Consider the following 57,154-nt stretch of genomic DNA (forward strand, 5'->3'; position numbering starts at 1 on the left):
GCCGGGCGCGGTCAAGTCCATTGCGCCATTTGAACCTTAGGAGAACGTCAAACATGTGGCTGCTTTTCGCCTTTATCGGTGTCCCGCTAATCGAAATCGCCCTGTTCATTCAGGTCGGCGGTGCCATCGGACTGGGATACACCCTGCTCATCGTGGTGCTGACCGCAATTCTTGGCACCTATCTGGTGCGCACGCAGGGACTCGCCGCCCTAGCCGATCTACAGGGTTCGTTTTCCGAATTGCGCGATCCTACCGAACCATTGGCCCACGGGGCCATGATCCTGTTTTCCGGGGCGCTCCTGCTGACGCCCGGCTTCTTTACGGATGCCCTTGGCTTTGCCCTTCTGGTGCCGGGTATTCGCAGCGCCGTGTTCAAATGGGCGCGAAGCCGGGTCAAAGTCACGACGTTCTCGATGGGCGCACAAGCCCGGCAACATCATCCACACGACCCACGAACGGCTCCCGGCGATGTGATTGATGGCGAGTTTAGCGAGGTCGATCCGTCAAAACGCCCCACTCACCCGCCTTCGGGCTGGACAAAGCACTAAGTTTGGCTCAGTCAGGGGCAAATTTACTCATCTTCGGGAGTTTACCATGGCCGAAACCGGCAATGGGGCAGATCAGGCCCCGCAAATCCAACTGAACGTTGTCAACCAATACGTTCGCGACCTGTCGTTTGAAAACATCCTTGCTCAAAAAGGTGGTCAGGGCGAAGTGCAGCCCGACATCCAGGTTCAAGTCAACCTCGATGCAAAGGAGCGCGAAGGCGACAACCAGTACGAAGTCTCGATCAAGCTCAACATCGAGAACCGCGACAAGGAAAACGCCGAAAACAAGATCTTCCTTATGGAAATCGACTATGCCGGCCTGTTTTTTATCGCCGGTGTTCCGGACGATCAGATGCACCCGTTCCTTCTGATTGAATGCCCGCGTCTTCTGTTCCCGTTCCTGCGCCGGATCGTGTCGGACATCTCGCGTGACGGTGGCTTCCCACCGCTGAACCTCGACAATATCGATTTCATGGGCCTTTATCGTCAGGAAATCGCCCGCCGTCAGGCCGAAGCTGGTCAGGCACCCGTCTCCTAAAATCCGGTCACAGCTTTTTCCAAAGCGCGCCGTCGCCCATCTTGTCGACAAACTCGGCATGGGCGGCGGCTTCTTTTTCGCTGATCCGTGACGGCAGCGGCGTCGGCCGTGGCGTCGGCCGCCAATCGGCACCACTTGCGCCAACCATCATCTGGGTTGACGCATGGGCCAGCCCGAAATCAGGTTGCCGCCCACCGATCAGCTCCAGGTAAACCTCGGCCAGAATCTCACTATCAAGCAAAGCCCCGTGCAGCGTCCGCGCCGAGTTGTCGATATTGAATCGACGGCACAGCGCATCCAGTGACGCGGGTGAACCGGGAAACTTCTTGCGCGCGATCATCAGCGTATCAATCGCCTGATCCATCGGCATTTTGGGCATGTTCAACCAACCCAGTTCGGCATTGATGAACTTCATGTCAAAGCTGGCATTGTGGATCACCATTTTGGCGTCACCAACAAAGTCAACGAAAGCCTGGGCAATCTGCGAAAAAACCGGCTTGTCACGCAGGAAGTCATCGCCCAATCCGTGCACCTCAAACGCCTCTTGGGGCATCGACCGCTCGGGATTGATGTACTGGTGATAAGTGTTGCCCGTGGGCACGTGGTTGAACAGCTCGACCGCGCCGATCTCGACAATCCGGTCGCCGCTTTCTGGATCAAACCCCGTGGTCTCGGTATCAAGAACGATCTCACGCATTCCTCTTCCCCCGAATGTCGGCAACCACCGCCTCAACCTGTTCTTTTGCATGGTCCGGCGTGTCTGTGACAATCACGTAATCCGCCATGGCCCGTTTCTCGGCGTCAGGCACCTGTTTGGCAAGAATAGTCTCGAGCTGGGCCTCTGTCATGGTGCCGCGCTCCAGCACCCGGCGGCGCTGCACCTCTGCATCAACAGACACGACCACCACGGCATCCATGCGTTCATTCCCACCCGTCTCGAACAACAGAGGAATGTCGAAGACGAGAATGTCCGTGCTGGCCTTCTCGGCAAATTCGGCCCGGTCCTCGGCCACCAGTGGATGCACAATCGCTTCGATCCGATTCAACGCACCCGAGTCTTCGCCGATGATCGTTTTCAATGCCGCACGCGACACTTCGCCATCCACGATGGCGCCCGGAAACGCAGCCTGCATCGGCGCGACGGCCGCACCGCCCCTGGCATACAGCCGATGCACCGCCGCATCCGCATCCCAGACATCACACCCCGCCTCGGCAAACAGCTTTGCTGTCGTCGACTTCCCCATCCCGATCGAGCCGGTCAGGCCAAGACGAAAGCTCATCTCAAAGCCGCCGCGCGGGTCGCGGCATCCACTTCGGGACGCTTCCCGAACCAGCGCTCGAAGGCTGGCACCGCCTGGTGCAACAGCATGCCCAGCCCGTCAACGGTGACACAACCGATCTCGCTTGCCACGCGCAGCAGCCGGGTTTGCAGCGGATTGTAAACCAGATCCGTCACCACCGCCTCGCGCCGAATCCCATCGAGCGGCACCCGCAACTCGGGTTTGCCCAACATGCCAAGCGACGTCGTGTTCACCACCAACGCCGCATCTTCCAGCATATTGCCCGCTTTGACCCATTCCACCACGCGCAGCCGCTTTCCGAAATCATCGGCCAGTTTATCTGCCCGCACCCGTGTTCGATTGGAAATCAAGATCTCCGGCACGCCTGCATCCAAGAGCGACGCCACCACCGCCCGCGCAGCACCACCAGCGCCCAGGACGGCCGCCGGTCCGGTCTTGGCATCCCAGCCCTCGGCCCCTTGACGCAGGTTCTCGATAAACCCGTACCCATCGGTGTTGTCCGCATGGATTTTACCGTCCTTGCGAAAGATCAGCGTATTCGCCGCTCCGATTAACGTCGCCCGATCAGTGATCAGATCGGCCATCTCTAGCACGCGTTCCTTGTGCGGCACGGTGATGTTGACCCCGACAAATCCCATCTTCGGCAGGGTCTGAAGAACCTCTTTCAGGTTTTCACTGCTCACGTCCATCGGAATGTAGTGCCCCTGCAACCCATAGGTCCGTAGCCAGTGATGATGCAGCTGGGGTGATTTCGAATGGGCAATCGGTGAACCGATCACGCCTGCCAGGGGAATGCGTTCCAAACTCATGTGTCCAAATCTCCGCTTGCGCCGAGATAAGCGAGAATTTCCAGCAAGGGCAATCCAAGGACGTTGAAATAGTCCCCGTCGATGCGCGAAAACAACCGAACCCCCTCTTCTTCCAACTTGTATCCCCCGACACTGTATCGAATGCTGTTCCAATTTCGCTCAAGATAGGCCTCGAGATAAGCATCGGAAAAGTCGTTCATGGTCAGCCGAACCTGACCGACATGGCGCCAAACCGGTCGTCCCTGATGACACAGCACGGCCGCAGACAACAAGCTGTGCCGTCGACCCCGTAACGCCTGTAACTGATCCCGCGATTCATCGACATCGCGCGGCTTTGACAAAAGCTCACCGCCGAAATCCAGCACTTGGTCACAGCCGATCACCAGCGCATCGGGCTGTTTGCGACTGACCTTCATTGCCTTGCCCTCGGCCAGCGTATCGGCAATGTCACGCGGCGGCGCACCATCCTCCAACATCGCCCGCTTGATTGCATCTTCGTCCAGCCGTGCAACGGAAACTCCAAATGGCACGGCGGCATTGTGCAAAAGCGTCTGTCTGATCTCGGACCCTGAGGCAAGGATGATCGGTCGGGCCATGGGCAAACCTCATTGTTGACCCGTGACTTCTATCCGGACCTGCGCGATTTCTCCACGGCCGATTTTTTCGAAGGATCATGCCCCTCCACACCTGATACAGGCTCTAACCCTGCCGGATCACTGCTGTTGCCTCGATCTCGACCAACGCTTCATCCTCGATCAGCGCCCTCACTACCACCATTGCCATTGCCGGAAAGTGCCGCCCCAGAACCTTGCGGTAAACCGCGCCAATCTCGGCCTGCCGGGCCAGGTACTCTTTCTTGTCGGTCACGTACCAGGTCAGCCGCACGATATCCTCGGCCTGACCTCCAGCCTTTTCCACAATGGCAAGGATGTTGATCAGTGTCTGCTCCATCTGGCCAATAAAGTCATGGGTCTGGAACACCTGGTTCTCATCCCAACCGATCTGACCCCCGACATAGAGCGTCCCGTCCCGCGCCAACACGCCGTTTGCATATCCCTTGGCCGGAGCCCAACCTTCCGGCTGAATCGTGTCATGTGTCATTGGTTCGGTTCCTTCATTCAATCGGGCCTGTTCAGACGCCCAGATATTGATCGGTGATGTCCGGGGTCAGCGCATCGAATCCCCCGGTCCAGACCGACACGCCCTTTTCCAGGATCACGGCATGGTCGGCGACGCTTGCCAATTCGCGGATCGATTTGTCGATCACAAGGATCGCCATTCCGGTTTCCTGTTTCAGCCGCCGGATCGCGGCCCAGATTTCCTGTCGTACCACCGGGGCCAGCCCCTCGGTCGCCTCGTCCAGAATGAGCAACCTCGGGTTGGTCATCAGAGCCCGGCCAATCGCCAGCATCTGCTGTTCGCCGCCAGACAAAGAGGCCGCCGATTGATCCCGACGCTCTTTCAACCGCGGAAACAGCTTTGCCACCGCGTTAAAATCCCACTCGCCAGGTCGTGCCGCAGCAACGAGGTTCTCCCAAACGGTCAGGTTGGAAAAGCACCGCCGCCCCTCGGGTACCAACCCGATCCCGGCCTTGGCTGCCTTGAAGGACGGCACCCGCGCCATGTCGTGCCCGTCGAACAAGACCTGCCCGCCGCGGTGTTTCAGCATCCGGCAGATCACCTTGACCGTGGTCGATTTGCCCATCCCGTTGCGCCCCATCAAGGCAATCACCTGGCCTTCGTCGATCGACAGGTGCACATCAAACAACGCTTGGCTTGGTCCATAAAACGCCGAGACATGGGACAGCTTCAAAAGGCTCATGCCTCTTCCTCCTCTCCCAGATAGGCGACCCGCACGTCCGGATTGGCTCTGATCTCGTCCACCGAACCGGTCGCAATGATCTCACCATAAACCAGCACGCTGATCCGATCGGCCAAGGCGAAAACCGCATCCATGTCATGTTCCACCAACAGGATCGGCGCCTGTTCCTTCAACCCGCCAAGGAACCCCATTAGCCGATGCGTGCCCTCGGCCCCCAGGCCCGCCATCGGCTCATCCATCAGGAATGCCTTGGGTTCGAGCGTCAATGCAACCGCCACTTCCAACTGCCGTCTTTGTCCATGGGAAAGCTCAGATGTTCGGAACCCACGAAATTCTTCCAGCCCGACCTGTTCCAAAGCATGATCGGCCCTCGCCAACAGGTCCTTGTCTTTCATTACGGGCCTGAAAAACCGGAACACATCCCCGCGATGGCCCAGCGCGCCCAGCACCACGTTCTGCAACACGGTGTATTCCATCGCCAGTGACGAAATCTGAAACGTTCGTCCCATCCCGGCCCGCGCCCGCGCGGCGGTGCTCAGACTGGTCACATCTTTACCATCGAAATGAACACTCCCGGCGTCGGGCGGCAATCCCCCGGCGATCTGCCCGATCAGGGTCGACTTGCCGGCCCCGTTCGGCCCGATCAGAGCGTGAATTTCCCCAGGCTTGAGATCAATGTTGATATCGTTGCTCGCCACCAGTGCACCAAAACTCTTGGTCACGCCGCGCACGTCGAGGATCGGCTCAGTCATGGGCCACCTCCCGTCCGGCGATCAACCCGTAAAGCCCGCCGCGCGCAAACAGCACCACGCCCAGCAGGATCGCGCCCAAATAGATGTGCCAATAGTCACTAACACCGCCCAAAACATGTTCCAGCAGAATGAAAAGCATCGCCCCGGCGACCGGCCCGAACACCCGACCAACCCCACCAAGGATCACGAAGACCATGATCTCGCCCGAGGTTTGCCAGGAAAACATCGTCGGACTGACGAACCGGTTCAGATCGGCAAACAGCGCCCCGGCCAACCCGGTGATGGCTCCGGAAACCGTGAAGGCCACGAGGTAAAGCCGATAAGGCCCCTGCCCAACCGCCTGTACCCTGTCCTCATTCTGACGCGCGGCGTTCAGCATCAATCCGAACCGCGACCGCGCCGCCGCCCACACGAACAGCAAAACCAACAGCAGGATCACATAACAAATCGCGAAGAACTGGATCGGGTCCATCGTATTGAGTCCCGGAAACGAATTGCGCACATAGATCGACAGCCCATCCTCACCGCCATAGGCAGGCCAGCTGATGGCGAAAAAGTAAAACATCTGGGCAAAAGCCAGAGTGATCATGATGAAATAGACCCCGGTCGTGCGCAGGCTCAGCGCCCCAAGGCCCAAAGCGACGATCCCGGACACCACGATCGCCACCAGCCAGATCACCGGCATCGACTTAGTCCCCTCGATCAGGAACGGCCACTCCATCATCGGACTGTAGCTTTGCGCATGAAAGGCCAGCACGCCCATCGCGTAGCCACCGATCCCGAAAAACGCCGCGTGGCCAAAACTGACCAGCCCGCCAAAGCCCAGCGCAAAGTTCAGCCCCACCCCGGCAATGGCAAAAATCACCGCCCGGGTGGTCAGAGTAATCAGAAACGGCTCATCCACGCTCCACGCCCAAAGCGGGTATCCAAGAAGCAGCGCCAGAAGGGCCAGGTTCAGCACGGTCTCTCGTTTCATGCGCCTGCCCCCCCGAACAATCCGCGCGGTCGGAACAAAAGAACTCCCGCCATCAGGATATAAATCGACATCGACGCCAGCGCCGATCCGACCGAGGTTGCCGCCGCGGGCTCCATGATCAGCCCGAACATCTTGGGCAGCAGGAACCCACCCAGCTTATCAGTCATTCCCACCAGAATCGCACCAACAAACGCTCCCTTGATCGACCCGATCCCGCCAATCACGATCACCACGAAGGCCAGAATCAAAACCGGCTCACCCATGCCAACCTGCACCGATTGCAATGCGCCGATTAGCGCGCCGGAAAACCCGGCGAGGGCTGCCCCCAGAGCAAAGACCAGCGTATAAAGCCGCGAGATATTCACTCCCAATGCGCCAATCATCTCGCGGTCATTTTCGCCTGCCCGGATCTGAATCCCGATCCGGGTTTTCGAGATCATCAGGAACAGCCCCGCTGCAACTGCCAGCCCGACAATGATAATCGCCAACCGATATAGTGGGTATTCGATCCCGAACGGCAGCGCCACAGTCCCTGCCAGCCACGCCGGCCGATCCAGGAACAGAGGAAACGACCCGAATACCCAGCGCGTTCCTTCCGAGAAAATCAGGATCAGCGCAAAGGTCGCGAGCACCTGGTCCAGATGGTCGCGATCATAAAGCCGCCGGATGATCAGGACCTCGACGATCACCCCGGCAAGGGCCGCCGCCGCCAGGCTAGCTGCCAAGGCCAGCATGAATGATCCCGTCGCCGCCGCCGTCCCCGCTGCAGCAAAGGCGCCAATCATGTAAAGCGACCCATGCGCGAGGTTGATCAGCCCCATCACCCCAAAGATCAGGGTCAGACCTGCCGCCATCAGAAACAGCATGACCCCGAATTGCAGCCCGTTCAGCGTCTGTTCAAGTAACAGAACTATTGACATGTTTCCCCTTCGCGCATGTGTTCCGCCCAGTTCGCCTTATTGTGTGCCTTCACGCAAGACAAAGCGTTGTACTTTCCCCGTTGCAGTCTTGGGCAACGCATCGATGAATTTGACAGAGCGCGGGTATTTGTAAGGCGCGATGGTCGCTTTCACATGGTCCTGCAACAGCTTTTTCATTGCCTGCGTTTTCTCGTGTCCTTTGTTGAGAACCACGTGCGCCTCGACAATATTCCCCCGCTCCGGATCAGGCGCCGCTGTAACTGCACATTCCGCCACCGCGTCATGGGACAACAACGCCGCTTCCACCTCTGGCCCGGCAATGTTGTAGCCCGCCGAAATGATCATGTCGTCACTGCGCGCGGCAAAATGGAAGAATCCGTCCTCATCCCGCCAAAACGTGTCACCAGTGATGTTCCAACCGCCTCGAACATAGCCCAGCTGCCGCTCATCATTCAGATACCGGCACCCCGTCGGCCCGCGCACCGCCAGCCATCCTGGCTCGCCATCCGGCAGCGCGTTCATGTCCTCGTCCACGATCTTGGCCTCATATCCCGACACCTCGCGGCCGGTGCATCCCGGCTTGTGATCGTCAAACCGGTTCGAGATGAAGATGTGCAACAGCTCCGTCGCTCCAATCCCGTCCAACAGCGGCTTGCCGGTCTGTTGCTGCCATTCCTGGTAAATCGGCGCAGGCAAGGTTTCCCCCGCCGACACTGCTGCCCTGAGCGAACTCAGGTCCGCGCCTTCTTCCATCGCGCGCAACATCACGCGATACGCGGTCGGCGCGGTGAAACAGACCGTCGCCCGGTATTTTTCGATCATCTCGACCATGTTGAGCGGCGAGGCGTTTTCCAGCAACGTCGCCGCCGCCCCGAAGCGCAGCGGAAAAATCGCCAACCCGCCCAGACCGAAGGTAAACGCCAGCGGCGGTGAGCCGATAAACACGTCCTTCGGCGTCACCTGCAAAACATCACGGGCATAGCCATCCGCCACGATCAGCAAATCGCGATGAAAATGCATCGTCGCCTTCGGTTCCCCTGTGGTGCCCGATGTGAACCCGAGCAGCGCCACATCATCGCGCCCCGTTTTCACCGCGTCAAATAACACCGGTTTTTCCAACGCCAGCCGATCCAGCTCAGCATCGTGGTTCTGGGTTCCATCAAACCCGACCACGGTCTTCAGAAATCCGCTGGTCTTGGCGCACCTCGTGATCTCGTCCATTAGCCGGGTGTCGCAAAGCGCATGGGTAATCTCGGCCTTGTCGATGATCTTTGCCAACTCGCCGGCGCGCAGCATCGGCATGGTATTCACAACCACCGCCCCCACCTTGGTCGCCGCCAGCCAGCACGCCACCATCGCCGGATTGTTGGCGCTACGGATCAGGACCCGATTACCGGGCTTCACCCCAAGATCATCGACCAACGCATGCGCCAGCCGGTTCGTCCAATCCGACAACTCTTTGTAAGTCCGCCGCCGCCCATTCCCGATCAACGCCGTATGATCGCCTAATCCTTTACCGACCATCGCGTCGGTCATCTCAACCCCGGCATTCAGGTAATCAGGATAATCAAACCCCTCCAGCCGGAACTCCGGCCACTGTGCCGGATCGGGCAGCCCATCCCGCGAAAACGTATCCACATGTCCGGTCGGTCCCAGCATGGATTACCCTCCCATATGCTCCGCCATCGTTGTCCGCGCGATCACCACGCGCTGAACGTCCGAGGCACCTTCGTAGATCCGCAAGGCACGGATTTCGCGATAAAGCTTTTCGACCGTCTCACCGGATTTCACACCGTCACCGCCATGCAGCTGGACCGCCCGGTCAATGACCTTCTGTGCCTGCTCGGTCGAGAAAAGCTTGGCCATCGCTGCCTCACGTGTCACCCGTGGCGCGCCCATGTCCTTGGCCCAGGCCGCGCGATAGACCAGCAAGGCACTTGCATCGACATCCAGCGCTGAATCCGCGACCTGTCCCTGCACCATCTGCAGATCGAAAAGCGGCGCACCCTGAACTTCTCGTGTTCGGGTCCGCTCCAACGCCTCGTCCAACGCGCGGCGCGCAAATCCCAGCGCGGCCGCAGCCACCGTCGAGCGGAACACATCTAGCACCGACATGGCGATCCGGAACCCTTGTCCCGGCTCACCCAACATCGCGCTTGCGGGAATACGACAATCAGTAAACCGCAAAGTCGCCAAGGGATGCGGCGCAATCGTCTCCAACCTCTCTGCAACCTCGAACCCCGGCAACCCTGCCGGCAGAATAAAGGCTGACAACCCTTTCGCCCCTGGTGCCTCTCCGGTGCGTGCAAACAGCGTATAAACATCCGCAATCCCGCCATTGGAAATCCAGGTCTTTTCACCATTCAAGACAAAGTCGTCTCCGTCCCGCACTGCTGTCATGGTCGAGTTCGCCACATCCGATCCCGACTGCGGTTCGGTCAGAGCAAAGGCTGAAATCGCCTGCCCATTGCGGGTCAATGGCAACCAGTCCGCCTTCTGCTCGGGTGTTCCAAACAGCGAAATAGCCCCTGTCCCCAGCCCCTGCATGGCAAAGGCAAAATCCGCCAGCCCATCATTGCGCGCCAGCGTTTCTCTCGCCAGGCATAATGTACGCACATCCAGCGTCTCGCCATCCTCTGCGGCTGTCGTCTTCAACCACCCCGCGGCACCCAGATCCGCCACCAGCTTGCGACAGGCATTATCGGTGTCGTGGTGGTCGATTCCGGCCAACGCACCTGCCGCCCAAGCATCCAATTCACCTGCGAATCCACGATGGCTATCGTCAAAAAAAGGCCAGTCCAGAAAACTACGATCTGCCATGATACCCATCCCCGTTCTTCATTTTGCCAAAAATACTCCCGCCGGAGGCTCCGACAGCGCCCCATTCAATCGCCCTCGAAAATGGGACGCTCCTTGGCAACAAAGGCGTGATAGGCCCGTTCGAAATCCTGGGTCTGCATACAGATCGCCTGCGCCTGCGCTTCAGCTTCGATCGCCTGATCCAAGCCCATGTTCCATTCCTGGTTCAACTGCGTCTTGGTGATCCCGTGGGCAAATGTCGGCCCCGCCGCCAATTTGCCAGCCAGCTTCATCGCCTCACCCTCAAGGTCTTCAGATGAATGCAACGCGTTCCAATAACCCCAGCGCTCCCCTTCAACGGCATTCATCGCCCGTCCGGTGTACAAGAGTTCCGCCGCGCGCCCTTGCCCGATGATCCGGGGCAGCATCGCGCAGGCCCCCATGTCACAACCGGCCAATCCAACCCGTGTGAATAGGAACGCACACTTCGCCTCGGGTGTCGCCAACCGTAGGTCCGACGCCATGGTAATGATCGCGCCCGCCCCAACGGCCACACCATCCACAGCGGAAATGATCGGTTTGCCACAGCCTAGCATCGCCTTGACCAGATCACCGGTCATACGGGTGAAGTTCAGCAATTCTTTCATGTCCATGCCGACAAGCGGCCCGATGATGTCATGCACATCCCCGCCCGAACAGAAATTGCCGCCATTCGATGCAAAGACTACCACGTCCACGTCTTCGGCATAGACCAGCGCCCGGAACGTATCGCGCAGCTCGGCATAGCTCTCGAATGTCAGGGGGTTTTTCCGCTCTGGCCGGTTCAGCCGTACGGTGGTGATGCGACCTTCGCAACTCCACTCGAAATGTTCGGGTTTCAGATCAGCCATCTTGGTCATTTGCGGTTCCTTCAATGCGTTTCAGCAAGTCGCGTATCGTGTTCAACTCATCCGGCCCCAGCGCTTCGAAATAGGCATTCACCTCTGCCTCGTGCCCCTTGGCCTGGGCCTCGAAAACTTCACGCCCTTTGTCGGTCATCCTCACCATGACCACGCGGCGGTCCTCGTCTCCCGGTGCGCGGTCGGCCAACCCGTCCTTTTCCAGACGTTCGACCACCGCCGTGGCATTGCCATTCGACACCAACAATTCCCGGCTCAAGGCGCTCATTTTCATGGGATCTCTATGACGATGCAACGCCGCCATCACATCGAACCGCGGGAGGGTCGAGCCATGGATGACCCGCAGGTATTCCCGTAAGTGGTTCTCGGCCCCCTTGGTCAGACGCAACAGCCTGATCCATGTACGCAAGCGTCGGCGCGACAGGGCGTCACTCTCACTCATACCCGGATGGTCTCCTGTTGTTTTTCCCGCAACCGATAGGCCTGATCCCGCCCTGTGAGATAGGGCGCGGGCCAGTCCACGTGCGGGTCGTTCAATTCGACACCAGCATGCAATGTCCAATAGGGGTCGGCCAGATGCGGCCGCGCCAGGCAGACCAAGTCGGCCCGACCTGCCAAAAGGATCGAATTGGCATGGTCCGTCTCATAGATGTTACCCACCGCCATGGTCGGCATGTTCAATTCGTTGCGGATCCGGTTTGAAAACGGTGTTTGAAACATCCGACCATAAAGCGGTTCAGCGTCGGTACTGGTCTGTCCGGCGCTGACGTCGATAATGTCGGCACCTGCGTCACGAAACATTCGCGCGATCTCGACTGCTTCCTGCGGTGTGACGCCAGTGTCGCCAACCCAATCATTTGCACTAATCCGCACCGACATCGGCTTGTCCTTGGGCCAGGCCGCGCGCATCGCAGTGAACACTTCCAACGGATAACGCATTCGGTTTTCCAGCGATCCGCCATACGCGTCGTTGCGAACATTCGACATCGGGGAAATGAACGACGATACCAAATACCCATGCGCCGCGTGCAATTCGATCATGTCAAACCCGGCGCGGCTGGCCATTTCCGCGGAAGCCACGAACTGGGCGGTCACGTCGTCCATCTCCGCACGTGTCATTTCTAGGGGGGTCTTGTTGTTTTTCGACCATGGAATCGCAGTTGCCGAGATCAGCTCCCAGTTGCCACCCTTAAGCGGCGCATCCATCTCTTCCCAGCCAAGCTGGGTCGATCCTTTCCGCCCCGAATGGCCGATCTGGCAGCAAATTTTAGCATCGGTCTCCCGATGGACAAAATCAGTTAGCCGTTTCCAGGCCATCTGATGCTCGGGCCTATATAGTCCCGGGCATCCCGGTGTAATCCGCCCGGTTTCGGATACACATGTCATTTCGGTATAGACCAATCCGGCGCCGCCCTTCGCCCGCTCGGCGTAGTGCACGAAGTGCCAATCGGTCGGGCACCCGTCCACGGCCTTGTATTGTGCCATCGGCGACACGACGATTCGGTTTTTCAATGTCATCTGCCCCAACCGAAAAGGCGCAAACATCGGCGCCCGCACCGGTGCATCTTCAGATATCCCGGCCTGGGTCTGAAACCAACGCTCTGCCTTTTCAACCCAATCGGGGTCGCGCAAACGAAGGTTCTCGTGACTGATCCGTTGAGACCGCGTCAACAGGTTGTAATTGAACTGCACCGGGTCTTGATCGAGGTACCGCTCCACCTCTTCAAACCATTCCAGTGAATTGCGCGCGGCCGATTGCAGCCTCAGAACTTCCAACCGACGCTCGTCCTGATAGCGTTCAAACGCCTGTTCCATGCTTGGTTCACTATGCAGGAACTCTGCCAAGGCAATTGCACTGTCAAAAGCCAAACGCGAGCCCGACCCGATCGAGAAATGCCCAGTCGCTGCGGCATCCCCCATCAACACGACATTTTCGTGATACCAAGTCTCGCAAATCACCCGGGGGAAGTTCATCCACACCGCCGAGCCACGCAAATGTGCGGCGTTGGACATCAAATCGTGACCATCAAGGTATTTGGCGAATACCCTGCGACAGGTTTCAACCGTTTCCTCCTTGGTCATGTCCTCGAAGCCCCAGGCATCCCAGGTCGGCTGCAGGCATTCGACAATGAATGTCGCGGTATTGTCGTCAAACTGATAGATATGCGCCCACATCCAACCGTGTTCGGTTTTTTCGAAGATGAAGGTGAAGGCGTCGTCGAACTTCTGATGCGTGCCCAGCCAGATGAACTTGCATTTGCGGGTATCAATATCCGGTTTGAAAATGTCTTCGTATTCTGCGCGAATGCCCGAGTTGATCCCGTCCGTTGCAACAACAAGGTCGTAGTCTTTGCGGTAGTCCTCGGCGCTTTTGAATTCGGTTTCGAACCGCAAATCGACCCCCAATTCCCGCGCCCGGTCCTGTAACAACAACAGCATCTGCATCCGCCCGATCCCGGCAAACCCATGCCCGCCTGACACGGTGCGCACCCCGTCATGTTCGACGGCAATGTCATCCCAATAGGCGAAGTGGTCGCGGATCGCCTGCGTGCTTTTCGGATCGTTGCCTTCCATCCGCTCCAGCGCATCGTCCGAAAGCACCACACCCCAACCGAAAGTATCGTTGCTCTTGTTGCGTTCGATCACCGTTACCTGGTGATTGGGATCACGCAATTTCATGCTGATCGCGAAATAGAGCCCCGCCGGCCCTCCACCCAGGCAAACGATCTTCATGACAACATCCTCCCTTGCCGGATTTCACGCTCCGGATTTTGCAGAAGGCTAGCGGGGCTCAAATTTTATTTCAAGCTTGAAGTTTTAAACTTGAACTAACCCGTCTGTGGAAAACTTCGGGGGTTAGTCGTTGGATGGCGGCGGGCACGACTCGGTGGCATGTTCCTGCCGGGGCTTGCCATGGGGGCAACTCACGGGTTTCGCCCGATCTATTCCCGCTTACTCCAAGGTGGACATGTATAACTCGGCTACCGGGACGATTACAGAGAACCACCATCTTATCCGGTATTTCATCCACATGCTTCACTCAAATATGCAGACACTCAAACCCTTGAAAATATAACATTTATTTTACCTCCAAAGTTTTCGCGCCGATTCCTCCCGTTGATTATCCCTAGCCCGCACGGTCCTGTGGGCAACTTGCGGACATCTCGATAATCCACAGAATCCGGGTTCCCTACAAAATCATCATCCTTTTTCTTTTTCTTTTATTATTTATTGAGACCTTCAAAGGTCCCGCCCATGGGAACGCTATCAATATGCAATGAGTTGACTCGAACGCCCTTCCAACCTATTTAGCCTCTCAACCTTGCCCGTCCGGGCATCCCAGGTTCTCCACCTTCAAAACAGATCGCGTGCCGCCCCTGCGGCCGATCAAGGATATATCCATGACCATCGAACGTATTACTCTTGCCGAGCTCAAGGCCACGAGCCCCAAGGATCTTGTCACTCTTGCCGAAGAACTCGAGATCGAAAACGCCTCGACCATGCGTAAGGGCGAGATCATGTTCTCGATCCTCAAGGAGCGCGCCGAGGAAGGTTGGGAAATCTATGGTGACGGGGTTCTTGAAGTTCTGCAAGACGGGTTCGGTTTTCTGCGTTCGCCCGAAGCCAACTATCTGCCGGGCCCCGATGACATCTACGTCTCACCTGAGATGATCCGCAAATTCTCGCTTCGGACCGGTGACACGATTGATGGCAAGTTGGTGCAGCCTCTTGAAAACGAGCGGTACTTTGCTCTGACCGATGTCAGCCAGATCAATTTTGAAGAGCCCGAAAAGGCCCGTCACAAGATTGCCTTCGACAACCTCACGCCGCTTTATCCCGACGAGCGTCTGCAGATGGAGATCGAAGATCCGACCATCAAGGATAAATCCGCCCGTGTTATCGACCTGGTGGCGCCCATCGGTAAGGGCCAGCGTTCGCTGATCGTCGCCCCGCCGCGGACCGGTAAAACCGTGATCCTGCAAAACATCGCCCACAGCATCGAGGCCAACCACCCCGAATGCTATCTGATCGTGCTGCTGATTGACGAGCGCCCGGAAGAAGTGACGGACATGCAGCGGTCTGTGAAGGGCGAGGTCATTTCCTCGACCTTTGACGAACCCGCGTCGCGCCACGTTGCCGTATCGGAAATGGTCATTGAAAAGGCCAAGCGTCTTGTCGAACATAAGCGCGATGTTGTGATCCTCTTGGATTCGATCACCCGTCTTGGTCGTGCCTTCAACACCACCGTGCCCAGCTCGGGCAAGGTTCTGACCGGTGGTGTGGATGCCAACGCCCTGCAACGCCCCAAGCGTTTCTTTGGTGCCGCGCGGAACATCGAGGAAGGCGGCTCGCTCACCATCATCGCCACCGCGCTGATCGACACCGGTAGCCGAATGGACGAGGTCATCTTTGAAGAATTCAAGGGTACCGGTAACAGCGAGATCGTGCTCGATCGCAAGGTTGCCGACAAACGCGTCTTCCCGGCGATGGACATCCTCAAATCCGGTACCCGGAAAGAGGACTTGTTGGTCGACCCGAAAGATTTGCCGAAAACCTTTATCCTGCGTCGGATTCTCAACCCGATGGGCACCACCGATGCAATCGAGTTCCTGCTCGGCAAGCTGAAGGCGACCAAAACAAATTCCGAGTTCTTCGATTCGATGAACAGGTAACGCCTGTTCCTAAATCGATGGGGTCTACAGATGGATACGATTTTTGCTCTGGCCAGCGCGCAGGGAAAGGCTGGCGTGGCGGTTGTCCGTGTTTCCGGTCCAGGGGCGTGGGACGCAGCCGAGTCGCTCTGTGGCGCGCTGCCAGCGCCTCGGCAGGCCGGTTTACGTCTGCTCAAGGACCCATCCGGCACGCGTCTTGATGAAGCTCTGGTTCTGGCTTTCGAGGATAAGGCAAGCTTCACGGGCGAAAGAGTGGTCGAGCTGCAACTCCATGGCTCGACGGCTGTGGCGGCTGCTGTCCTTGATGTGCTTGGTCACATTGACGGTCTGCGCCATGCCGAACCCGGTGAATTCACTCGCCGGGCTCTCGAAAACGGACGTTTGGATCTGGCTCAGGTCGAAGGTCTTGCTGATCTGATCGATGCCGAGACCGAGGCGCAGCGCCGTCAGGCCCTGCGCGTCCTCTCCGGCGATCTGGGCAACCGGGCCGAGCTCTGGCGTGGTGATCTTATCCGTGCCGCGGCCCTGATCGAAGCCACCATTGATTTCGCCGACGAAGAAGTTCCTGTCGACGTTTCGCCCGAGGTCCGTGACCTTCTGTCCCGCACCCGCGATAGCCTGAACAGTGAAATCGCCGGCGTTTCAGTCGCAGAACGTGTTCGCACCGGCTTCGAGGTCGCGATCATCGGGGCTCCCAATGTTGGCAAGTCCACCCTGTTGAATGCGCTTGCCGGGCGCGAGGCCGCCATCACCTCTGAATACGCTGGGACCACCCGGGACGTGATTGAAGTCCGCATGGACCTTGCAGGCGTCCCGGTCACCCTTCTTGATACCGCTGGTTTGCGTGAAACTCAGGACCACGTCGAACAGATTGGCATCGCACGTGCCCGGGAACGCGCCCTGGCGGCTGACCTGCGCGTTTTCCTTGTCGAGGACGGCCAGGCGCCTGATATAGAACCCCATGACGGCGATATTGTTTTGCGGGCCAAGGGTGATCTTCTATCGGACAAGACTGGTGCCATCTCTGGCGCAACCGGTCTGGGCGTATCGGACCTGATTGAACAGGTTTCGAGTGTTTTGTGCCATAAAGTGGCAGATATTGGGGTTGCCACCCGATTGAGACACAAGATGTCGATGGAACGCGCCGTTGAAAGTCTGCAACAGGCGGATCAGCTACTAACCCTCGGCCACGATCACAGTGACCTAGCAGCCGAAGAACTCCGCAGTGCCGTGCGCGCACTTGACGCGCTCGTTGGCCGTGTGGATGTTGAAAGCATTCTGGATGAAATCTTCTCCAGCTTCTGCATCGGCAAGTGAGGTCTTACAATGAGGAATGTTTCACGTGAAACATGATTTCGATGTCATCGTTGTCGGCGGCGGTCACGCCGGAACCGAGGCTGCTCATGCCAGTGCCCGCATGGGCGTGCGCACCGCCCTGGTCACTTTGCGGCGCGATGATATTGGTGTCATGTCCTGCAATCCGGCCATTGGAGGCCTTGGAAAAGGCCACCTCGTCCGCGAAATCGACGCCATGGACGGTGTTATGGGCCGTGTCGCGGATCTCGCCGGGATCCAGTTCCGGCTTCTCAATCGTCGCAAGGGCCCCGCTGTTCAAGGCCCCCGCGCCCAGGCTGACCGCGCCATTTATCGCCGCGAGATGCTGCGTGAGACCGTGGCGCAGCCGAACCTCTCAATCATCGAAGGCGAAACGATCGATTTTTTGATGACCGGTGACCGCGTGTCCGGTGTTCTCCTCGCCGACGGCACCGACCTGCGAGCCCAATCTGTCATCCTGACCACTGGTACTTTTCTGAGGGGTGTCATCCATATCGGTGACAAATCTCACGCTGGCGGGCGCATGGGCGATAAGCCGTCAATCAAACTGGCCGAACGGATGGACGGCTTCGGCTTGCCCCTTGGCCGACTGAAAACCGGCACCCCGCCCCGGTTGGATGGGCGCACGATCAACTGGGATATCCTTGAAAAACAACCCGGCGATGACGTACCGACGATGTTTTCCTTCCTGAACAACAGGCCCACAGCGCCCCAGGTGGTTTGTGGTATTACCCATACCAACGAAAAAACCCACGAGATCATTCAAAACAACCTGTCCCGCTCGGCCATGTATGGCGGTCATATCGACGGAATTGGCCCTCGCTACTGCCCGTCGATCGAGGACAAGATAGTCAGGTTTGCCGACAAGACTTCCCACCAAGTCTTTCTCGAGCCGGAGGGCGCCGACGATCACACGGTTTATCCTAACGGAATTTCAACGTCTCTGCCCGAGGACGTACAGCACGACTACGTTCATTCCATCCGTGGTTTGGAGGAAGCGGTCATCCTGCAGCCGGGATACGCCATCGAATATGACTACATCGATCCGCGTTCTTTAACCGCCACTCTTGCGCTCAAAGAAGTCCCGGGCCTCTACCTCGCGGGGCAAATCAACGGCACCACCGGCTACGAAGAAGCCGCAGCCCAAGGGATGGTTGCTGGTCTGAATGCCGCTCTGAAAGTTCTGAACCGCGATCCTGTACTGTTTTCCCGTGCAGAAAGCTATATCGGAGTAATGGTTGACGACCTGATCACCCGCGGCGTTTCCGAACCCTATCGCATGTTCACCTCCCGCGCTGAGTTCCGCCTGTCCCTACGCGCGGACAACGCTGATCAGCGACTTACGCCTCTGGCAATTGACCTTGGCTGCGCATCCAAAGCGCGCAAAACCGCGTTTCAGGCCAAGCATGAAGCCTTGGAGTTTGGCCGTACACTTTTGAAATCCCAAAGCTGGACCCCGACACAGCTTAATGTGCGGGGGTTCAAGATGAACCAGGATGGCTCTCGCCGCGATGGGTTACAGCTTTTGGCCTTTCCGGACATTGGTTTCGAAGACCTGCTGCCTTTGGATGAAAATCTCAAAGAGGTCGCGCCAGAGATCCGCACCCAGCTGGAAACTGATGCGCTTTATGCCAACTACATCGAACGGCAAAAACGCGACGTTGAAGCGCTAAAACGCGACGAAGGACATCTGATCCCGTTGGATTTTGACTATTCTGCAATCGAAAGCCTTTCCAACGAGTTGAAAACGAAGCTGACACAAGCGCGGCCCGCCAATTTGGCCCAGGCCGGACGGATCGACGGTATGACACCTGCCGCTCTTGCTTTGTTGCTCGCTGTGTTGCGCCGTGGAAAAAAGGTTGGCGCTGCATGATCCCGACGCCGGACTCTCTGGATGTTTCACGTGAAACATTCGACCGATTGCGAATTTACGCGGACCTTCTGGAAAAGTGGAATCCGCGCATCAATCTTGTGGCAAAGTCCACGCTGTTAGATCTTTGGCAGCGACATTTTCTTGATTCCCTGCAGGTATTTCGCCTTTTGGACGCCGCCGTGCCACATTGGGCGGATTTGGGCAGCGGTGGCGGGTTCCCCGGACTGATTGTCGCAATCGCAGCGGCCGAGGCAGGAAACCCGGCAAAAACCACGCTTGTCGAAAGCGATCAGCGCAAAGCAGCCTTCCTGCGCACCGTGTTGCGCGAAACCTCTGTTTCAGCCCAAGTCATTGCCCAACGGATAAAAAAAGTACCGCCCTTGAGGGCAGATGTTCTGTCCGCAAGGGCTTTGGCGGAACTCTCAACGCTGTTGGAATTTGCCCACCTACACCTTGCCGATGGTGGCACCTGCCTATTCCCAAAAGGTCGAAATTGGAAATCCGAGCTTCAAACCGCGCAAAAAGCATGGCATTTCTCTTTCGAAGCGATCCCAAGCCAAACCGATTCCGAAGCCGTTATCCTGAAAATCAAAGGAATTGCCCGTGTCTGACCCCACCCGGCCCCCCGGCCCCAAAATAATCGCCGTGGCCAACCAGAAGGGCGGCGTTGGCAAGACCACAACCACGATCAACCTTGGTGCTGCCCTCGCCGAGCAGGGCGCGCGAGTTCTGGTGATTGATCTTGATCCTCAAGGCAACGCGTCGACCGGCCTTGGGATCGAGGCGTCAGATCGAGAATACACCACCTATGATCTCATCGTGGGCGAAGCCGAGTTGAGCCAGGTCATCCACAAGACCGACAATGAAAACCTGCTGATCGTGCCCGCCACTGTTGACCTGAGCTCTGCCGATATCGAGCTGATTTCAAACGAAAAAAGAAGCTTTCTGTTGCATGATGCCCTACGCCAGCATGCCATGGACGAGTTCGACCTGGACTACATCCTGATCGACTGCCCGCCGTCGCTGAATCTGTTGACTGTCAACGCCATGGTTGCATCGCATTCCGTCCTGGTCCCGCTGCAAAGCGAGTTTTTTGCGCTCGAAGGCCTGTCGCAACTCATGCTAACGGTGCGCGAGGTTCGCCAGACCGCCAATCAAGACCTACGGATCGAAGGCATCGTCCTGACCATGTATGACGGTCGCAACCGCCTGTCCCAACAAGTCGAGGCCGATGCGCGTGACAATCTTGGCGATCTGGTATTCAAGACGATCATCCCGCGCAATGTTCGAGTCAGCGAGGCCCCATCTTTCGCCATGCCCGTCCTGACCTACGAGCCCGAATCCAAAGGCGCACGGGCCTATCGTGATCTGGCGTCAGAAATCCTTGGCAACCACGCACGCGCGGCCGCATAACCTCGAAAGGAAACCAACATGGCAGACAGGAAACGAGGTTTGGGTCGCGGTCTGTCCGCGCTTATGGCCGACGTCAACACCGAACAACCCGCAGTCCCTGAGGCCCCGCGCCGTGCGGAACATGTCCTGCCGATCGAACGGGTACAGCCCAACCCCGATCAGCCACGCCGCCGTTTCAATGATGACAAGTTGGAAGAGCTGTCTGCCTCGATCCGCGAAAAGGGTATCATCCAACCCCTTATTGTGCGCCCTGATCCGACAAAAGATGGGTATTATCAAATCGTTGCCGGTGAACGACGCTGGCGCGCCGCACAGTTGGCTCAGCTGCACGAAGTCCCGGTTTTGATCCGTGAGTTTGATGATACCGAGGTCCTCGAAGTTGCGATCATCGAGAACATCCAACGCGCCGACCTGAACGCAGTGGAGGAAGCCGCCGGATACCGCCAGTTGATCGACAAGTTCGGTCACACCCAGGAACAATTGGCCAAGGCCCTCGGCAAAAGCCGCTCACATATCGCCAATCAAATGCGCCTACTGACCCTTCCGCAGGATGTGCTGGACCTACTCGAGGCTGATAAGCTTTCAGCTGGTCACGCCCGCGCCCTGATCACCTCGGATGATCCGTCTGCATTGGCCCGCATGGTCGTTCAAAAGGGCCTGTCCGTGCGTGAGGCTGAACGGTTGGCCAAACAAGGCGCCAAAACGAAGGTCAAAGCGAAAGCCAGTGTTCCAACCGAGAAAGATGCCGATACCGTTGCGCTTGAAGGAGACCTGTCCGCCAATCTGGGGATGAAGGTGTCGATCAACCATGGGTCTGGCGGCGAATCCGGCCAAGTGACGATCAGCTACAAGTCATTGGACCAACTGGATGATCTTTGCCGCCTGCTGACTAATAGTTAGGTCGCGACCAGATAAAGATCAGCACCAGCGACAGGATTCCAGCCTGAAGTGCCAGAAGCCAAGGCTTCAGGCCCAGCGCCAGTGATATCCCAAAGACCACCGCAATCGAGATGGTCGAAATGCGTTTAACTCTTGGATTGATCGCTCCGCGTGTCTGCCAATCAACAATGGGCGGACCAAAGGTTGGGTGAGTGATCAGCCAATTGTGCAGCCGCTCGGACGATCGCGCAAAAAAGAACGCGGCCAACAGCATGAAGGGCACGGTCGGCAAAATCGGCAAAATGATCCCGACCAGGCCAAGGCCCACACAGATCAATCCCAACAAGGCCCAGACATATCGCATGGTCAATCCGCGAACAGCTCTTTGATCACCGCATTCAATACCATCCGTCCCGAGGGTGTCACGCGCAGATTGTTTGGCGTGATGTCTACCATCCCAATCTCGGCCAGATGCGATAGTTTTTCAGCATCCAGAACACGCCCCGACGAGATGGAAAATCGTTTTAAATCAATACCTTGAGTTATTCTCAGGCCCATCATCAAGTATTCTTCCGCCTGCTCCGCCCCGGACAGTGCGCGCCGCAAAGCCTCGCCATTTCCGGCGTCTGCCGCGTTCAACCACTCATTCGGGGACAATGCGGTTTCGGTGGCAAACTTCTGTCCGCCTACAGTCAGCCGCCCATGTGCCCCCGGCCCGATCCCGATATAATCGCCATAACGCCAATAAATCAGGTTGTGACGCGATTCCGAGCCGGTTTTGGCATGATTAGAGACTTCATAGGCCTCCAAGCCGGCCGTGTCACAGATCTCCTGCGTGGCCTCGTACATGTCACCGGCCAGGTCGTCTTCCGGCAATCCGCGCAGCTTGCCCGCATCATACCGATCACCAAAGGCCGTGCCCGGTTCAATGGTCAGCTGGTACAGTGAAAGGTGATCCACGGCCAAATCCAACGCGCGTCGCAGTTCTGCCTGCCATTCCTTTAAAGATTGATCCTGGCGGGCGTAGATCAGATCAAAACTTACCCGATCAAAGAACTGCCGCGCTGTTTCAAACGCCGCCAACCCTTCCTCGACCGTATGTAATCGTCCCAAAGCCCGCAAATCATGGTTGTTCAGAGCCTGAATCCCCATAGACAGCCGATTGACCCCGGCCTGTCCATATCCACGGAACCGCCCTGCCTCGACCGAAGTCGGATTGGCCTCAAGCGTCACTTCAACATTATTTGCCTGCGGCCAGCGTTCGTGTATCCGCTCCAGGATGGCACTCACCGTTTCAGGCGCCATCAAACTTGGTGTGCCGCCGCCGAAAAATACCGAGTTCACAACACGGCCGGACACCTCGTCCGCATAGCGGTCAATTTCGGACAAATAGGCTCTAACCCACCGGGATTCGTCAATTTCGGCTGCTACATGGCTGTTGAAATCGCAATAGGGGCATTTCGAGGCACAAAACGGCCAATGCACGTAAATGCCGAAGCCACCCTGTTCCCAATCTTCAGCCAAAACAACCCTTTACGAATTTCTCGAACGCGGCCGAACGATGGCTCATTGCCGCCTTCCGCTCGGGGTCCATTTCGCCAAACGTTTCCATCTCGCCGTTGGGAAGGAAGACCGGATCAAACCCGAACCCCTGGTCGCCACGCATCGGCCAGACAACCTCGCCGTCGACACGGCCCTCGAACACCTCGTCATGCCCATCCGGCCAAGCCAGGCAAAGCGTACAGTTGAACGCAGCATGGCGCGGGGATGGGGCGTTCTTTTCTTCCAACAGATTCCAGACCTTTTCCATTGCCATCGGAAAATCACGGCCATTTGGTGTTTCCGCCCAGTCGGCGGTGTACACTCCCGGCGCTCCGTCAAGCGCCTCGACCGTGATCCCGCTGTCATCCGACAACGCCGGCAACCCCGTGGCCTTGGCCGCGAAATGCGCCTTGATCCGGGCATTTCCGGCAAAGGTATCCTCGGTCTCTTCGGGTTCTTCCAACCCGTGATCCCCGGCCGAACTGACCTTTACGCCAAAAGGCGCCAACAGTTCGGCGATTTCGCGCAGCTTGCCTTTGTTGTGGCTGGCGATCACCAGCTCAGCGCCGTCGAACTTACGCACTGCTTGCCGCTTTCTGCATCTCGGCCAGTTCACCGACCCCCTTGGCCGCAAGCTCCATCAGCTCGTCCATCTGCTGGCGCGAGAATGTCGAGCCTTCGGCGCTCATTTGCACTTCAATCAGACGACCGGATCCCAGCATGACGAAATTCCCGTCAACACCGGCTTCGCTATCTTCGGGGTAATCCAGGTCCAGGACCGGCTGCCCAGCATAGATACCACAAGAGACCGCCCCAACCGGATCAAGCAGCGGGTCGGAAATCACATCGCCAACTTTCATCAGTTTGTTTACCGCCAGGCGCAGCGCAACCCAACCTCCGGTTATCGAGGCGCAACGTGTCCCGCCATCGGCCTGGATCACGTCGCAATCCACGGTTATCTGCCGCTCGCCCAGCGCCACGCGATCCACACCTGCGCGCAACGAACGCCCGATCAGCCGTTGAATTTCCACGGTGCGCCCACCCTGTTTACCGGCAGCCGCCTCGCGCCGCATCCGTGAGGTCGTCGACCGCGGCAGCATACCGTATTCGGCGGTGACCCAACCCAGACCCGAGCCCTTGATAAACGGCGGCACGCGATCTTCGATCGTTGCCGTGCACAGCACATGGGTATCGCCCATCTTGATCATGCAACTGCCTTCGGCATGTTTCGTCACGCCCGTTTCAATCGAAACCGGCCGCATTTGGTTCAGCTCTCTGCCTGAAGGACGCATCGAATTCTCCTTTACCGCGCGTTTGAACCGGGCATACAGGGGCCGCGCAGGGCCATGCAACCCCGATTGACCTTTCCGCTTGGTGCTTCTTTAATGTCCGGCGCGCAGAACAGGCAGCCCATGACAGATACCGGCAAAATTCTCGAAGACCTCAATGATCGCTCGCGCGAGGTTTTCCGCCGCGTGGTCGAGTCATATCTGGACACCGGCGATCCGGTCGGCTCGCGCACCCTGACCCGTACTTTAAGTGAAAAAGTCTCTGCTGCCACGATCCGTAATGTGATGCAGGATCTGGAATTTCTTGGGCTTCTTGACAGCCCACACGTCTCGGCTGGTCGCGTGCCAACACAGGCTGGCCTGCGCATGTTTGTTGACGGATTGCTTGAGGTCGGCGATCTACAAAAGGACGACCAGCAAAAGATCGAAGAGACACTTGGTTCAAACACTGGCGATGTCGGCACCATGCTGGACCGGATCGGCTCGGCCCTGTCCGGTGTGACCCACGGCGCCTCTTTGGTCCTGACCCCGAAACATGAAGCCCCGATCAAACATATCGAGTTTGTTTCATTGGCCCAGGACCGCGCCCTTGTGGTGCTGGTCTTTGCCGATGGCCATGTCGAAAACCGCATTTTCACCCCGCCCCCCGGTCAAACCCCCAGCTCGATGCGCGAAGCGGCGAATTTCCTCAACGCCCTGATCGAGGGCCGCACCCTTTCCGAATTCAACACCGTCATCCGCCAGCAGATCGAGGCGCGCCGTCAGGAAATCGACACCCTCGCCCATCAGCTTGTCGAAAGCGGTCTTGCCCTTTGGGAGGGACAGGGCGAACCGCATGAACGACTGATCGTCCGTGGTCGGGCGAATCTTCTTTCCGATAGCGAGGAAGAAGAGGGTTTGGAACGCATTCGCACCCTCTTTGAGGACCTCGAACGCAAGCGTGACATCGCCGAATTTCTCGAACTGGCCGAGGATGGCGAAGGTGTGCGCATTTTTATCGGCTCCGAGAACAAACTTTTCTCACTTTCGGGTTCCTCTTTGGTGGTTTCCCCTTATATGAACGCTGATCGAAAGATCATCGGTGCGGTCGGGGTTATCGGACCCACGCGTCTGAACTATGGGCGCATCGTTCCGATTGTGGACTACACGGCACAGCTTGTCGGTCGGATGATCTCCGACCGCAGTTAGAGGTTAAGAAATGGCAGAGCGCAAAGAAGACGAATTCCTGGACGACATCGCCGCGGCAGAGGCAGAAGAACTCGCCGAAGAAATGGCCGAGATCGATTTCGAAGAGGCCGAGCTGGATGCTTTGCGCGCCGAACGGGACGAGCTGAAAGACAAGTTCATGCGCGCTCTGGCCGACGCCGAAAATGCACGCAAGCGTGGCGACAAGGCGCGCCGCGATGCCGAGCAATATGGTGGTTCGCGCCTCGCCCGCGACATGCTGCCGGTTCACGACAACATGAAACGCGCCTTGGAAGCCGCCACCGAGGAACAACGTGAAGTTGCCGCTGGCCTGATCGAAGGCGTGGAACTCACCATGCGCGAACTTCTGAACGTCTTTTCCAAGCACGGGATCCAGATCGTCTCGCCCCAGGTTGGCGACCGGTTCGACCCGCAAATGCACGAAGCCATGTTCGAGGCCCCGGTCCCGGGCACTCAGGCTGGCGATATCATTCAGGTTTCCGCCGAAGGCTTCATGTTGCACGACCGCCTGTTGCGCCCGGCGCAGGTTGGCGTGTCTTCAACGCCCAAGTCGTAATTCAAACCGGGTCGGTGGCAATCCGTGGCCGGCCCGACGCCTCGGCGGTGATCGTGGCCTCGATGAAAACATCGCGCCCTTCAACCTGGCTGTGGCGAATATCCCGCCAACACTGAATCCGCAGGTCACCGGCCCCCGAGGCCCGGGCCGCCTCTTCTGCCTCGGACGTCAAAACTCTTTCCAGTGACAGCATTGCAGCTTCCGCTTCGGGAAAATCCTCGGGGCCGGTTTCCAAATGCACCCGGTATCGCCCTTCCGCCGGGCTGGTCACCGTCCCGCTGCGCCGCATTGACACCCGACCAACCACGGCACCGATGGCATTGGCAACGCCCGCGTGCGTCGGCAAAACCATCTCGCAATGCAGGCTCTCACCGACCGCCGGATAGTAAACCGGAGCTGACGCCCCCAATCCTACAACAGGGATGTTTATCGCCGCATCCAGACGCAGCAACCCCTTGTGACCCAACAGCGCCCGTTGCAGCAATTCATGCCGCGCAAGATCCGCCGCTGCGCCATCAAACCCGTCATCCTCTTCCGCGAAAGCAGACTCTAACAAAGCCAAACTTGTCTGTTTTGTCAGCTGCTCCACGATCATTCGTGCCAGCGATTCGGGCCCATCTGCAAGCATCTGCCCAGACCCGATCCGCCGGCGAGCCATCAGCCCCAGTGCCAATTCGGCCCCTTTCGCGTCCCACGCATCCGCCAGCCCAAGAACATGCGCAGCATCGGACGGAGTCACCCCGCCAATCTGAACCAGTCCGCGTTCTTGCAACCGTTTTAACGAACCAACCTCGATCCGGGTCCGCAAAACCTCGGAAACCGGTTTCACTCCATCAACCCGGTCGAACACGGCCTTGTCGCGGGCACTCAACCCACCGGCATCCACCCCAAACACAGGCCGAACAAACCGCGCATCCAACTCACTGGGCGTGGTCCGTCGCGATTGCTCGTCCAGTGTTGCCATCACCACATCTGGCGCCTCTTCCGCCAACAGACTCACCGGCACCAGTCGTTTCGGCCCCAGGAAAACGCCACCATCAAGCCCCTCGGACACAACATGCACCTCGCTGTCCCCGCCCAAGCCCGTGGTGCGCATTGCTACCGCTTCGACCATTGTGCGATAAGGCCCAACCCGTGCCCCATCCGGGTCTATCGCCGGTTTACCCCCACGCAACAACGCCACATCAGTGGTCGTCCCGCCAATGTCGGACACCAAGGCATCCTGAACCCCGGTCAGCCATCCGGCTCCGACAATCGACGCTGCCGGTCCGCTCAGAATGGTTTCGATGGGCCGTTCCCGGGCAAAATCCGCCCCGATCAGCGCGCCGTCGCCGCGAACCACCATCAGCGGTGCCGGAATCCCCAGATCATGCAGCTTGTCCCCGGCCCTCCGGATCAACCCGTCGATCATCCCGATCAAACGCGCATTAAGCAGAGCTGTCAGGGCACGTTTTGGTCCGTTCAGCTTGGCCGACAAGTGATGTGAACAGGAAACAGGCCGCCCGGTCTTATCCCGGATCATCTCCGCCACGGTGTTTTCATGCGCTGGATTGCGGGTCGCGAATTGTGCCGCCACCGCAAAGCCGGAAACATCTAAAACAGTCTCTAACCAGGCTGAAAGCGCATCAATATCCAGCGGTTTCGCCTCCTGCCCCGCATGATCATGCCCGCCCTGTAAATGCAGAACCGGATCGCCCTGAAGCGCATTCGCCAACCCGTGTTTGTCGAAATCCCGCTCACCAAACCCGATATAGACCAGCGCCACGCGGCCGCCTTGTCCCTCAACCAAAGCATTGGTTGCCAGCGTCGTCGATAACGCCGCCATGCCCACATCTTTCGGGGCGACTCCCGACGCTTGGATAACCTCGGCCACAGCATTGCCGATCCCTTCGGCCAGGTCATACCGGGTGGTTAGTGCCTTGGCGCTTGCGATCACTTCCTCCTGATCCCGGATCAGCACCGCATCCGTATAGGTGCCGCCGGTATCCACCCCCAAAGCAAGGTTCATGCGCGTAGCCTTTCCACCGCCCAGCGCGCAGCGTCGGCGACAACCTCCTCGTCATCGCCGCACAGTTCGCGCGCTACTTCCAAAAGCGATTGATCCCCGGAATTGCCGATTGCGTAAAGTACATTTCTAACAAATCTTCCCCGCCCGATCCGTTTTATCGGCGAGCCGCTGAATTTTGTCCGGAACGCGGCATCATCAAGCGCTGCCAGCTCGGCCAAGGGTGGCGCAACCAGGTCGTCGCGGGCATGATAGCGGATTTCCTTGGCTTCACGCGCAAACTTGTTCCAAGGGCAGACCTCCAAACAGGCATCACAGCCATAAATCCGGTTGCCCAGCTTTGCGCGAAGTTCTTCGTCAATTGGCCCTTTGTGTTCGATCGTCAGATAGGAAATGCACCGCCGTGCATCGATTTGGTGCGGCGCGGGAAACGCGTCGGTCGGACAGGCATCCAGACAGGCCCGGCATGATCCGCAATGATCCACTTCGGCCTCGTCCACTGGCAAATCCAATGTGGTAAAGATCGAGCCCAGAAAGAACCAGCTTCCCAACTCCCGACTCACCAGGTTGGTGTGCTTGCCCTGCCAGCCCAGACCGGACGCCTGACCCAGCGGCTTTTCCGGCACCGGCGCGGTATCGACAAACACCTTAACTTCGCCCCCGGCTTCGGCAATCAACCACCGCGCCAATCGTTTCAGCCGTTTCTTGACGATGTCATGGTAATCCTTGTTTCGGGCATAAACAGAGACTAAACCAGCGGAACTTGGCGCTTCCAGTTGATCTCCAGCGCCATATTCCTCGGCCAGCATGATCACTGATTTGGCCTCCGGCCACAGCACATTCGGTGCCCCCCGCCAATGACTTCGCTCGGCCAGCCATCCCATGCTTCCGTGATGCCCCTGCTTCAGGAACCCAGCCAGATCATCTGCCACGTGGGCTACATCCGTGGGCCGACATATCCGACAGGCCGAAAACCCTTCGGCCAAAGCCCGTTCAATCAGTTTCGCTTTAAGACGCTGATCCATGGTTCATCTGACTGAAAACACCCCGGGAGGTCGTTCTTGGTTGCGCCATTGGTCCGAGCGACCAGTGGACGACGGGCTGGTCCCCAATCTAGAAATCCAGATCAGCATAGTGCGCCGGCGGCAGGAAGCCCGGCACCTGATCGGCCAGAATGTTGCGAAAGGCCGGGCGCGATTTGATCTTGGCATACCAATCCTTGACCACTTCGGACCGGTTCCAGTCCACGTCCGAGATATAGTCCAGTGTTGACAGATGCGCCGCGGCGGCAAAGTCGGCCAGAGTCATCACGTCGCCCGCCAGCCAGCGACGCTGATCCAGGAGCCAGGCCATGTAATCGAGGTGATACTTGATCTTCTGTGCGCCGGTTTTGACGTTCTTCGAATCGGGATAGCCTTGCCCCATCAGCTTCTTGTTGACCCGCTCGTAGACAAGGTTGGACGTGACTTCGCTGTGAAACTTGTCATCAAACCAGCCCACCAGGCGGCGCACCTCGTACCGCCCAACCGGATCGGCCGGCATCAAGGGCACCTGCGGATGCGCCTCTTCCAGGTATTCGCAGATCGCTGCACTTTCCGACAAGGTCATGCCGTCGATCTTCAGCACCGGGATCTTGCCCGCCGGGTTTCGGCGCATGAAATCTGGGCCCTGTTCCCAGTATTTCTCTTCGATCAGCCCGCATTCGATTTTCTTCTCGGCAAGGCTCAGCCGCACCTTGCGGCAGAATGGGGAAAGAGGGACGTGATAAAGTGTGGCCATCGTGCGGTTCAAATCTGGATAAGGGTGATCCTTCAATGCCGGATGCTGCGGCGGTTTTCAATCCTCGAAACAATCAGCGCGTCCATCACGGCGGATTGTCTGCGCTCCGTCCATGATTAACCGCGCGCGCCTGGCGATGATCGCGCTTGGCTTGCTGGCGGAACGCGCTTTCGGATTGGGCAGCACAGCCGCCAGCCGCGCCGCCTGCAACTTGCTCAGCCGATCCGGCGCAACACCAAAATAATGCCGGGATGCCGCCTCGACCCCAAACACCCCCTCGTCAAACTCGGCCACGTTCAGATAAACCTCGATGATCCGGCGTTTGCTCCAGATCGCTTCGACCGCCGGGGTGATCACCGCTTCTAGCGCCTTTCGCGCCCAATTGCGCCCGTGCCAGAGATAGACATTCTTGACCACCTGCTGTGACAGAGTTGATGCTCCTCTGCCCGACCCTTCTTCCAGCGCCGCCCGGATCGCATCGACATCGAACCCCCAATGCAGGCAGAAATTGGCATCCTCTGCTGCGACGACCGACCTTGCCATCGCCGGGGCAATCTCTGCCATCGGCACCCAGATATGATCGACGCTACCCAGCCGCTTGGCCTCTTGCCGCATGTAAAAGGTCTTGGGCGGATTGATTACCGAGTGAAGCGCCACAACGCCCAGAATAACGGCAATGGAAATCAGCGCCAGCCGGATCACCCATCGCCTGATCCAGCGAAAGGGATACAACAGCCGGTCTGCCCATGTTGTGGGCGGCTTTGCCTTGGGTTTCTGCTTCGACGTCCTTGCCACGGAATCAGGTATAAGCCCTTTCGGCTTTATGCAAAAGAAAACCCGCCCGCACCACCGGCGCGGGCGGGTCGATTTTTCTCAAATCAGGCTCTATTCCGCCGGAATAGCCCCTTCTTCCTCGCTCAACGGATGAGGCAGGTGAACCAGCATCTCTTTCGGGCAGACCTGAACAAAGTTTGCTCTTTCTATGTCCCAATGCTGCAGAATGTCGGCCGCCTTGGCGCTACCTGTCTCTTCCAGATGCCGCTCGATCAGTTCTTCCAGCTGGCGTTCCCAATGGGCCACGGTCACCGGACAGGTGACAAGCGTTTCGTGGTTCATCAACTCATCGGCCTTGCCGTCGGGGTCATAAAGGTACGCCATGCCGCCGGTCATGCCGGCACCAAAGTTCGCCCCGATCGACCCCAGGATCACCGCAACACCGCCGGTCATGTATTCACAACCGTTGCTGCCGCAGCCTTCGATCACCACCTTGGCGCCCGAGTTGCGAACGGCGAAACGCTCACCGGCACGACCTGCTGCAAACAGGTGGCCATCGGTTGCCCCGTAAAGAACGGTGTTGCCGATGATCGTGTTCTCGCTGGCAACCAGCGGCGAATGCATTGGTGGACGCACTACAACCGTGCCACCGGACAGACCCTTACCGACATAGTCATTGGCGTCGCCGCTAACCTCGATCTTCAGCCCAGGCGCTGCAAAGGCACCCAGAGACTGCCCCGCCGAACCGGTCAGTTTCACGGTTAAATGGTCGGGCTGCAACGCATTGCGCATACCGAAGTTCTGCACGATATGGCTTGAAATTCGCGTGCCAACCGTCCGGTGCGTGTTCTGCACCGCATAGCTGAGCTGCATTTTCTCGCCATCCTCAAGGAAGCGATGCGCATCACGCACAATCTCGGCATCCAGCGTCTTGGGCACCTTGGTCCGCTTGCGATATCGGTCATAGACGATGTCCTTGGCGCCATCGACAGTAATCAGAAGCGGGTTGAGGTCCAGATCATCCAGATGCTCTGCACCCCGGCTGACCTGGCTTAGCAGGTCGGCCCGGCCGATCACCTCGTCCAGCGACCGCGCACCGATTTCGGCCAGCACTTCGCGCACTTCGGTGGCGTAGAAGGTGATCAGGTTCACCACCTTGTCTGCCGAGCCGGTGTATTTGGCGCGCAGCGCGGGGTCCTGGGTACACACGCCCACCGGGCAGGTGTTGCTCTGGCACTGACGCACCATGATGCAACCCATTGCGATCAACGCGGCGGTGCCGATGCCGTATTCCTCGGCGCCCATCATTGCGGCCATGACAATGTCGCGACCGGTGCGCAAACCACCATCGGTCCGCAGGGTCACGCGGCTCCGCAGGTTGTTCATTGCCAGAACCTGATGCGCCTCGGTCAGGCCCATTTCCCACGGCAGGCCGGCATATTTAATCGACGTCGCCGGCGACGCGCCCGTGCCACCGTTGTGCCCCGAGATCAGGATCACGTCGGCCTTGGCCTTGGCCACACCGGCGGCAATCGTGCCAACGCCGGAACTTGCAACCAGTTTCACGCAAACCTTGGCGCGCGGGTTGATCTGTTTCAGGTCATAGATCAGCTGCGCCAGATCCTCGATCGAATAAATATCGTGGTGCGGCGGGGGCGAGATCAGGGTCACACCCTTGGTCGAATGCCGCAGCCGCGCGATCAGGTCGGTCACTTTCAAACCAGGCAGCTGTCCGCCTTCGCCGGGCTTCGCGCCCTGCGCCACCTTGATCTCCAGCTCTTCGCATTGGTTCAGGTATTCCGCCGTGACACCGAAACGACCTGATGCGACCTGCTTGATCTTGGCCGACGGGTTGTCGCCATTCGGCTCCGGCACGAAATGAGCCGGATCTTCGCCGCCTTCACCGCTATCGGACTTGGCGCCGATCCGGTTCATCGCCACGTTCAGAGTCTTGTGTGCTTCGGGTGACAACGCACCAAGGCTCATGCCCGGCGTGACAAACCGCTTGCGAATGGCGGTAATCGATTCCACCTCTTCAATCGGCACTGGTGCACCGATCGGTTTGATCGCCAGAAGATCACGCAAGTGGATCGGCGGATTGCTTTGCATCGCTTTGGAATACTGCTTCCACAGGGAATAACTCGCCCTGTCACAGGCCGCCTGCATCATGTGCATCGTCTGCGCCCCCCAAGCGTGGGTCTCGCCAGATTTCCGCGATTTGTAGAACCCGCCCACCGGCAACACATCTTTGCCACGGCCCCAGCCCTGCGCGTGGATGTCCATGACCTTGGTCTGGATCCCTTTCACACCAATGCCACTGATCCGACTGACCATGCCCGGAAAGAACTCGGCGCACATGGCGCGCGACAGGCCCACGGCTTCGAAGTTCAGACCGCCACGATATGAGGAAATCACCGAAATCCCCATCTTGGCCATAATCTTCAACATGCCCTGGTCAATCGCCTCGCGGTAACGTGCGACATTGTCGGTCAGCGTACCGTCCAGTAACCCCCGGCCAATCCGATCCGCAAGCGAATCCTCGGCCAGGTACGGGTTAACAACCGTCGCGCCACAGCCGACCAGCACGGCAAAGTAATGCGGATCGACACATTCCGCCGAGCGCACATTGAGCGAACAGAAGGTCCGCAGGCCCTTTTCGGTTAGACCGGAATGCACCGCGCTCGTGGCCAGGATCATTGGCATCGGCACCATGGTCTGGCTCTGATGATGATCGGTCAGAACTAGGTGGCCCGCGCCCGACCGCACCGCATCTTCTGCCTCGGCCCGGATACGTGCAAGCGCGTCGCGCAGCGCGTTTTCACCGGCGTCAGCATTGAAGGTACAGTCGATCTCGACCAGCTCGCTGTCAAAAATCTTGGTCAGCTCGTCCCACTGGGCGTTGCCGACAAACGGGCTTTCCAGAACCAGGATCTCGGTCTGCGCACTGCTTTCGTCCAGCACGTTCTTCAGATTGCCAAACCGGGTTTTCAGGCTCATCACCCGGAACTCGCGCAGACTGTCGATCGGCGGGTTGGTCACCTGGCTGAAATTCTGACGGAAGAAATGGCTCAGCGGGCGGTACTTTTTCGACAGAACCGCGCTGGGCGTGTCATCACCCATCGACGCAATCGCCTCTTTGCCGTCCTCGGCCATGGGCGCCAGGATCTGTTCCAACTCTTCCAGCGAGTAACCCGCTGCGATCTGTCGTTTGCGCAGCTCCTCGCCCGAATAAATCGCGGCTTCTTCGATTCTCTCGAGCTTTTCGTCAAGTTCGCTGATCTTGCCAACCCAATCACCAAACGGACGGCTGGCGGCCAGCTTGTCCTTAATCTCGGTGTCGTGGAACAGCTTGCCTTCCTTCATGTCCACGGCCAGGAGTTGCCCCGGACCCAGCGCACCCTTTTCCTTAACCATCGATTCCTTGACCGGCACCATCCCGGCCTCGGACCCGGCGATCAGCATGCCATCCCCGGTCACGACATAGCGCATCGGGCGCAGCCCGTTCCGGTCCAATCCGGCACAGACCCAGCGCCCGTCAGTCATTGCCAGGGCGGCGGGGCCGTCCCACGGTTCCATCACACTGTTGCAATAGGAATACATGTCGCGCCAGGCCTGCGGCAGTTCCACCGCCTGTTTCGACCACGACTCGGGCACCAGCATGGTTTTGGCCATCGGCGCGTTTCGCCCTGCGCGCACCAGAACCTCGAATACGGAATCAAGCGCGGCACTGTCCGATGACCCGCTGGCGATCACCGGTTTGATGTCCTCCGCCAACTCTCCAAATGCGCTCGAGGCCATGCGGATCTCATGGCTTTTCATCCAGTTGATATTGCCCTTCAGCGTGTTGATTTCGCCGTTATGGGCCAGCATGCGGAACGGTTGCGCCAGCCACCATTGCGGGAAGGTGTTGGTCGAATAGCGCTGGTGGTAGAGCGCATAAGAGCTTTGGAATTTTTCGTCCTGCAGGTCGGGATAAAACACCGCCACCTGCTCGGCCAGCATCATGCCCTTGTAGATGATGCTACGGCAGCTGAGCGACGCGATGTAAAGCCCGGCAATCTGTGCCTTGGCCGCAGCTTTCTCGATCCGGCGGCGAATGACGTAAAGCTCACGCTCGAACGTGTCCTCGTCCACACCTTTCGAGTTCGAAATCAGGATCTGTTCGATTTCGGGGCGGGTGGCATTTGCTTTCTCGCCCAGACACTCGACATCTACCGGCACATGGCGCCAGCCATAGATGTAATAGCCCATGCGCAGGACTTCGCTCTCCACGATGGTCCGGCACGCCTCTTGCGCCCCGAAATCCGTGCGCGGCAGGAACACCTGACCCACGGCGATCAACTCATCCATATGCGGCTCGTGCCCGGTGCGGCGCACCTGTTCATAGAAGAAGGGAACCGGAATCTGCAGGTGAATGCCCGCACCGTCGCCTGTCTTGCCGTCTGCGTCCACAGCACCCCGGTGCCAGATTGCCTGCAACGCCTTGATCCCGGCTTCGACCACGCTGCGGGTCGGTTTGCCGTCGATATTCACCACAAGGCCGACACCGCAGGACGAATGCTCATCCGCCTCACGGTACATTCCGTGTTCGTTCATATAGGCGCGCAGCTCTTCCTGCTCGGCTACATAGTTTTCCATGTCTTTCATGATGACACCTCCGACGATGGTGCAAGCACCGGGAATTGATCGACATTGCGGCGGAACCCACGCAGGGGTTCCATCGCGATGCGCATTTGTTTGGGTTTGTTCTCGAAACCAAGCTGCACGATTTCGTAAAGCAGCTCGAACCGTTTCAGCCGCTGGGGCACGTTATGCACCGTGCGCGGCATGATCGTGTGATACAGGTTGTGACGCACCGGGAAGCGGTCGCGCTGGGGCCGCTCACGGCCATGCATCCCGTGAAAAACATGATACATCGTGTCGTCGCTCAAATGCTCTTCGACACTGCGGATGCGATGCGTCGTGATTTGCTCGCGCCAGTTCATCCAGCGCTCGTCATCGCCGGTCACCTCCGGATGCACCGAATACTGCGGCGCAAGCGCCACCGCGCTTTTGACCGGCAGGAAGCCCGAAAGGATGATTGCCGCGTAACCACCCATGGAATGGCCCAGAGTGACGATCTCTTTTGCCCCCATCTCCTCGGCAAATTTGCGGGCCAGCTTGACGATCCGGTCGATCAACCCCTTGCCGTTCAGCCACGAGCGGTTGGGATCGGAAATGAACAGCACGTTGTCGCGGCCTTCGCCGGTTGCGATCTTGGCGAACTCGTAGGGCGGCACGCCTTTCTCCTCGACGCCGATGCCGGAAAAGCTCAGCACAAGGCGGTCACTGTCGGCGCAATGGGCCCAGGTCACAAGGTCCTCTTCCTCGGTCAGCAGGTGGATCGGCAGTTGTGGCTCCTGGTTGGGCAGCGCGTCGCTCATTTCGCGCCCTCCCCAAACGATGGCATGGCCAGCCGCACGCACACGGCGGGTGCCGCGGCGAACTGCCTTACGTCTGCAAAGACCATGCTCACGTTCATACTTCTTTACCCACATGCGTCAGCAACCCTAACGCGTTAATTTTTTGCGGCTGGCGAAATCGCCCGACGGATACCCGACAGATACCCGACGGATTCCAGCCCGCTCGGAATTCACTCCGCTGCGATTTCGTTAACGGCGTTCAGACGGTCCAGGATCGTGTCTGCACAGTCGCGCCCGTCCTTGATTGCCCAGACCACGAGGCTCGCCCCGCGCACGATGTCACCCACCGCGTAAACACCGTCCATCTCGGTGGCGACGGTGCTGCCCTGGGCCATCTTCACGGTGCCCCATCCTGTCACTTGCAGATCGGGCTGACCCCACAGTGCCGGCAGGTCCTCGGGTTCGAACCCCAGCGCCTTGATCACAAGATCCGCAGGCTCGAAATCATCCGCACCTTCGATCACCTCGGGGCTTTGGCGGCCGCTGGCATCCGGCGGTCCAAGCCGCATTTTCTGCACCAAGACACCAGAGACCGGATTGCCCTGGAACCCCTTGGGTGCCGACAGCCATTCGAACACCACGCCTTCTTCCTCGGCATTCTGCACTTCGCGCTGGCTGCCCGGCATGTTGGCCCGGTCCCGGCGATAAAGGCATTTGACCGAAGTCGCGCCCTGACGGATCGCAGTGCGGACACAGTCCATCGCCGTGTCGCCACCGCCGACAACGATCACCCGTTTGCCTTCTGCATTCAGCGTGCCGTCTTCGATCTCTGGCACGGTGTCGCCCAGGTCCTGTCTGTTCGACGCGGTCAAGTAGTCAATGGCACGCTCGATGCCTCTGGCGCCGCTGCCGGGCCCTTGCAGATCGCGTGTTTTATAGACGCCCGTGGCAATGATCACCGCGTCATGCGCCTTGCGAATGTCCTCGAAGCTGATGTCCTTGCCCACTTCGCAGTTCAGCTTGAACGTCACGCCGCCCGCTTCCAGCTGCGCGTTACGGCGCATGACGATGTCTTTCTCCAGCTTGAAACCCGGAATGCCATAGGTCAGCAGCCCGCCGGCCCGGTCATAGCGGTCATAAACCGTCACCTGCACACCCGCACGACGCAGCCGATCCGCGGCGGCAAGGCCGCCGGGGCCCGCACCGATGATACCGACGCTTTCCTTGCGCTCGGCGCTGGGTGTGATCGGCTTGACCCAGCCCTTTTCCCAGGCGGTGTCGGTGATGTATTTCTCGACCGCGCCGATGGTCACGGTGCCGTGGCCCGATTGCTCGATCACGCAGTTGCCTTCGCACAGACGGTCCTGCGGGCAGATGCGACCACAGATTTCCGGGAAGGTGTTGGTGGCCTGGCTGATCTGATAGGCCTCTTCGATCCGGCCGGTCGCAGTCATCCGCAGCCAGTCGGGGATGTTGTTGTGCAGTGGGCAGTGGTTCTGGCAATAGGGCACACCACATTGGCTACACCGGCTGGACTGCTCGGCGGCCTTGGCATCGGCGAACTCGGCGTAGATCTCGTCGAAATCCTTGTTGCGGATTTCTGCGTCGCGCTTCTCCGGCATATCCCGGTCCACGCTCACGAATTTCAGCATCGGTTGCTTCGCCACGGTCTTCATCCCCGTTTTAAAATGAGTGACCTGCTCCTTACCGCACCGCACGCTAGATGAAAAGTCAGTATATGTGACCTATAATGCGACAGATTGTGGCGAATGCCCCGATTCCGGAGGTAAAATGCGAAGTTTTAAGTCCGAAACGGACCTAAACCCTTTCTTCCCCTTTGAATCGCTCCTGTTTATAGCTGAAACCAAAGCGATAAAGGCCGAGCACATGCCCTTGTTTCATCTGATTCTCGTGGCCCTGATCCAGGGACTCACCGAGTTCCTCCCGGTATCCTCCTCGGGCCATCTAATCCTTCTGCCCTCGCTGACCGGGCTTCAGGATCAAGGCCAGGCCGTCGATGTTGCGGTACATGTTGGCACGCTTTTCGCGGTGGTGCTGTACTTCTGGTCGGACGTCCGCATAGGTTTTGCTGGCATCCCCCGAATGCTTACCGGCCGCACCGATACGCCCGGTTCGAAACTCGCCTTCCTGCTGCTGGTGGCCACCATACCGGCGATTCTGTTTGGACTCTTCCTCAAGCTCACCGGTCTTAACGATGCAATGCGTTCGATGACCGTGATCGGCTGGACTATGCTGCTGTTCGGCCTGCTGCTTTTTGTCGCCGATCAACGCGGTGCGACCACGAAAACCGATGCCGACTGGTCCCTGTCCGATGCCATCAGGATGGGTCTGTGGCAGGCCGTTGCCCTGATTCCAGGCACCTCCCGTTCGGGGATCTGCATTACCGCCGGCCGGATGTTGGGTTATGCCCGCCACGACGCGGCCAAGCTCGCAATGCTTATGTCGATCCCGACCATCCTCGCCTCGGGCGCACTTTTGTCTGTCGAAGTTGCCGCCCACGCCGATGCCGATTTAGCGCGCGACGGCGCCATTGCCGCGGTGTTCGCATTCTTCGCCGCTCTCGGCGCATTGACGCTGATGATGCGCCTTTTGCGCTCCACCAGCTTCACGCCCTACGTGATCTACCGGGTTCTTCTCGGACTCGGCCTATTGGCTATCGCCTATAGTGCTTAATGCGCGCGCAGATTCTTGGCCGAATCGCGGATTGCATCGAACTGACCGTTGGGGCGATAGCGCCACAGGTAGCTGTCGATCACAGCTTCCGCGGCGACCGGCTCGATCCCAAGATCGGCAAAGCTCTTGGCGTCTTGCGAGACGACATTGTCGTGGCGCAGTTGCTTGACTTGGTCGCGGGTCAGGATCTTGTTGCTAAATAGGCTGAAGGTCGCCATCGACGCCACATCAAAGCCCCAGCCCACAATACGCCCAATCCACAGCGGCAGATTTGGCACCAAACGGAACCGATGCACCGAGTCAAGCATAACGCCAACCCACTCACTTAGCGGTTTCACTTCGGGCCCGCCCAGCTCATAGGTGCCTTGCGCTTTGCCTTCGGCCCCCATAACGGCCGCCATGGCGACATCTTCCACGTAAACCGGTTGGAACCTAGTCTTGCCACCAAAGATCGGCATGATCGGACCAAAGCGGCTCATTGCGGCAAATCGATTGAAAAACCCGTCTTCGATGCCGAAAATCACACTCGGCCGTAGGATCGTTGCGTTGGGGAAGTGTTTCAGAACACCTTCCTCGCCAACACGTTTGCTCTCTGCATATTGGCTATCTGCATCCGCATCGACGCCCAACGCTGAGATATGCACCATGTTGGCCACGCCCTCGGCGGCGGCAGCCTTGGCAACCCGTTCGGCGCCTTCATGCTGTACGGCTTCAAAATTGTTGCGCCCGCGGGCATCGAACGTTCCAACACAGTTGATCACTGCATCGGCACCCTTCATCACGGCAGCTACGCTGGCATCGTCACGAATGTTACACAGAACCGGCTCGACCTGCCCGGGAACCCCATAGGGTTTGACATGCATGGCCTCGTTCGGTCGTCGCACCGCGACGCGCACACGCCAGCCATCGGCTGCCAGTTTCTGCGCGATATAGCGCCCCACGAATCCTGAACCACCGTAAATCGTCGCAAGCTTGGCCATGGGAGCCCTCCGAGCCTTGAAAATCTGCCCTTTTCCTAGCTGTCTCCGCGCCCACGGGCAAGGCGATAACGCAACTTGGCTGATTTGGGAAAAAAGTCAGTTGTTTCGGTCCGAACACTCGCATTGCCCCCGCCGCGCGACTACTGCCGAAAAATCTGAAAACTGTGCGTTACTGCTATCGCAAAACGCGACAGGGGAAGATATTGTCAGCCAGCGCTGCGCGAAAAAGCTTTCGTGTCGCCATCAGATCAGATCGTTGCAAGAAATGATGACCCCGAGCCAACGAATGAAAGCGTTGCGGCACCTTGTCAAAACCACACCCCAATATGACCGATCGACGCCCGCTGAGAAACAGAACTTCGGTTGAGCCGCCGCCGTTACAGTGGGGCTACTCAGGAACCCGTACCCGCAGACCGGCAAGCGCTTCCGTCATCTCGATCTGACATGACAGGCGCGAGTGATCTTGGCGCGCCACCGCAGTCATATCAAGCATGACGTCTTCCATCTCGCCCGGTTGACCTACCTTTTCGACCCAGTCGTCGGTCACAAGCACGTGGCAGGTGGCACAGGAAAGGTTTCCGCCGCAGTCACCGGTGATTTGAGGCACACCCGCAGCCAAGGCCGCGTCTTTTACCCGCATGCCCGGTTCGGCATCTGCCACGATCTCTGACCCATCAGCCAATTCAAAAGTGATTTTCATTTAACGAGGCCTCAGATGAAGTGAGCGTAGAATTCACGCATCGCATCAATGTCCTGGTCTTGCGTCTTTTCGACCTCAACGTTGCGCATGAATATTTGATGCTCCGCAAGCTCCTTGCCAACAGCATTGGCGAGGGCCGCGTCGGCAGCAAGGTCATCCATGGCGGATTTCAAATCGCCAGCCACACCGACTTCGGCATCAGAGTGTTCGAAACCGTCACCGGTTTCGATCGGACCCAAATCATAGCCGTTCTGCACTCCAAGCCGCGCCGCCTGCAGAACCGCAGCAGTCGCGGTATAGGGGTTGGAAGATGCATCCGGCATGCGATGCTCGATCCTGGCTTTCGCGCCACCCTCTGTTGAAACCCGACAGGTGACGTTACGGTGATCGCCGCCCCAGTTTGCCCAGTAACCAGCAAGCGACGCAGGTTGCAGGCGTTGGAAACTGTTGGCACTTGGAGCGGTGAACCCGGCAAGTGCCTTGTGGTGCGTCATCAGCCCGGCAACACACTTTCGGGAAAGGTCGTTCATGTGATCTGGGCCGCCCTGTGGCCCACTGCCCAGAGCGTTGCGGCCATCCGCATCACGAAATGAGAAGTTGACATGCATTCCCGAGCCGCCGGCATCGGCGATTGGTTTGGGCATGAAGGTCAGCACAATCCCATGCTCGAACGCAATTTCGCGTGCCATCTGGCGAAACAGCACGATGTCATCAACGGCTTTGACCGCTTCGTCAAAGGTAAGGGTAAATTCAAACTGCGGACTGTCGTATTCACCGGTCATCATTTCAAGGTTGAAGCCCAGCTTTGTGGCCTTTTTCCAGATGGCATCAGTAAAGCGCAGTGGATCGGTGAACGGGCCGGTGCCGTAGACCACGCCGCCCGGTGCATCGTAAGGCACCAGTTTGCCATCCTCATCCCGTTGCAAGGCAAAGCATTCCAACTCGATCCCTACCATTGGTGACAAGCCGTCTGCTTCCCAGTCTGCGACCGCCTTTCGCAGGGCAGCCCGGCCATCAAGCGCCAAAGGATCGCCGTCTTCGCCAAAAAGATCACCAAGAACCACCTTTGTACCTGGCTCCCACCCATCGCGGACTTCCTCGGCCTTCCAACGAAGCTCCATGTCGGGCAGACCTTCCATCATCATCGCACCCGGAGCGGGCAGGAGATCCTTGTCGTAGTGCACACCAAAGGTAGATCGGCAAAACCGGGTGTGATCGTCGCCAATCTTCGAGTCCGGCAGGTATTTCCCGCGCATGATCGAAAGATGGTCCAGAAACATTGCGCGCAAGCGATCTTTCATTAGTTTTCCTCCTCAGGACGGGGTCATCGTGACCGGCAGTTCCTTTATCCCGCCGACGAAATTGGAACGCAGGAACTTGTGGGGTCCAGCGGGTTCTATTTTCGATACCCGTTTGACCAATTCCTGAAACAATACACGAATTTCAAGACGGGCAAGGTGCATGCCAAGGCAAACATGTGGGCCTCCCTGGCCGAACGATACATGCGGGTTTGGTTGGCGCATAAGGTTAACCCGGAAAGGATCATCCAAAACCCGCTCGTCACGGTTGCCCGAGGCCCACCAAAGAAGCACCTTGTCACCTTCTTTGACCCTTTGATCGTGCATCTCGAAATCCCGGGTTGCGGTCCTGCGGAAATAAAGCGCGGGTGTCGCCCAGCGGATTATTTCGTCGGGTGCCGTTTTCCAGATGTCAGCATCGTCTTTCATCTGGCCAAGAAGTTCTTGCTGATGGGCCATCGCCTGAATGCCAGCGGCAATGGAGTATCGCGTGGTGTCATTCCCTGCCGCAACGAGAAGGCAGAAGAAATTGCGGAATTCAAGCTCTGGCATGACCTCGCCGTCTTTCCCGGGTTGCAGGATAAGATGCAGAATTCCGTTGGTGTCGCCGGTACGGTTTTTTTCCGCCATTAGCTCCTTGGCATAGTTATAAAGCTCCGCCCCTGCGGGCGAGTTAAACGGCATCATACGGTACTGATCCGTCTCCATCTTGTCGAGCACGTGATCGGTAAAATCGGGGTCTGTGTTGGCGATTAGGGCATCGCCTTTTTCTACAAGCCAGGGCAGGTCTTCGTCCGGCGTGCCAAGGATCTGCCCAAGAATGCGCATGGGCAGCTGGCGGGCAATTTCCTTGGTTGCGTCGAACGTACCCAGGTCCAACGCCTTGCCGAGGATCTCGTCACACAATTTACGGATCGGTTCTTCGAACGCGGCAACAACCGGGGGAGAAAAGGCTTTGGCCACCTTGATCCGGGTGCGCATGTGTTCGGGCGCATCGGTTTCCTGAAAGGTGCGCCGGGCGAGATATTCTTCGTAAGTCTGGTCTTCCATCCTGATGCCTCGGGCGGATGACATCAATTCGGTGTCCCGGTTAAGGGCAAGGATGTCCTCTTGACGAGTTACATTCCAGAACCCCTCGCCGCCGTCCCACTCGCTCCACTCCAAAGGCGCGTCGCGGCGCATCCTCGCAAAAGTATTGTGCGGCGCGCCACGGGCAAATGCATCGTGATCGTACAAATCCTCATGCCCGCTATCCATCGGGGTCCAGACCGTCATTGGCTGCTCCTTGGTTTTCCGGCTATTGTTCCTGCGCGTGATAAAATATACTAAAGCGACCTATAAATATGTAAAGAGGGGAATTCATGCGCATCGGAATTCTGATGTCCAACACCGACGACAGCGAGTTTTCACGGTCCCATCCCAAGGATGGCGATAAGTGGCGAGATTTGCTTGCGCCGCTTTGCCCGGAATGTGAATTTCCAGTCTACTCGGTGAAGGACGGACACTTTCCCGAGCATGTGACGGGGCATGATGGGTTCATAATTACCGGTAGTCCGGCTTCGGTGCATGACCTGGACGCTTGGCTCCCGAAGCTGTTCGGCTTGATCCGTGAGGCAACGGATGCCGGTGTGCCGCTGTTTGGCGCCTGTTTTGGCCACCAAGCGATCGCTTTGGCCCTTGGGGGCAAGGTCGCGTTCAACCCGGGGGGCTGGGTTATCGGCTCTACCGTGACCGATGTGGCAGATCCTGCACCCTGGATGGAAGCTGGCCCTTTGCGACAATATGCGGCGCATATCGAGCAAGTCGTCCAGCTCCCGGAAGCTGCGCAAGTGACCATGACCAACAAGGATTGCCCGATTGGCGGCTTTATCGTCGGTGACAAGATCTTTACTACACAGTACCACCCCGAAATGACCCATGACTTCATTTGTGCGCTGGTCGACGAACTTGCCGGAAAGATACCCGCCGACGCGATGGATGCGGCACGAGCCTCTCTCGACGGTACGAATGACAATCCCGTTTTTGCCCGCTGGATCGTCGAGTTTTTCCACCAAGTGGGTGCGTGATGCCTTAGTCGCGTGCCGCGAGCAGATCCATGGCCGTGATCTCATCAAACTGAACGTGCTTGGCCATGAAGTTTTCGGCTTCATCGGATTTGCCGGCGGCAATTAGTTCGAACAGGGTGCGATGATCACGCGCTGAGGCCGCGATTGCGCCAGAGTACTTATACCGAGCACGATAATAGGCAATCAGCTTGCGGGCATTGGTCTTGATCATGTCCAGAAGGAAGGGATTTCGCGAGGCGAGTGCGACCGCCTCGTGGAAACGCAAGTTGAACTGGTAATACCCATCCGGGTTTCGATCGCCGTGCTTTTCGGCATGGCGTTCACATGCGAGGACAACCGCTTCCAACTTGATGATATCCTCGCGCCCATGGCGCCGCGCTGCAAGCCCGGCAGCCTGCCCCTCAAGCTTGGCGTGCACTTCCAAAATGGCCAGGAACTCTTCCAGCGTCGGTTTGAACAGCGTAGCCCCTTTCCTTGGCTGACGCACGACAAGCCCAATGGTTTCAAGCCGCAGGATTGCTTCGCGCAACGGTGTTCGTGATACGCCGTAGGTTGCGATCAGCGCTTGCTCTTTGATTGGATCGCCCGGATTGAGGTCTCCCCGGTCGATGCTTTCGAGGATCTGATTGAGGATTGCTTCGGTCTGCCCAGCCATGTCGGCAAATATGCCTTGAACGTCATGCAATGCAACCTTGTCCTGTCAACTTGGCCAACGACAACAACAGTGGGGCTTTGAAAAAACTTCAGGATTTGACTGAACAGGTAACCTGTGGCGTCCGCTTATGCGGGTGAATTGGGGCAATGGCAGCTTTGAGCGCCTTGGACTCGCTAGCGCGTCATTCAGCATTTGCCAAAGAGGGCTCGAAGCCGCCATGCGGCGGCGCGGAGTTATAACCGGACAGGTGAGTGTCTGTTCCAATGTGGACGGCCATTGCCAGTTTATCGTCGCGACAGCCGCTACCAAGATTTCCCATGGCAGACATTCGTGAAATTCAAAAAAGCCGGAAGCCGGAATGATGACTAAGCGGACCGAAGCGGCTGTTTGGCACCGGCGTCAAAACGGCCGCAATCCAAGTCAAAGAGTCATACCGCCGCCAACGACCAGTGTTTGGCCGGATACGTAGTTGGATTCCGGAGCGCAGAACAGATAAACGCCGTCTGCTGCCTCTTCGACCGTGCCAGCACGGCCAAGCGGGACCATTGAGGCAAAGGCGCTGGCGGCCTTCCTGGGGATGCCGACACCGACCATGTTGCCGTCAACTTCGATGGATTGCTTTTCATCGGTCGGCTCGGTCAGGCGGGTGGCAATATAGCCGAAGGCCACGCAATTGACGTTGACCTTCATTCGACCCCATTCCTTGGCCAGGGTCTTGGTCAGACCCAGCACGGCGGATTTGGCCGAAGAATAGTTTGCTTGGCCGGCGTTGCCGCCAAGGCCGGCCACGGAAGAGATGTTCACCACCTTGCGGAATACTTCACGTCCCTCCGCGGCCTCGACTTCCGCGTATCCGCGGATATGTCCTGCTGCTGCACGCAGGATACGAAACGGCGCCTTAACATGGACATCCATCATTGCATCGAATTGTTCGTCTGTCATTTTCGCGGCCAACCCGTCCCATGTATAGCCAGCGTTGTTGACGATGATGTCGATGCCGCCAAAGGCATCGATCCCGGCCTGGATGAACCGCTCGGCAAAGCCGGGCTCGACGACGCTGCCGGTAACCGTGACCGGTTTTCGGCCCAGCTTGGCGATTTCGGCGGCCACCTCGGCGGCGGGCTCATCGTCAAGGTCGTTGACCACGATATTGGCACCCTCGGCGGCCAATTTCAAAGCTACGGCACGTCCGATGCCGCGCCCTGCGCCGGTGACGAAGGCGGTCTTGTTCTCAAGTTTCATGAGTTATCCTCAGTCGATATCGAGCGACCTAGCGATCAGCTCTTTCATGATTTCATTGGTTCCGCCATAGATCTTCTGGACCCGGGCATCGGCGTAGAGTTCCGAGATCAGGTATTCGCTCATGTAGCCGTAGCCGCCATGCAGCTGCAGGCATTCGTCGACGATCTCGCATTGAGTCTGGCTACCCCACCATTTGGCCATAGCGGCCTTTTCCGGGGTCAGCTTGCCCTCTTCCAACTCGTCTAGACATGTGTCGAGGAAGGCAGACAAAAGCTCAATCTTGGTGGCAGCTTCGGCAAGTTTGAATCGGGTATTCTGAAAATCCATCACGCGCTTTCCAAAGGCTTTACGTTCGCGCACGTATTCCAAGGTGACCTTGAGCGCGCATTGCGAGGCACCCAGCGCCATGTAGCCTAGTAGCAGACGCTCCCAGGGAAGCTGTTTCATCAGCTGGTAAAACCCCTGACCCTCTTCGCTGCCCAGAAGCGCGGTTTGCGGAACGCGCACATCGTCAAACGCCAATTCGGCAGTGTCGTTGCGCTTCATGCCCATCTTCTTGAGCTTGCGTCCGACGCTATAGCCATCCAGGTCTGCCGTCTCGACGATCAGCAGCGATACGCCCTTGGATTTGGCCTTGGCATCAGTCTTGGCGACAAGGACCAGGATGTCGGCGCTGGCCCCGTTGGTGATGAAGGTTTTGGAACCGTTGATGACATATTCATTGCCATCCTTGATCGCGGTGGTCTTGACCGCCTGCAAGTCCGAACCGGTACCTGGTTCGGTCATGGCGATGGCGGCAATATGTTCACCCGTGGCCAGTTTTGGAAGCCAACGATGTTTCTGATCCTCAGTCCCGAAGGCGAGGATATAGTGGGTGGCAATGTTGTGCACCGACAGGCCCCAACCGCTGTCTCCGGCCTTGGTCTGTTCAAGATAGCTGACCGTATCGAAGTGCCGTGAAAGGCCCAATCCACCATATTCCTCGGGGATGGTAGCACCCAGGACGCCCAGCTCTCCTGCCTGTTCCCAGAACGACCGCGGGATCATCCCATCTTCGGTCCATTGCTCGCGATTGGGCTCGAATTCCTCGGCAAAGAAGCGTGCGACGCTGTCGGCAAAGGCGCGATGATCTTCTGTCATCCAGGCGTGGTTTGGCATGGAAGTACCTTTCTGTTGTCTATTCAGGCGGCGCGGACCAGAGCGGAACCGGTCAGGGTTACCGTGCCATCGTCGATCGTCGCCTTGAGATCGATTTTCAGCATTGTCTCGCGGTCACGCCGGCTGCGTTCAATGACCTCTCCGGTGCAGGTCACGGTCGCACCCACGGGGGTGATGGCGGTAAACCGGGTGGACAGATTGCACAGGTTGTCCTGACCGGCCCAGTCGCTCACAAGACGGCCGAGCTGCGCCATCGACAGCATGCCATGGGCAAAGACATCATCAAGACCGGCCTTGGCGGCAAAGTCGGTATCGACATGGATCGGATTGTGATCCTGAGAAGCCCCGGCATAAAGCGCCAGGGTGGTACGGGTGATCGGGCCGAAACGGTGTTCGTGCAGACGATCACCAACCTGTGCGGTTGAAGGGTGTGTCATGTGATGCGCTCCTTATCCAAGCCGGTGGATCAGATCGCGCCGGACGGTGACCAAGGGGCCACGTTCCTTGTGCGTGATTGTGGTTTCCAGATGCGCAAATTCCAGTTTTCCGCCCTTGGCATCTGAAAAGCCCCTGACCCGCGTAGACAGTGTCACCCGGTCGCCTGCAAAGATTGGCCCGTGGTATTCGTAGGCCTCGTTTCCGTGCAGCAACCGGCGCATATCTGCACCGATCCGGGTCAGGATGTCGGTTCCGCCGGTGCGCCGGGTTTCATGCGCCGCGGCCATGTCGAGAACTACGGCATAGGTGGCCGGTGCGACGACATCGGGATAGCCAGCGGCGCGCGCCGCGCCGGGGTTGACGTAAATCGGGTTGGTCTCGCCAATGGTCTCGGAGAAGAACACAAGCGCACCGCGCTCAACATCCACAGGGACAGGGGCGCTGACCTGTCCTTCGCTGTCGCGGTTGAAACGGGCCACGATTAGGCCGCCTGATAAAGCGTTACCACACAGGCACCGCCAAGACCCAGGTTGTGCTGCAACGCCGTACGTGCGCCTTCGACCTGACGCTTGTCTGCCGTGCCACGAAGCTGATGCGTCAGCTCATAACATTGGGCAAGACCTGTTGCACCCAGCGGGTGCCCCTTGGAGAGCAGCCCGCCCGACGGGTTGGTGACGAATTTGCCGCCATAGGTGTTGTCACCATCGGCGATGAACTTCTTGGCGCCGCCCTCGGGGCAGAGGCCGAGACCTTCGTAGGTGATCAGCTCGTTGTGGGCGAAACAGTCGTGCAGCTCGACCACGTCGACATCTTCTGCGCCGATGCCTGCGGCCTCATAAACTTGCGACGCGGCGGCAGCAGTCATGTCATAACCCACCACCTGCATCATGTCGTTTGTATCAAAGGTCGAGGCCGTGTCGGTTGTCATCGCTTGCGCCTTGATGGTCACTGTCGTGTTGATCCCATGTTTTGCGGCAAATTCGGGGCTGCACAGAATGGCCGCCGCACCGCCACAGGTCGGCGGGCAGGCCATCAGACGGGTCATCACGCCGGGCCACATGACCGGGGCCTGCATGACCTCATCGACCGAGACCTCGCGGTCAAACAACGCCAGTGGGTTACGGGTGGCATGGCGGCTGGCCTTGACGCGGATGCGGGCAAAATCCTGCATCGTGGTGCCATGTTTTTCCATATGGGATTTTCCGGCCCCACCGAAATAGCGCAGGGCAAGCGGGATATCGCCATTGCCGACCAGCGTGTCACAGGCCGCGTCGAAATCATAAAACGGGCTGGGTCGGTCGGTATAGACATTGCCCAGCGCGCCGGGCTTCATCTGCTCAAATCCCACGGCCAGAACGCAATCGGCGATCCCGTGCTCGATGGCCTGGCGCGCCAGAAACAGAGCGGTCGACCCGGTGGAACAGTTGTTGTTGACATTGACCACCGGAATACCGGTCATGCCCACATGATACAGCGCTTTCTGCCCACAGGTGCTGTCGCCATATACATATCCGGCATAGGCCTGTTGGACATCTGAATAATCCAGACCGGCATCGTCGAGGGCCTGCCGGATCGCGGCTGCCGCCATGACGTCATAACTGTCAGACGCACCCGGTTTGGCGAATTTTGTCATGCCGATGCCTGCAACAACCGTCTTGGTGTTCATTGTCCATCTCCCCTTTGGTTTGACAAGATAATCGTGGCTTATTCTCCATCTGACAAATAGAATAATCTCCAGTGATATCGAAAACTGGAATGGGCTGATGAATTTCAAGAAATTGAAATATGTCGTTGCCGTCGATCGTGCGGGCTCAGTGTCTGCTGCGGCCAAACGGCTGAACATCAGCCAGTCGGCGGTAACAAAAGCTGTTGCCGATATCGAGAACGACCTGGGATTCGCGGTGTTTGACCGTCGCGCCCATGGCGTATCGACAACATCGGCCGGCCGGGACTTTGTCGACCGGGCGGCACGTATCCTGTCGGACGTTGACCGGCTCGGTTCGGACATGAGGGAGGGGCGCCGGACAAGGGACCTGCTGTTGCGCATCGCGGTTGCCCCGGCTTCGCTGGAAGGGTTGATGAACCGGTCGGTCGAATCTCTTCTCGTCGAGTGGCCGGACATCCGGTTGCACATGCGCGGGGGGCCATTGGAAACCGGGATCATGTTGCTTCGGCAAGGGGATATCGATGTATTGGTCGGGCCAAAATCGGCTCTGGAGACCGAGCCGGGTTTTGTCTGTTCCGAGCTCCCGCCGATGCGCCCCTTTCTTTATGGGAGGCACCGGCATCCCCTACAAGGCACGACGCGTCTTTCACCACAGGACATCGCCGCCTATCCGATCATCGTTCCCGATATTCAAGGGCCGCTGGTTACGCCCCTGCTGAATGTTCTGGAATTCCTGGGTGGCAATCCGCTTGGTCGCTTGAACGTGATCGAAACTTACACCATTGCCGCGAGGGTCGTCGAACGCTCTGACGCAGTAGGAGTGGTGCTTGGAAACTTTGCCGAAAGCCGCGGTTTCAAACGCCGGTTCAGTATCCTTGACTTTGACATGGGCGGCGCGTTGCCCATGGCTGTTGCGTGGCAAAAGTCGCAGCGGATAGGCAGGGCGCTGACAAGGTTTCTTGATCGGCTGTATGAATTTCCGCCTACCGGATGATGCGTGCGCTCTGATTTGATCAGCAGCGTAGTCGTCCGCCGCCTTCCATTTGATTAGTTGGCAAACACGGAGTTTGATGTTCATTGAAAGGCTGAACAGCGCCAAGCCTAGGTGGTTGTTAACCACATCCAATCATACGCGAATTGATGGTTAATTGGCTGCTTGCATGGATCTTCCTCCGATCCGCCCCCCGCACCCCAGCGGCAACACAACATTGCCCAATGATCAGTTCCGCAAGGGAAAACCGGTGAGCAGATTGAGGTTGTTCCCGGCCCAAACGTGCATCCAACCGATTTGCAGAGAGCGACGCCTTTGAGCCCAATTCGTATGATGCTGCGGTGGCGCGGAACCGGCCAGATACGCCCATGACAGACACTTGCTCAAACCACAAAGTTGGGGTTCCACCATCGGACACGGTGGCAACGAGGCATCGGCAGAATTTTTTTTGGTGCCCTTTGATCTGTCGCATATCGGAATCCGGTCATTTTTGCTCTGTTTTGAGAGCTGATTATGTGGATGAGCTTGGGCCTGCTTGGGCGCCGAGAAGCATCGAGATTTCCTGGAAACTTGGGAGGGGGACTGTTCATGAAAGTCAAAGACTACCTAAAAATTGAAAGTGCGACCGATATCAGCCGATCAGAGGTCGGGCGCTTGGGAACCGCGATTCTATTTGTCGTCGGCGTTGTGATCTATACGGGTACGACTTTCGATCACGTGGACCAGCTCTATCTATTGATCGCGGCCGCGGTGATCGGGGCCTACATGGCCATGAACATCGGTGCCAACGATGTCGCCAACAATGTTGGACCAGCGGTCGGCTCCTATGCCCTGACCCTGACCGGCGCAATCATGATTGCCGCCCTGTTCGAGGCCGGCGGCGCCATCATCGCAGGTGGTGACGTTGTTTCGACAGTCAAGAAGGGCATCATTGATCCCGCCAATGTGGACAACCCGGATGTGTTCATTTGGGTGATGATGGGGGCGCTGATCGGGGCTGCTCTGTGGCTCAACGCCGCCACTTGGCTGGGCGCACCGGTTTCCACCACTCACTCAATCGTTGGCGGCGTAATGGGCGCCGGAATCGCGGCGGCTGGCTGGGATGTGGTGAACTGGGGCTCGATGGGCAAGATCGCTCTGAGTTGGGTGGTCTCACCGGTCACCGGCGGGGTCATCGCTGCCCTGTTCCTTTATAGCCTCAAAAAAACGATCTTTTTCAAATCCGAACCGGTCGAGGCCGCCCGCAAGGTTGTGCCGTTCATGATCGGCATCATGACCTGGGCGTTCACAACCTACATTGCGCTCAAAGGCATCAAGAAGCTGGTTAAAATCGACTTCCCGACCGCCATGTTGATTGGCCTGGTGGCCGGTCTGGCGATCATTGTCATCGTCCGGCCGATGATCAACAAGGTGGCGCCAACGCTTGAAAACAACCGCAACGGCGTGAACAGGCTGTTCACCATACCGCTGATCATTTCGGCGGCTCTTCTCAGCTTTGCCCATGGTGCCAATGACGTGGCCAATGCTGTTGGCCCGCTCGCTGGTGTCGTCGATGCGCTGACCGCTGGTGAAGGCGGAAGCTCAAAGGTGGCCATACCATTGTGGGTGATGGTGATTGGGGCGATTGGTATTTCGGTCGGATTGGCCCTGTTCGGTCCCAAGCTGATCCGGACGGTTGGCTCAGAAATCACCGAACTGGACCGCTCGCGCGCCTTCTGCATCGCATTGGCCGCCGCGATCACAGTGATCATTGCCAGCCAGCTGGGCATGCCGATCAGCTCGACCCACGTCGCCCTGGGGGCCGTGTTCGGGGTCGGGTTCCTGCGTGAATTCCTGGAAACGCGGCTTGGCAAAGTCGTCGAGGACGTACTGGTTCAACACAAAGGTGAGAAAGACTTTGCGGTGGCCGAACAGGTTCTGATGACGTTCCAAAATGCGCCGCCTGAAGACAAACAGCGGATTCTTGACGAGTTGAAGAAGATGGGTCCCGAAGCGGTCATTGACGCTGCCGAACGCAAGGAACTGCAAAAAGCTCTGAAGCGGCAGCTGGTTCATCGCGCATCGCTGCTCAAGATCGTCTCGGCCTGGATCATCACCGTACCGGTATCGGCTTTCCTTGCGGCACTGTTCTACTTTGTGCTGCGCGGCATGATGCTGCCATGAGGGGCCCGATCACCACATGATGAAAAAACTCCTCCTACCGGTTATCCTGCTGGTCCTGAGCCTCGGCTTCTGGGCCAGCAGCGACTTTCAGGAGATCGCGGCCGGTGTCGCGATCTTCCTGTTTGGCATGTTGATGTTGGAAGACGGTTTCAAACTATTCAGCGGTGGCTTTCTAGAAAAAGCCCTGGAACGGGCGACAGGTTCTGTTCCCCGGTCATTGGGCTTCGGAATCGTTGCAACGACGATCATGCAATCAAGCTCACTGGTCTCGGTGATCACGATTTCCTTCCTGTCCGCCGGGTTGATCTCGCTGTTGGGTGGGGTTGGCATCATCTTTGGTGCCAACATCGGCACCACCACCGGTGCCTGGCTGGTCGCGGGTTTCGGCCTCAAGGTCAAGATCTCGGCCTATGCCCTGCCGATGCTGGCGATCAGCATCGTTCTGGTGTTCCAGAAGAACAAATACTGGCGCGGCGCGGGGTTCGTGTTGGCCGGGTTGGGATTCCTGTTCCTTGGCATCCACCACATGAAAGAAGGGTTCGAGGCCTTCAAGGACCAGTTCGACCTGACGCGGTTTGCGCTGGAAGGTTTGCTGGGGCTGGTAGTCTATACCCTGGTCGGCACCGCTGCGACCGTGGTGATGCAATCAAGCCATGCCACGATGGTCCTGATCATCACAGCATTGGCGGCGGGACAGATTTCATACGAAAACGCCCTGGCACTGGCCATCGGGGCCAACATCGGCACGACGATTACAGCGATCATTGGCTCATTTACGGCCAACTATCAGGGCAAGCGGCTGGCGCTGGCGCACTTGATCTTCAATATGATGACGGCAGGCGTGGCCCTGATTTTCATCAGCCCACTGCGCCTGGCGGTCGATTTCGTTTCGGCCGGGGTCGGTATTCCTGACACCGATTACGCGCTCAAGCTGGCGGTGTTCCACACCATCTTCAACCTACTCGGCGTGATCATCATGCTGCCTCTTCTGAAGTGGTTGATCGGTTTCCTTGAACGCACCATTGCCCAGCCCGAAGAAGATTTGAGCGAACCGAAATACCTCTCCGAGGCGGTCGATGAGTTCCCCCAAACCATCGAGATTGCCATGCGCCGCGAAGTCAAACATCTTTATGACAACGCGGCCGAGCTTATCGTGCATGGGCTCAACCTACACCGACACGACCTGTACTCTGCCAAGGATATCGCCGCCACCGTTGAGGCAAGCCGGGAACCGGTCGAGTTTGATATCGATGAACGTTACGAAGCGCGGATCAAAACGCTTTATTCCGCTATCGTCGAGTTCGCCACACGGGTGGGCGCCAAGGACATGCCCGAAGACGTCATGCAGGACATCTATTCGCTGCGCGATGTGGCGGGTCGGATTGTCCGCGCCGTCAAATCTGTCAAGCACCTTCGGGCAAATGCGATTCAGTACACGGAAACCCAGCAAGGCTTGGTCACAGATCTCTACAACGTACTGCGCACCGAAATTGCGCGAATTCTGGTGGAAATTCGCAAGCTTGATCTGGCGGATCCCGAGGATCGGTCTAGTCTTTGGCTGGATCAGGAGCGTATTCAGGTCGAAAGCGATGCGCGGGCAACAAACAGCGCGGTTGAGACGCTGATCCGCAACCACGATCTCGATGCCTTTATGGCAACATCGTTTCTGAACGATTCCAACTATGCCTATTCGGCGATGCGCGACCTTCTGGGTGCGGCGCGCACGTATTACATCGAAACCGAAGATGCGATGGCCGAAGTCGAACGCATTCTGGCGCTTGAGGATGACGAGTTGAGCTCGATTGTATTGAGCGCATTAAGAGATGACAAAGGGGAATCCGCGCCATGACCCGCCTAGCCTGTCATGCAACTGTTACAATGCGCCCGTATCACGGGCGACCACGCAAGGGTGGATGCCATGGATTTTGAGAACAGTGTCGAAAAGCTCGACAAATACTTCAAGCGCCTGTCCAAAGGTAAGGCGCAAAAAATCAAGCCTTCTCACGTTGAAAAGGTGATCGGCAAGCTTGCGAAGAAGGAAGTGCTTCTTCGAGCCGAAATCAAGGACACGAAAAAAGAATCCAAGATCGAGCGCCTTGAACGCAAGCTGGGTCTTTTGCACGAACAACAGTCCCGCGCCCGGTGGTTGTTGGAGGAGATAAGCAAACAGTAGGCGCGATTAATCTCTGGCCAAGCTGGCGCTCACACCCAAGACGTAAACCTGTTTGGCAATGAGTGCGCATTTGTCCCTTGTGTTTCCAGCGGGTCAGTTGCGATGTCGCGAAAAGCCGACATCCCGGCGCCTGCAATGCAAGCTCACCTTGGCGCGATCTGGGACGTCGGTATTTGTCGACTTGGTGGTCGGCAAATTCCCCGCCTGCGCCGCGCGGCTCAACCCGACCGCGGCCCGGCGCTACCAGGCAATCAAGCCTCGTCAAACCCCTGGTAAAACCGATTCCAGGTCGGTGAGATCAGCAATTCATTTATGCAAGCACGAGACGGAAGTTCAGCTAAAAACCTTATGGTTGCACCCAAATCCTCGGCCTTAAGCATGCGTGCCTGTTCTTCCGCGCTGGGCGGAACTGGTCTTGACTTCAATATGTCGGTGACGACTTCGCCCGGCATCACCACGGTAGATCGAATGCCGTGCGCGCCCTCTTCCTCATTGATGGATTCGGAAAGCGCGATGACCGCACGCTTGGTGGCGTTATATGCCGCCCCGGTCAGCCGCGAGGCATAGCGCCCGGCCCAGCTTGAAATCAAGATTAGCAGCCCATCGCCCTTTTGCCGCATCCCGGGCAATACAGCGCGTGCTGTGTGGAATACCCCATTCAAATTGATGTCGACGACGTAAGACCAATCCTCGTCGCTGATCCTGTCCATGGCCCGTCCCGGTACGTTCAACCCTGCCGAGGCCACCAGAATATCGACCGGCCCGATTGCATCGACTGCGTTTCGAACTGCCACTGCATCGGATACATCCAGCACGAGCGTGCGCGCCTTGCCTCCCGATGATCTGATCTCTTCTGCTATGGTTTCTAGTGGTTCAGAGCGCCGCCCGGATACGACGATGTCGGCCCCGGCTTCTGCCAAAGACCTGGCCGCAGCGGCACCGATGCCGCTCCCGCCTCCGGTTATCCATGCTGTCTTGCCGTCCAGTTGTGCCATTCGCCGTCTCCTCGTGAGAAGAGGCTAGCCACTAGGTGCACATGGGTCCATCACAACGCGCCGTCACAGCTTGGCCAAAGTGATACCCGCATCGGTCAGATGCCTTCGCAATTCGCGTGCCATGGCCACAGCTTCTGGCGTGTCCGAATGCAAACAGACCGTGTTGATCCGCGTCGGAATACGCTTGCCTGATTCGGCGATGATCGCGCCCTCACGCAGCATTTTCAGGATACGCGGTGCCGCCGTCGCCGCGTCATGCAGAACTGCGCCGGGCAGCGACCGGTCCACCAGAGTGGCGTCGTCATTGTAGGCCCGGTCGGCAAAAATCTCGCCCGCCCAGTTCCCGTTCAGTTCTTCCATCGCCTGTTGTTGCGCGGTTGCGGCAAGAACCATCACGACGATATCCGGGTCCACCGCCAGCGCCGCCCGGTAACAGGCTCGCGCCATGTCCAGGTCTTCCGAGCACATGTTAGCCAGCGCCCCGTGCAGTTTCAGATGCCGCACTTGGCCCCCGGCGGCCTTGGCCATCGCCTGTGCCGCTCCGAGTTGATAGGCCACCATATTGGCCAGCTCGTCATGGGTTCGTGGCAACCGACGGCGCCCGAACCCGCGCAGATCATCAAACCCGGGATGTGCGCCAATGCCGACACCCTTGTCGATCGCCATAGTCATGGTCTTGGCCATCACGTCCTGATCGCCCGCATGAAACCCGCAGGCGATATTGGCCGAGGTGATCACATCAAGCAGCGCCGCATCATCGCCCATCGTCCAAGGGCCGTACCCCTCGCCCATATCGGAATTGAGATCGACCGTCGTCATCATGTTTCATGCCCCTTCAAGATCGTCGCCCGCCGTGGCGCCGCTGATCAATTGATAGCCAAGCAGATCGGCAATGTCATTGGGGTCGCGTAGCATCGGTTGCACATGACCGCGCAACCGGCGCAATTCCTCGGTCTCGCTGATCAACAGCTTGTCCGAGGCCTCGAAGGAAATGAACTCGAATTTCAACGCCACTCCGGGCGCCGCCTGCGCCACTTTGGGCAGGTCAGCCGGGATCACGGTTCCGATCCTGGGATAGCCGCCAATTGTCTGGCATTCCGGTAACAGGACGAACGGCACGCCATCGCCGGTCATCTGGATATCACCGGGCACAATCATGTCCGAGACGATATTCAGTTGCCCATCAGTTTGGAACGATATTCCATCCTGTTCCAGCTTGATCCCCTGACGGTTGCCGTGGGTAGATCTTCGAAACATGGTTTCACTAAACCGCGCCCGCGTTTCGCTGGAATAGAGACTGGTTTGTGGCCCTTCGACAATTCGGATCGCACCGCCCGAGAACCGGCCTTCGGGGCGCAGCATCATCTGAACATGTGTCATGTCCCCATCCGGAACGAATGCCAGTTCATCCCCGGTCTTCAACAATCCCCCCAACCCCGCAATCAGATGTGTAGACCGACTGCCAAGCACTTCTGTCGTTGCCAATCCTCCGGCAAGGTTAAGATACCCGTACACCCCTGCGGTTGCCGGTCCGATCTCCAGCATTGCACCGGGCGGGATCAGGTGGCTGGCATTCCACGCCAGCGGCGCACCGTCCAATGTAGCGCGCATCTGCGCGCCGGTCAGGGCGATGCGCGTCGGTTCATCAACGCTGAACGTACCGCCCATACCAGCCATTTCGATTGCAGCCTGCGGTGCCGTCTGCCCAAGCAATGCCGCCGCTTCCAGAATCGCCCGCCGATCAGCCGCGCCTCCCCGCGACAGGCCTAGCTTTAGCGTGCCTGTGCGCCCTAGGTCCTGAACCGACATCGCCGGTCCGGCGCGGTGAACACTCAGGCGACTCAT

At 58.2% G+C, this 57,154-nt stretch carries 55 protein-coding genes (1 of these 55 running past the window's edge); 16 read left to right on the top strand and 39 right to left on the bottom strand.

Annotated features, from left to right (window positions below):
• Positions 1-53 precede the first annotated feature (53 nt).
• Complete coding sequence (locus tag RXV86_RS11245; protein WP_316299634.1) at positions 54-548, top strand: FxsA family protein; 495 nt, start codon at positions 54-56, stop codon at positions 546-548.
• 46 nt (positions 549-594) lie between these two features.
• Positions 595-1,086 carry a protein-export chaperone SecB gene (secB, locus tag RXV86_RS11250; RefSeq protein ID WP_316299637.1) on the top strand — a complete coding sequence of 164 codons (492 nt, stop codon included), beginning with the start codon at positions 595-597 and terminating at the stop codon, positions 1,084-1,086.
• A 7-nt stretch (positions 1,087-1,093) separates the two neighbouring features.
• Here the strand turns inward: secB and dnaQ are convergent, their stop codons facing one another.
• The 14 genes from dnaQ to RXV86_RS11320 all read right to left on the bottom strand — a co-directional run bounded on the left by dnaQ (position 1,094) and on the right by RXV86_RS11320 (position 14,097).
• On the bottom strand, positions 1,094-1,783 hold the full coding sequence (dnaQ, locus tag RXV86_RS11255; protein WP_316299639.1) for a DNA polymerase III subunit epsilon: 690 nt from the start codon (positions 1,781-1,783) through the stop codon (positions 1,094-1,096).
• Positions 1,776-2,366: a dephospho-CoA kinase gene (gene coaE, locus RXV86_RS11260; RefSeq protein ID WP_316299642.1), complete on the bottom strand. Its 591-nt coding sequence runs from the start codon at positions 2,364-2,366 to the stop codon at positions 1,776-1,778. The genes dnaQ and coaE overlap by 8 nt, the downstream gene beginning before the upstream one ends.
• Entirely contained in the window at positions 2,363-3,196 is an 834-nt protein-coding gene (locus RXV86_RS11265) for a shikimate dehydrogenase (RefSeq protein WP_316299644.1), read from the bottom strand. Before RXV86_RS11265 ends, coaE begins: the two co-directional genes overlap by 4 nt.
• A complete protein-coding gene (locus RXV86_RS11270; protein ID WP_316299646.1) occupies positions 3,193-3,792 on the bottom strand; it encodes a Maf family nucleotide pyrophosphatase in 600 nt (199 codons plus the stop codon). Before RXV86_RS11270 ends, RXV86_RS11265 begins: the two co-directional genes overlap by 4 nt.
• 103 nt (positions 3,793-3,895) lie before the next feature.
• On the bottom strand, positions 3,896-4,297 hold the full coding sequence (locus RXV86_RS11275; RefSeq protein WP_316299649.1) for a RidA family protein: 402 nt from the start codon (positions 4,295-4,297) through the stop codon (positions 3,896-3,898).
• Positions 4,298-4,328: 31 nt separating this feature from the next.
• Positions 4,329-5,018, bottom strand: coding sequence for an ABC transporter ATP-binding protein (locus tag RXV86_RS11280; RefSeq protein WP_316299651.1), 690 nt, complete (start codon positions 5,016-5,018; stop codon positions 4,329-4,331).
• The gene (locus RXV86_RS11285) at positions 5,015-5,770 is read right to left on the bottom strand and encodes an ABC transporter ATP-binding protein (RefSeq protein WP_316299653.1); all 756 of its coding nucleotides are present in this window, start codon (positions 5,768-5,770) and stop codon (positions 5,015-5,017) included. The genes RXV86_RS11280 and RXV86_RS11285 overlap by 4 nt, the downstream gene beginning before the upstream one ends.
• Positions 5,763-6,746, bottom strand: a complete 984-nt coding sequence (locus RXV86_RS11290; protein WP_316299655.1) for a branched-chain amino acid ABC transporter permease — start codon at positions 6,744-6,746, stop codon at positions 5,763-5,765. The genes RXV86_RS11285 and RXV86_RS11290 overlap by 8 nt, the downstream gene beginning before the upstream one ends.
• Entirely contained in the window at positions 6,743-7,666 is a 924-nt protein-coding gene (locus tag RXV86_RS11295; RefSeq protein ID WP_316299656.1) for a branched-chain amino acid ABC transporter permease, read from the bottom strand. The genes RXV86_RS11290 and RXV86_RS11295 overlap by 4 nt, the downstream gene beginning before the upstream one ends.
• A gap of 36 nt (positions 7,667-7,702) precedes the next feature.
• Entirely contained in the window at positions 7,703-9,325 is a 1,623-nt protein-coding gene (locus RXV86_RS11300) for an AMP-binding protein (RefSeq protein ID WP_316299658.1), read from the bottom strand.
• 3 nt (positions 9,326-9,328) lie between these two features.
• Positions 9,329-10,486: an acyl-CoA dehydrogenase family protein gene (locus RXV86_RS11305; RefSeq protein WP_316299660.1), complete on the bottom strand. Its 1,158-nt coding sequence runs from the start codon at positions 10,484-10,486 to the stop codon at positions 9,329-9,331.
• Positions 10,487-10,551: 65 nt separating this feature from the next.
• A complete protein-coding gene (locus RXV86_RS11310) occupies positions 10,552-11,355 on the bottom strand; it encodes an enoyl-CoA hydratase family protein (RefSeq protein ID WP_316300252.1) in 804 nt (267 codons plus the stop codon).
• Entirely contained in the window at positions 11,348-11,806 is a 459-nt protein-coding gene (locus RXV86_RS11315; protein ID WP_316299663.1) for a MarR family transcriptional regulator, read from the bottom strand. Before RXV86_RS11315 ends, RXV86_RS11310 begins: the two co-directional genes overlap by 8 nt.
• Entirely contained in the window at positions 11,803-14,097 is a 2,295-nt protein-coding gene (locus tag RXV86_RS11320) for a bifunctional salicylyl-CoA 5-hydroxylase/oxidoreductase (protein ID WP_316299665.1), read from the bottom strand. The genes RXV86_RS11315 and RXV86_RS11320 overlap by 4 nt, the downstream gene beginning before the upstream one ends.
• A 668-nt stretch (positions 14,098-14,765) precedes the next feature.
• Between RXV86_RS11320 and rho the strand changes: the two genes are divergently transcribed.
• Genes rho through RXV86_RS11350 form a run of 6 tightly spaced genes read left to right on the top strand, consistent with a single transcriptional unit; the run spans position 14,766 to position 21,558 of the window.
• The gene (gene rho, locus RXV86_RS11325; RefSeq protein ID WP_316299666.1) at positions 14,766-16,037 is read left to right on the top strand and encodes a transcription termination factor Rho; all 1,272 of its coding nucleotides are present in this window, start codon (positions 14,766-14,768) and stop codon (positions 16,035-16,037) included.
• 30 nt (positions 16,038-16,067) lie between these two features.
• A complete protein-coding gene (gene mnmE / locus RXV86_RS11330) occupies positions 16,068-17,354 on the top strand; it encodes a tRNA uridine-5-carboxymethylaminomethyl(34) synthesis GTPase MnmE (protein ID WP_316299670.1) in 1,287 nt (428 codons plus the stop codon).
• 16 nt (positions 17,355-17,370) lie between these two features.
• Complete coding sequence (gene mnmG / locus RXV86_RS11335) at positions 17,371-19,245, top strand: tRNA uridine-5-carboxymethylaminomethyl(34) synthesis enzyme MnmG (protein WP_316299672.1); 1,875 nt, start codon at positions 17,371-17,373, stop codon at positions 19,243-19,245.
• Positions 19,242-19,856 (top strand): 16S rRNA (guanine(527)-N(7))-methyltransferase RsmG, encoded by a 615-nt coding sequence (gene rsmG, locus RXV86_RS11340; protein ID WP_316299674.1) that lies wholly within the window; start codon positions 19,242-19,244, stop codon positions 19,854-19,856. Before mnmG ends, rsmG begins: the two co-directional genes overlap by 4 nt.
• Positions 19,849-20,658, top strand: a complete 810-nt coding sequence (locus RXV86_RS11345; RefSeq protein ID WP_316299675.1) for an AAA family ATPase — start codon at positions 19,849-19,851, stop codon at positions 20,656-20,658. The genes rsmG and RXV86_RS11345 overlap by 8 nt, the downstream gene beginning before the upstream one ends.
• Positions 20,659-20,676: 18 nt before the next feature.
• Positions 20,677-21,558 (top strand): ParB/RepB/Spo0J family partition protein, encoded by an 882-nt coding sequence (locus tag RXV86_RS11350; RefSeq protein ID WP_316299677.1) that lies wholly within the window; start codon positions 20,677-20,679, stop codon positions 21,556-21,558.
• Here RXV86_RS11350 and RXV86_RS11355 read toward each other — a convergent pair.
• The 4 genes from RXV86_RS11355 to rph are packed head-to-tail and all read right to left on the bottom strand — an operon-like array spanning position 21,548 to position 24,371.
• A complete protein-coding gene (locus RXV86_RS11355) occupies positions 21,548-21,901 on the bottom strand; it encodes a YbaN family protein (RefSeq protein ID WP_316299680.1) in 354 nt (117 codons plus the stop codon). The genes RXV86_RS11350 and RXV86_RS11355 overlap by 11 nt on opposite strands.
• 2 nt (positions 21,902-21,903) lie before the next feature.
• A complete protein-coding gene (gene hemW, locus RXV86_RS11360; protein WP_316299682.1) occupies positions 21,904-23,061 on the bottom strand; it encodes a radical SAM family heme chaperone HemW in 1,158 nt (385 codons plus the stop codon).
• Positions 23,054-23,662, bottom strand: coding sequence for an RdgB/HAM1 family non-canonical purine NTP pyrophosphatase (rdgB, locus tag RXV86_RS11365; protein ID WP_316299685.1), 609 nt, complete (start codon positions 23,660-23,662; stop codon positions 23,054-23,056). The genes hemW and rdgB overlap by 8 nt, the downstream gene beginning before the upstream one ends.
• A complete protein-coding gene (gene rph, locus RXV86_RS11370; RefSeq protein WP_316299686.1) occupies positions 23,655-24,371 on the bottom strand; it encodes a ribonuclease PH in 717 nt (238 codons plus the stop codon). Before rph ends, rdgB begins: the two co-directional genes overlap by 8 nt.
• A gap of 120 nt (positions 24,372-24,491) precedes the next feature.
• On the opposite strand from rph, the gene hrcA reads away from it, so the two are divergent.
• On the top strand, positions 24,492-25,556 hold the full coding sequence (hrcA, locus tag RXV86_RS11375; protein ID WP_316299689.1) for a heat-inducible transcriptional repressor HrcA: 1,065 nt from the start codon (positions 24,492-24,494) through the stop codon (positions 25,554-25,556).
• Positions 25,557-25,566: 10 nt separating this feature from the next.
• Positions 25,567-26,130, top strand: coding sequence for a nucleotide exchange factor GrpE (locus RXV86_RS11380; protein ID WP_316299691.1), 564 nt, complete (start codon positions 25,567-25,569; stop codon positions 26,128-26,130).
• Between the two features lies 1 nt (position 26,131).
• Here RXV86_RS11380 and RXV86_RS11385 read toward each other — a convergent pair whose 3' ends face one another.
• The 7 genes from RXV86_RS11385 to RXV86_RS11415 all read right to left on the bottom strand — a co-directional run bounded on the left by RXV86_RS11385 (position 26,132) and on the right by RXV86_RS11415 (position 37,757).
• Entirely contained in the window at positions 26,132-28,138 is a 2,007-nt protein-coding gene (locus tag RXV86_RS11385; RefSeq protein ID WP_316299693.1) for a hydantoinase/oxoprolinase family protein, read from the bottom strand.
• Positions 28,135-29,160, bottom strand: coding sequence for a tRNA epoxyqueuosine(34) reductase QueG (gene queG / locus RXV86_RS11390; RefSeq protein WP_316299694.1), 1,026 nt, complete (start codon positions 29,158-29,160; stop codon positions 28,135-28,137). Before queG ends, RXV86_RS11385 begins: the two co-directional genes overlap by 4 nt.
• Positions 29,161-29,248: 88 nt before the next feature.
• Positions 29,249-29,914 carry a glutathione S-transferase family protein gene (locus tag RXV86_RS11395; protein ID WP_316299696.1) on the bottom strand — a complete coding sequence of 222 codons (666 nt, stop codon included), beginning with the start codon at positions 29,912-29,914 and terminating at the stop codon, positions 29,249-29,251.
• A gap of 57 nt (positions 29,915-29,971) precedes the next feature.
• The gene (mtgA, locus tag RXV86_RS11400) at positions 29,972-30,649 is read right to left on the bottom strand and encodes a monofunctional biosynthetic peptidoglycan transglycosylase (protein WP_316300254.1); all 678 of its coding nucleotides are present in this window, start codon (positions 30,647-30,649) and stop codon (positions 29,972-29,974) included.
• A 150-nt stretch (positions 30,650-30,799) separates the two neighbouring features.
• Positions 30,800-35,335, bottom strand: a complete 4,536-nt coding sequence (gene gltB, locus RXV86_RS11405) for a glutamate synthase large subunit (RefSeq protein WP_316299700.1) — start codon at positions 35,333-35,335, stop codon at positions 30,800-30,802.
• Positions 35,332-36,111: a hypothetical protein gene (locus tag RXV86_RS11410; RefSeq protein WP_316299702.1), complete on the bottom strand. Its 780-nt coding sequence runs from the start codon at positions 36,109-36,111 to the stop codon at positions 35,332-35,334. The genes gltB and RXV86_RS11410 overlap by 4 nt, the downstream gene beginning before the upstream one ends.
• Before the next feature lie 209 nt (positions 36,112-36,320).
• On the bottom strand, positions 36,321-37,757 hold the full coding sequence (locus RXV86_RS11415; protein ID WP_316299704.1) for an NAD(P)-dependent oxidoreductase: 1,437 nt from the start codon (positions 37,755-37,757) through the stop codon (positions 36,321-36,323).
• A 220-nt stretch (positions 37,758-37,977) separates the two neighbouring features.
• On the opposite strand from RXV86_RS11415, the gene RXV86_RS11420 reads away from it, so the two are divergent.
• Complete coding sequence (locus RXV86_RS11420; protein WP_316300256.1) at positions 37,978-38,784, top strand: undecaprenyl-diphosphate phosphatase; 807 nt, start codon at positions 37,978-37,980, stop codon at positions 38,782-38,784.
• Here the strand turns inward: RXV86_RS11420 and RXV86_RS11425 are convergent.
• From RXV86_RS11425 to RXV86_RS11440, 4 genes are all read right to left on the bottom strand, one after another.
• Positions 38,781-39,764, bottom strand: a complete 984-nt coding sequence (locus tag RXV86_RS11425; protein WP_316299706.1) for a complex I NDUFA9 subunit family protein — start codon at positions 39,762-39,764, stop codon at positions 38,781-38,783. The two genes, RXV86_RS11420 and RXV86_RS11425, sit on opposite strands and share 4 nt — an antisense overlap.
• 388 nt (positions 39,765-40,152) lie before the next feature.
• Positions 40,153-40,464: a 2Fe-2S iron-sulfur cluster-binding protein gene (locus RXV86_RS11430; protein ID WP_316299708.1), complete on the bottom strand. Its 312-nt coding sequence runs from the start codon at positions 40,462-40,464 to the stop codon at positions 40,153-40,155.
• An 11-nt stretch (positions 40,465-40,475) separates the two neighbouring features.
• Entirely contained in the window at positions 40,476-41,765 is a 1,290-nt protein-coding gene (locus RXV86_RS11435) for a glutamine synthetase family protein (RefSeq protein WP_316299710.1), read from the bottom strand.
• A 12-nt stretch (positions 41,766-41,777) separates the two neighbouring features.
• On the bottom strand, positions 41,778-43,037 hold the full coding sequence (locus tag RXV86_RS11440; RefSeq protein ID WP_316299712.1) for a cytochrome P450: 1,260 nt from the start codon (positions 43,035-43,037) through the stop codon (positions 41,778-41,780).
• Positions 43,038-43,123: 86 nt separating this feature from the next.
• Here RXV86_RS11440 and RXV86_RS11445 point away from each other — a divergent pair, with 86 nt between their 5' ends.
• On the top strand, positions 43,124-43,828 hold the full coding sequence (locus RXV86_RS11445) for a type 1 glutamine amidotransferase (RefSeq protein WP_316299714.1): 705 nt from the start codon (positions 43,124-43,126) through the stop codon (positions 43,826-43,828).
• 4 nt (positions 43,829-43,832) lie between these two features.
• Here the strand turns inward: RXV86_RS11445 and RXV86_RS11450 are convergent, their stop codons facing one another.
• The 6 genes from RXV86_RS11450 to RXV86_RS11475 all read right to left on the bottom strand — a co-directional run bounded on the left by RXV86_RS11450 (position 43,833) and on the right by RXV86_RS11475 (position 48,987).
• Positions 43,833-44,483 (bottom strand): GntR family transcriptional regulator, encoded by a 651-nt coding sequence (locus tag RXV86_RS11450; RefSeq protein ID WP_316299715.1) that lies wholly within the window; start codon positions 44,481-44,483, stop codon positions 43,833-43,835.
• A gap of 420 nt (positions 44,484-44,903) precedes the next feature.
• On the bottom strand, positions 44,904-45,725 hold the full coding sequence (locus RXV86_RS11455; RefSeq protein ID WP_316299718.1) for an SDR family NAD(P)-dependent oxidoreductase: 822 nt from the start codon (positions 45,723-45,725) through the stop codon (positions 44,904-44,906).
• 9 nt (positions 45,726-45,734) lie between these two features.
• Positions 45,735-46,865 carry an acyl-CoA dehydrogenase family protein gene (locus RXV86_RS11460; protein ID WP_316299720.1) on the bottom strand — a complete coding sequence of 377 codons (1,131 nt, stop codon included), beginning with the start codon at positions 46,863-46,865 and terminating at the stop codon, positions 45,735-45,737.
• Positions 46,866-46,906: 41 nt separating this feature from the next.
• Positions 46,907-47,320 (bottom strand): MaoC/PaaZ C-terminal domain-containing protein, encoded by a 414-nt coding sequence (locus RXV86_RS11465; RefSeq protein ID WP_316299722.1) that lies wholly within the window; start codon positions 47,318-47,320, stop codon positions 46,907-46,909.
• 12 nt (positions 47,321-47,332) lie between these two features.
• Positions 47,333-47,800, bottom strand: a complete 468-nt coding sequence (locus tag RXV86_RS11470) for a MaoC family dehydratase N-terminal domain-containing protein (RefSeq protein WP_316299724.1) — start codon at positions 47,798-47,800, stop codon at positions 47,333-47,335.
• A gap of 2 nt (positions 47,801-47,802) precedes the next feature.
• Positions 47,803-48,987 (bottom strand): lipid-transfer protein, encoded by a 1,185-nt coding sequence (locus RXV86_RS11475; protein ID WP_316299726.1) that lies wholly within the window; start codon positions 48,985-48,987, stop codon positions 47,803-47,805.
• 97 nt (positions 48,988-49,084) lie between these two features.
• Here RXV86_RS11475 and RXV86_RS11480 point away from each other — a divergent pair, with 97 nt between their 5' ends.
• The 4 genes from RXV86_RS11480 to RXV86_RS11495 all read left to right on the top strand — a co-directional run bounded on the left by RXV86_RS11480 (position 49,085) and on the right by RXV86_RS11495 (position 54,314).
• Positions 49,085-49,981: a LysR family transcriptional regulator gene (locus RXV86_RS11480; protein WP_316299728.1), complete on the top strand. Its 897-nt coding sequence runs from the start codon at positions 49,085-49,087 to the stop codon at positions 49,979-49,981.
• A 585-nt stretch (positions 49,982-50,566) separates the two neighbouring features.
• On the top strand, positions 50,567-52,141 hold the full coding sequence (locus tag RXV86_RS11485) for an anion permease (protein WP_316299730.1): 1,575 nt from the start codon (positions 50,567-50,569) through the stop codon (positions 52,139-52,141).
• Positions 52,142-52,160: 19 nt separating this feature from the next.
• Positions 52,161-53,990, top strand: a complete 1,830-nt coding sequence (locus RXV86_RS11490) for a Na/Pi symporter (protein WP_316299732.1) — start codon at positions 52,161-52,163, stop codon at positions 53,988-53,990.
• 15 nt (positions 53,991-54,005) lie between these two features.
• Complete coding sequence (locus tag RXV86_RS11495) at positions 54,006-54,314, top strand: hypothetical protein (protein ID WP_316299734.1); 309 nt, start codon at positions 54,006-54,008, stop codon at positions 54,312-54,314.
• A gap of 251 nt (positions 54,315-54,565) precedes the next feature.
• Here RXV86_RS11495 and RXV86_RS11500 read toward each other — a convergent pair whose 3' ends face one another.
• Positions 54,566-55,309 (bottom strand): SDR family NAD(P)-dependent oxidoreductase, encoded by a 744-nt coding sequence (locus RXV86_RS11500; protein ID WP_316299735.1) that lies wholly within the window; start codon positions 55,307-55,309, stop codon positions 54,566-54,568.
• Between the two features lie 63 nt (positions 55,310-55,372).
• On the bottom strand, positions 55,373-56,131 hold the full coding sequence (locus RXV86_RS11505) for a 5-oxoprolinase subunit PxpA (RefSeq protein WP_316299738.1): 759 nt from the start codon (positions 56,129-56,131) through the stop codon (positions 55,373-55,375).
• Between the two features lie 3 nt (positions 56,132-56,134).
• Positions 56,135-57,154 carry a biotin-dependent carboxyltransferase family protein gene (locus tag RXV86_RS11510; protein WP_316299741.1) on the bottom strand — a complete coding sequence of 340 codons (1,020 nt, stop codon included), beginning with the start codon at positions 57,152-57,154 and terminating at the stop codon, positions 56,135-56,137.
• Positions 57,151-57,154 carry the end of a carboxyltransferase domain-containing protein gene (locus RXV86_RS11515; protein WP_316300258.1) on the bottom strand. It continues 749 nt past the right edge of the window, so only the last 4 of its 753 coding nucleotides appear in the window; the start codon falls outside the window, past its right edge — the gene reads right to left on this strand; it ends in the stop codon at positions 57,151-57,153. The genes RXV86_RS11510 and RXV86_RS11515 overlap by 4 nt, the downstream gene beginning before the upstream one ends.

It is taken from the genome of Aliisedimentitalea sp. MJ-SS2 (assembly GCF_032586155.1).
Taxonomy (GTDB): Bacteria; Pseudomonadota; Alphaproteobacteria; order Rhodobacterales; family Rhodobacteraceae; genus JAWHTC01.

Excerpts from the sequence above, each read along its gene's own strand:
- RXV86_RS11450 (WP_316299715.1), bottom strand. The coding sequence starts at position 44,483 with ATGGCTGGGCAGACCGAAGCAATCCTCAATCAGATCCTCGAAAGCATC.
- RXV86_RS11485 (WP_316299730.1), top strand. The coding sequence starts at position 50,567 with ATGAAAGTCAAAGACTACCTAAAAATTGAAAGTGCGACCGATATCAGC.
- RXV86_RS11305 (WP_316299660.1), bottom strand. The coding sequence starts at position 10,486 with ATGGCAGATCGTAGTTTTCTGGACTGGCCTTTTTTTGACGATAGCCAT.
- RXV86_RS11480 (WP_316299728.1), top strand. The coding sequence starts at position 49,085 with ATGAATTTCAAGAAATTGAAATATGTCGTTGCCGTCGATCGTGCGGGC.
- RXV86_RS11460 (WP_316299720.1), bottom strand. The coding sequence starts at position 46,865 with ATGACAGAAGATCATCGCGCCTTTGCCGACAGCGTCGCACGCTTCTTT.
- RXV86_RS11430 (WP_316299708.1), bottom strand. The coding sequence starts at position 40,464 with ATGAAAATCACTTTTGAATTGGCTGATGGGTCAGAGATCGTGGCAGAT.
- rsmG (WP_316299674.1), top strand. The coding sequence starts at position 19,242 with ATGATCCCGACGCCGGACTCTCTGGATGTTTCACGTGAAACATTCGAC.
- RXV86_RS11420 (WP_316300256.1), top strand. The coding sequence starts at position 37,978 with ATGCCCTTGTTTCATCTGATTCTCGTGGCCCTGATCCAGGGACTCACC.
- RXV86_RS11300 (WP_316299658.1), bottom strand. The coding sequence starts at position 9,325 with ATGCTGGGACCGACCGGACATGTGGATACGTTTTCGCGGGATGGGCTG.
- gltB (WP_316299700.1), bottom strand. The coding sequence starts at position 35,335 with ATGAAAGACATGGAAAACTATGTAGCCGAGCAGGAAGAGCTGCGCGCC.
- rph (WP_316299686.1), bottom strand. The coding sequence starts at position 24,371 with ATGCGTCCTTCAGGCAGAGAGCTGAACCAAATGCGGCCGGTTTCGATT.
- coaE (WP_316299642.1), bottom strand. The coding sequence starts at position 2,366 with ATGAGCTTTCGTCTTGGCCTGACCGGCTCGATCGGGATGGGGAAGTCG.
- RXV86_RS11410 (WP_316299702.1), bottom strand. The coding sequence starts at position 36,111 with ATGAGCGACGCGCTGCCCAACCAGGAGCCACAACTGCCGATCCACCTG.
- RXV86_RS11350 (WP_316299677.1), top strand. The coding sequence starts at position 20,677 with ATGGCAGACAGGAAACGAGGTTTGGGTCGCGGTCTGTCCGCGCTTATG.
- RXV86_RS11265 (WP_316299644.1), bottom strand. The coding sequence starts at position 3,196 with ATGAGTTTGGAACGCATTCCCCTGGCAGGCGTGATCGGTTCACCGATT.
- RXV86_RS11245 (WP_316299634.1), top strand. The coding sequence starts at position 54 with ATGTGGCTGCTTTTCGCCTTTATCGGTGTCCCGCTAATCGAAATCGCC.
- RXV86_RS11490 (WP_316299732.1), top strand. The coding sequence starts at position 52,161 with ATGAAAAAACTCCTCCTACCGGTTATCCTGCTGGTCCTGAGCCTCGGC.
- RXV86_RS11495 (WP_316299734.1), top strand. The coding sequence starts at position 54,006 with ATGCAACTGTTACAATGCGCCCGTATCACGGGCGACCACGCAAGGGTG.
- RXV86_RS11285 (WP_316299653.1), bottom strand. The coding sequence starts at position 5,770 with ATGACTGAGCCGATCCTCGACGTGCGCGGCGTGACCAAGAGTTTTGGT.
- mnmG (WP_316299672.1), top strand. The coding sequence starts at position 17,371 with ATGTTTCACGTGAAACATGATTTCGATGTCATCGTTGTCGGCGGCGGT.
- RXV86_RS11505 (WP_316299738.1), bottom strand. The coding sequence starts at position 56,131 with ATGATGACGACGGTCGATCTCAATTCCGATATGGGCGAGGGGTACGGC.
- RXV86_RS11280 (WP_316299651.1), bottom strand. The coding sequence starts at position 5,018 with ATGAGCCTTTTGAAGCTGTCCCATGTCTCGGCGTTTTATGGACCAAGC.
- RXV86_RS11380 (WP_316299691.1), top strand. The coding sequence starts at position 25,567 with ATGGCAGAGCGCAAAGAAGACGAATTCCTGGACGACATCGCCGCGGCA.
- RXV86_RS11455 (WP_316299718.1), bottom strand. The coding sequence starts at position 45,725 with ATGAAACTTGAGAACAAGACCGCCTTCGTCACCGGCGCAGGGCGCGGC.
- hrcA (WP_316299689.1), top strand. The coding sequence starts at position 24,492 with ATGACAGATACCGGCAAAATTCTCGAAGACCTCAATGATCGCTCGCGC.
- RXV86_RS11425 (WP_316299706.1), bottom strand. The coding sequence starts at position 39,764 with ATGGCCAAGCTTGCGACGATTTACGGTGGTTCAGGATTCGTGGGGCGC.
- RXV86_RS11310 (WP_316300252.1), bottom strand. The coding sequence starts at position 11,355 with ATGGCTGATCTGAAACCCGAACATTTCGAGTGGAGTTGCGAAGGTCGC.
- queG (WP_316299694.1), bottom strand. The coding sequence starts at position 29,160 with ATGGATCAGCGTCTTAAAGCGAAACTGATTGAACGGGCTTTGGCCGAA.
- RXV86_RS11510 (WP_316299741.1), bottom strand. The coding sequence starts at position 57,154 with ATGAGTCGCCTGAGTGTTCACCGCGCCGGACCGGCGATGTCGGTTCAG.
- RXV86_RS11270 (WP_316299646.1), bottom strand. The coding sequence starts at position 3,792 with ATGGCCCGACCGATCATCCTTGCCTCAGGGTCCGAGATCAGACAGACG.
- RXV86_RS11440 (WP_316299712.1), bottom strand. The coding sequence starts at position 43,037 with ATGACGGTCTGGACCCCGATGGATAGCGGGCATGAGGATTTGTACGAT.
- RXV86_RS11435 (WP_316299710.1), bottom strand. The coding sequence starts at position 41,765 with ATGAAAGATCGCTTGCGCGCAATGTTTCTGGACCATCTTTCGATCATG.
- RXV86_RS11295 (WP_316299656.1), bottom strand. The coding sequence starts at position 7,666 with ATGTCAATAGTTCTGTTACTTGAACAGACGCTGAACGGGCTGCAATTC.
- RXV86_RS11320 (WP_316299665.1), bottom strand. The coding sequence starts at position 14,097 with ATGAAGATCGTTTGCCTGGGTGGAGGGCCGGCGGGGCTCTATTTCGCG.
- rho (WP_316299666.1), top strand. The coding sequence starts at position 14,766 with ATGACCATCGAACGTATTACTCTTGCCGAGCTCAAGGCCACGAGCCCC.
- RXV86_RS11465 (WP_316299722.1), bottom strand. The coding sequence starts at position 47,320 with ATGACACACCCTTCAACCGCACAGGTTGGTGATCGTCTGCACGAACAC.
- RXV86_RS11475 (WP_316299726.1), bottom strand. The coding sequence starts at position 48,987 with ATGAACACCAAGACGGTTGTTGCAGGCATCGGCATGACAAAATTCGCC.
- RXV86_RS11290 (WP_316299655.1), bottom strand. The coding sequence starts at position 6,746 with ATGAAACGAGAGACCGTGCTGAACCTGGCCCTTCTGGCGCTGCTTCTT.
- RXV86_RS11385 (WP_316299693.1), bottom strand. The coding sequence starts at position 28,138 with ATGAACCTTGCTTTGGGGGTGGATACCGGCGGCACCTATACGGATGCG.
- RXV86_RS11500 (WP_316299735.1), bottom strand. The coding sequence starts at position 55,309 with ATGGCACAACTGGACGGCAAGACAGCATGGATAACCGGAGGCGGGAGC.
- RXV86_RS11275 (WP_316299649.1), bottom strand. The coding sequence starts at position 4,297 with ATGACACATGACACGATTCAGCCGGAAGGTTGGGCTCCGGCCAAGGGA.
- RXV86_RS11315 (WP_316299663.1), bottom strand. The coding sequence starts at position 11,806 with ATGAGTGAGAGTGACGCCCTGTCGCGCCGACGCTTGCGTACATGGATC.
- RXV86_RS11445 (WP_316299714.1), top strand. The coding sequence starts at position 43,124 with ATGCGCATCGGAATTCTGATGTCCAACACCGACGACAGCGAGTTTTCA.
- dnaQ (WP_316299639.1), bottom strand. The coding sequence starts at position 1,783 with ATGCGTGAGATCGTTCTTGATACCGAGACCACGGGGTTTGATCCAGAA.
- RXV86_RS11395 (WP_316299696.1), bottom strand. The coding sequence starts at position 29,914 with ATGGCCACACTTTATCACGTCCCTCTTTCCCCATTCTGCCGCAAGGTG.
- RXV86_RS11355 (WP_316299680.1), bottom strand. The coding sequence starts at position 21,901 with ATGCGATATGTCTGGGCCTTGTTGGGATTGATCTGTGTGGGCCTTGGC.
- mnmE (WP_316299670.1), top strand. The coding sequence starts at position 16,068 with ATGGATACGATTTTTGCTCTGGCCAGCGCGCAGGGAAAGGCTGGCGTG.
- secB (WP_316299637.1), top strand. The coding sequence starts at position 595 with ATGGCCGAAACCGGCAATGGGGCAGATCAGGCCCCGCAAATCCAACTG.